Origin of the sequence: Collinsella sp. HCP28S3_G2 (assembly GCF_052065125.1) — a bacterium.
In the GTDB taxonomy this organism is placed as follows: Bacteria; Actinomycetota; Coriobacteriia; order Coriobacteriales; family Coriobacteriaceae; genus Collinsella.
Map to the genome: position 1 here is coordinate 1 of NZ_JBQHUO010000003.1, position 57,671 is coordinate 57,671.

General features: G+C 59.9%; 50 protein-coding genes, 1 tRNA gene and 1 pseudogene. 8 read left to right on the plus strand and 44 right to left on the minus strand.

Translation table 11 applies throughout. The annotated features are described in order from the left end of the window. Positions 1-382: 382 nt before the first annotated feature. From ACTNB2_RS02915 to ACTNB2_RS02925, 3 genes are all read right to left on the minus strand, one after another. Positions 383-1,351: an SIS domain-containing protein gene (locus ACTNB2_RS02915; RefSeq protein ID WP_441042273.1), complete on the minus strand. Its 969-nt coding sequence runs from the start codon at positions 1,349-1,351 to the stop codon at positions 383-385. A gap of 144 nt (positions 1,352-1,495) precedes the next feature. Then, positions 1,496-2,251: a GntR family transcriptional regulator gene (locus ACTNB2_RS02920; RefSeq protein WP_427747837.1), complete on the minus strand. Its 756-nt coding sequence runs from the start codon at positions 2,249-2,251 to the stop codon at positions 1,496-1,498. A 2-nt stretch (positions 2,252-2,253) separates the two neighbouring features. Then, positions 2,254-4,230 carry a RecQ family ATP-dependent DNA helicase gene (locus ACTNB2_RS02925; RefSeq protein WP_441042275.1) on the minus strand — a complete coding sequence of 659 codons (1,977 nt, stop codon included), beginning with the start codon at positions 4,228-4,230 and terminating at the stop codon, positions 2,254-2,256. Positions 4,231-4,560: 330 nt separating this feature from the next. Between ACTNB2_RS02925 and ACTNB2_RS02930 the strand changes: the two are divergent. After that, positions 4,561-4,626 (plus strand): annotated as a pseudogene (locus ACTNB2_RS02930) (hypothetical protein); the annotation flags it as partial. A gap of 24 nt (positions 4,627-4,650) precedes the next feature. Here ACTNB2_RS02930 and ACTNB2_RS02935 read toward each other — a convergent pair. From ACTNB2_RS02935 to ACTNB2_RS02975, 9 genes are all read right to left on the minus strand, one after another. Beyond that, positions 4,651-5,370, minus strand: coding sequence for a GntR family transcriptional regulator (locus ACTNB2_RS02935; RefSeq protein ID WP_441042277.1), 720 nt, complete (start codon positions 5,368-5,370; stop codon positions 4,651-4,653). Between the two features lie 142 nt (positions 5,371-5,512). After that, the gene (locus ACTNB2_RS02940) at positions 5,513-6,520 is read right to left on the minus strand and encodes a YitT family protein (protein WP_441042279.1); all 1,008 of its coding nucleotides are present in this window, start codon (positions 6,518-6,520) and stop codon (positions 5,513-5,515) included. A 206-nt stretch (positions 6,521-6,726) separates the two neighbouring features. Further along, the gene (locus ACTNB2_RS02945) at positions 6,727-7,356 is read right to left on the minus strand and encodes an HAD family hydrolase (RefSeq protein ID WP_441015582.1); all 630 of its coding nucleotides are present in this window, start codon (positions 7,354-7,356) and stop codon (positions 6,727-6,729) included. Between the two features lie 156 nt (positions 7,357-7,512). Then, positions 7,513-8,496 carry an SIS domain-containing protein gene (locus ACTNB2_RS02950; RefSeq protein ID WP_441042281.1) on the minus strand — a complete coding sequence of 328 codons (984 nt, stop codon included), beginning with the start codon at positions 8,494-8,496 and terminating at the stop codon, positions 7,513-7,515. Between the two features lie 198 nt (positions 8,497-8,694). Further along, positions 8,695-9,429: a PTS system mannose/fructose/sorbose family transporter subunit IID gene (locus tag ACTNB2_RS02955; RefSeq protein WP_441044925.1), complete on the minus strand. Its 735-nt coding sequence runs from the start codon at positions 9,427-9,429 to the stop codon at positions 8,695-8,697. A gap of 113 nt (positions 9,430-9,542) precedes the next feature. Further along, positions 9,543-10,337: a PTS mannose/fructose/sorbose/N-acetylgalactosamine transporter subunit IIC gene (locus tag ACTNB2_RS02960; protein ID WP_154518546.1), complete on the minus strand. Its 795-nt coding sequence runs from the start codon at positions 10,335-10,337 to the stop codon at positions 9,543-9,545. Between the two features lie 36 nt (positions 10,338-10,373). Continuing rightward, positions 10,374-11,297, minus strand: coding sequence for a PTS mannose/fructose/sorbose transporter subunit IIAB (locus ACTNB2_RS02965; protein WP_427719486.1), 924 nt, complete (start codon positions 11,295-11,297; stop codon positions 10,374-10,376). A 183-nt stretch (positions 11,298-11,480) separates the two neighbouring features. Further along, positions 11,481-12,599, minus strand: coding sequence for a DMT family transporter (locus ACTNB2_RS02970; protein WP_441044924.1), 1,119 nt, complete (start codon positions 12,597-12,599; stop codon positions 11,481-11,483). 247 nt (positions 12,600-12,846) lie between these two features. Beyond that, positions 12,847-13,839 (minus strand): SIS domain-containing protein, encoded by a 993-nt coding sequence (locus ACTNB2_RS02975; protein WP_117648180.1) that lies wholly within the window; start codon positions 13,837-13,839, stop codon positions 12,847-12,849. Between the two features lie 206 nt (positions 13,840-14,045). Between ACTNB2_RS02975 and ACTNB2_RS02980 the strand changes: the two genes are divergently transcribed. Then, positions 14,046-14,768, plus strand: a complete 723-nt coding sequence (locus ACTNB2_RS02980; RefSeq protein ID WP_441045709.1) for a GntR family transcriptional regulator — start codon at positions 14,046-14,048, stop codon at positions 14,766-14,768. A gap of 21 nt (positions 14,769-14,789) precedes the next feature. Here ACTNB2_RS02980 and ACTNB2_RS02985 read toward each other — a convergent pair whose 3' ends face one another. The 10 genes from ACTNB2_RS02985 to ACTNB2_RS03030 all read right to left on the minus strand — a co-directional run bounded on the left by ACTNB2_RS02985 (position 14,790) and on the right by ACTNB2_RS03030 (position 26,905). After that, a complete protein-coding gene (locus ACTNB2_RS02985) occupies positions 14,790-15,380 on the minus strand; it encodes a GNAT family N-acetyltransferase (RefSeq protein WP_118238204.1) in 591 nt (196 codons plus the stop codon). Between the two features lie 78 nt (positions 15,381-15,458). Further along, positions 15,459-16,484, minus strand: a complete 1,026-nt coding sequence (locus ACTNB2_RS02990; RefSeq protein ID WP_441042289.1) for a threonine aldolase family protein — start codon at positions 16,482-16,484, stop codon at positions 15,459-15,461. Positions 16,485-16,529: 45 nt separating this feature from the next. Then, complete coding sequence (locus ACTNB2_RS02995; protein WP_441042291.1) at positions 16,530-17,393, minus strand: phosphatase PAP2 family protein; 864 nt, start codon at positions 17,391-17,393, stop codon at positions 16,530-16,532. 56 nt (positions 17,394-17,449) lie between these two features. Further along, positions 17,450-21,082, minus strand: a complete 3,633-nt coding sequence (gene mfd, locus ACTNB2_RS03000; protein ID WP_441042293.1) for a transcription-repair coupling factor — start codon at positions 21,080-21,082, stop codon at positions 17,450-17,452. 120 nt (positions 21,083-21,202) lie between these two features. Next, the gene (nth, locus tag ACTNB2_RS03005) at positions 21,203-21,868 is read right to left on the minus strand and encodes an endonuclease III (protein ID WP_427719497.1); all 666 of its coding nucleotides are present in this window, start codon (positions 21,866-21,868) and stop codon (positions 21,203-21,205) included. Between the two features lie 63 nt (positions 21,869-21,931). After that, entirely contained in the window at positions 21,932-23,734 is a 1,803-nt protein-coding gene (locus tag ACTNB2_RS03010) for an ABC transporter ATP-binding protein (protein WP_441042295.1), read from the minus strand. Between the two features lie 127 nt (positions 23,735-23,861). Then, positions 23,862-25,217 (minus strand): DNA recombination protein RmuC, encoded by a 1,356-nt coding sequence (locus ACTNB2_RS03015; protein ID WP_441041721.1) that lies wholly within the window; start codon positions 25,215-25,217, stop codon positions 23,862-23,864. A 51-nt stretch (positions 25,218-25,268) separates the two neighbouring features. Next, positions 25,269-25,832: a hypothetical protein gene (locus ACTNB2_RS03020; protein WP_427719501.1), complete on the minus strand. Its 564-nt coding sequence runs from the start codon at positions 25,830-25,832 to the stop codon at positions 25,269-25,271. Continuing rightward, the gene (locus ACTNB2_RS03025; protein WP_441041723.1) at positions 25,829-26,359 is read right to left on the minus strand and encodes a DUF6036 family nucleotidyltransferase; all 531 of its coding nucleotides are present in this window, start codon (positions 26,357-26,359) and stop codon (positions 25,829-25,831) included. Before ACTNB2_RS03025 ends, ACTNB2_RS03020 begins: the two co-directional genes overlap by 4 nt. Before the next feature lie 123 nt (positions 26,360-26,482). Continuing rightward, entirely contained in the window at positions 26,483-26,905 is a 423-nt protein-coding gene (locus ACTNB2_RS03030) for a hypothetical protein (RefSeq protein ID WP_154518493.1), read from the minus strand. Between the two features lie 26 nt (positions 26,906-26,931). Here ACTNB2_RS03030 and ACTNB2_RS03035 point away from each other — a divergent pair, with 26 nt between their 5' ends. Next, positions 26,932-27,117, plus strand: coding sequence for a hypothetical protein (locus tag ACTNB2_RS03035; RefSeq protein WP_441041724.1), 186 nt, complete (start codon positions 26,932-26,934; stop codon positions 27,115-27,117). Between the two features lie 142 nt (positions 27,118-27,259). On the opposite strand, the gene rbr is transcribed toward ACTNB2_RS03035, so the two are convergent. From rbr to ACTNB2_RS03105, 14 genes are all read right to left on the minus strand, one after another. After that, positions 27,260-27,799, minus strand: a complete 540-nt coding sequence (rbr, locus tag ACTNB2_RS03040; RefSeq protein ID WP_154518486.1) for a rubrerythrin — start codon at positions 27,797-27,799, stop codon at positions 27,260-27,262. Positions 27,800-27,912: 113 nt separating this feature from the next. Further along, complete coding sequence (locus ACTNB2_RS03045) at positions 27,913-28,818, minus strand: adenine glycosylase (protein ID WP_427719505.1); 906 nt, start codon at positions 28,816-28,818, stop codon at positions 27,913-27,915. Positions 28,819-28,839: 21 nt separating this feature from the next. After that, the gene (locus ACTNB2_RS03050; RefSeq protein ID WP_154518481.1) at positions 28,840-29,325 is read right to left on the minus strand and encodes an RrF2 family transcriptional regulator; all 486 of its coding nucleotides are present in this window, start codon (positions 29,323-29,325) and stop codon (positions 28,840-28,842) included. A gap of 340 nt (positions 29,326-29,665) precedes the next feature. Beyond that, positions 29,666-29,743 (minus strand) — tRNA-Asp (locus tag ACTNB2_RS03055). Positions 29,744-30,154: 411 nt separating this feature from the next. Continuing rightward, positions 30,155-30,622 carry a YfcE family phosphodiesterase gene (locus tag ACTNB2_RS03060; RefSeq protein WP_154518649.1) on the minus strand — a complete coding sequence of 156 codons (468 nt, stop codon included), beginning with the start codon at positions 30,620-30,622 and terminating at the stop codon, positions 30,155-30,157. A 94-nt stretch (positions 30,623-30,716) separates the two neighbouring features. After that, complete coding sequence (locus ACTNB2_RS03065) at positions 30,717-31,433, minus strand: LytR/AlgR family response regulator transcription factor (protein WP_154518646.1); 717 nt, start codon at positions 31,431-31,433, stop codon at positions 30,717-30,719. A 72-nt stretch (positions 31,434-31,505) separates the two neighbouring features. Further along, positions 31,506-32,849: a histidine kinase gene (locus tag ACTNB2_RS03070; protein ID WP_441041725.1), complete on the minus strand. Its 1,344-nt coding sequence runs from the start codon at positions 32,847-32,849 to the stop codon at positions 31,506-31,508. After that, a complete protein-coding gene (locus ACTNB2_RS03075) occupies positions 32,846-34,033 on the minus strand; it encodes a glycosyltransferase (protein WP_441041727.1) in 1,188 nt (395 codons plus the stop codon). Before ACTNB2_RS03075 ends, ACTNB2_RS03070 begins: the two co-directional genes overlap by 4 nt. Positions 34,034-34,203: 170 nt before the next feature. After that, positions 34,204-35,463, minus strand: a complete 1,260-nt coding sequence (locus ACTNB2_RS03080) for an MFS transporter (RefSeq protein WP_427728898.1) — start codon at positions 35,461-35,463, stop codon at positions 34,204-34,206. Positions 35,464-35,564: 101 nt separating this feature from the next. Then, a complete protein-coding gene (locus ACTNB2_RS03085) occupies positions 35,565-36,509 on the minus strand; it encodes a zinc dependent phospholipase C family protein (RefSeq protein ID WP_154518634.1) in 945 nt (314 codons plus the stop codon). Between the two features lie 92 nt (positions 36,510-36,601). Then, positions 36,602-37,336: a LytR/AlgR family response regulator transcription factor gene (locus ACTNB2_RS03090; RefSeq protein WP_154518631.1), complete on the minus strand. Its 735-nt coding sequence runs from the start codon at positions 37,334-37,336 to the stop codon at positions 36,602-36,604. A 40-nt stretch (positions 37,337-37,376) separates the two neighbouring features. Further along, positions 37,377-38,762: a sensor histidine kinase gene (locus tag ACTNB2_RS03095; RefSeq protein ID WP_441041729.1), complete on the minus strand. Its 1,386-nt coding sequence runs from the start codon at positions 38,760-38,762 to the stop codon at positions 37,377-37,379. A 117-nt stretch (positions 38,763-38,879) separates the two neighbouring features. Then, positions 38,880-40,157 carry a metal-dependent hydrolase family protein gene (locus tag ACTNB2_RS03100; protein WP_154518625.1) on the minus strand — a complete coding sequence of 426 codons (1,278 nt, stop codon included), beginning with the start codon at positions 40,155-40,157 and terminating at the stop codon, positions 38,880-38,882. Positions 40,158-40,288: 131 nt separating this feature from the next. Then, on the minus strand, positions 40,289-41,740 hold the full coding sequence (locus ACTNB2_RS03105) for an APC family permease (RefSeq protein ID WP_441031882.1): 1,452 nt from the start codon (positions 41,738-41,740) through the stop codon (positions 40,289-40,291). 723 nt (positions 41,741-42,463) lie between these two features. Between ACTNB2_RS03105 and ACTNB2_RS03110 the strand changes: the two genes are divergently transcribed. Continuing rightward, the gene (locus ACTNB2_RS03110; RefSeq protein WP_441041730.1) at positions 42,464-43,096 is read left to right on the plus strand and encodes a C39 family peptidase; all 633 of its coding nucleotides are present in this window, start codon (positions 42,464-42,466) and stop codon (positions 43,094-43,096) included. A gap of 311 nt (positions 43,097-43,407) precedes the next feature. On the opposite strand, the gene arcC is transcribed toward ACTNB2_RS03110, so the two are convergent. Continuing rightward, entirely contained in the window at positions 43,408-44,370 is a 963-nt protein-coding gene (gene arcC / locus ACTNB2_RS03115) for a carbamate kinase (protein WP_006235166.1), read from the minus strand. Positions 44,371-44,972: 602 nt separating this feature from the next. Between arcC and ACTNB2_RS03120 the strand changes: the two genes are divergently transcribed. The 3 genes from ACTNB2_RS03120 (at position 44,973) to ACTNB2_RS03130 (ending at position 47,519) form a co-directional block, all read left to right on the plus strand. Continuing rightward, positions 44,973-45,389, plus strand: coding sequence for a DUF3830 family protein (locus ACTNB2_RS03120; protein WP_154518619.1), 417 nt, complete (start codon positions 44,973-44,975; stop codon positions 45,387-45,389). Positions 45,390-45,394: 5 nt separating this feature from the next. Beyond that, positions 45,395-45,916 (plus strand): hypothetical protein, encoded by a 522-nt coding sequence (locus tag ACTNB2_RS03125; RefSeq protein ID WP_441044854.1) that lies wholly within the window; start codon positions 45,395-45,397, stop codon positions 45,914-45,916. Between the two features lie 241 nt (positions 45,917-46,157). Then, positions 46,158-47,519, plus strand: coding sequence for an ATP-binding protein (locus ACTNB2_RS03130; protein WP_441041733.1), 1,362 nt, complete (start codon positions 46,158-46,160; stop codon positions 47,517-47,519). Here the strand turns inward: ACTNB2_RS03130 and ACTNB2_RS03135 are convergent. From ACTNB2_RS03135 to ACTNB2_RS03155, 5 genes are all read right to left on the minus strand, one after another. Then, the gene (locus ACTNB2_RS03135; protein ID WP_427729279.1) at positions 47,516-47,698 is read right to left on the minus strand and encodes a hypothetical protein; all 183 of its coding nucleotides are present in this window, start codon (positions 47,696-47,698) and stop codon (positions 47,516-47,518) included. The two genes, ACTNB2_RS03130 and ACTNB2_RS03135, sit on opposite strands and share 4 nt — an antisense overlap. Before the next feature lie 191 nt (positions 47,699-47,889). Next, the gene (gene nifJ / locus ACTNB2_RS03140) at positions 47,890-51,429 is read right to left on the minus strand and encodes a pyruvate:ferredoxin (flavodoxin) oxidoreductase (RefSeq protein WP_441031887.1); all 3,540 of its coding nucleotides are present in this window, start codon (positions 51,427-51,429) and stop codon (positions 47,890-47,892) included. A 476-nt stretch (positions 51,430-51,905) separates the two neighbouring features. Further along, complete coding sequence (locus tag ACTNB2_RS03145; protein ID WP_441041735.1) at positions 51,906-52,844, minus strand: FHA domain-containing protein; 939 nt, start codon at positions 52,842-52,844, stop codon at positions 51,906-51,908. A 3-nt stretch (positions 52,845-52,847) separates the two neighbouring features. Then, entirely contained in the window at positions 52,848-54,689 is a 1,842-nt protein-coding gene (locus ACTNB2_RS03150; protein WP_441041737.1) for a serine/threonine protein kinase, read from the minus strand. Continuing rightward, positions 54,686-55,588 carry a hypothetical protein gene (locus tag ACTNB2_RS03155; protein WP_441041738.1) on the minus strand — a complete coding sequence of 301 codons (903 nt, stop codon included), beginning with the start codon at positions 55,586-55,588 and terminating at the stop codon, positions 54,686-54,688. The genes ACTNB2_RS03150 and ACTNB2_RS03155 overlap by 4 nt, the downstream gene beginning before the upstream one ends. A gap of 164 nt (positions 55,589-55,752) precedes the next feature. On the opposite strand from ACTNB2_RS03155, the gene ACTNB2_RS03160 reads away from it, so the two are divergent. Further along, positions 55,753-56,193: a GNAT family N-acetyltransferase gene (locus ACTNB2_RS03160; RefSeq protein WP_079268190.1), complete on the plus strand. Its 441-nt coding sequence runs from the start codon at positions 55,753-55,755 to the stop codon at positions 56,191-56,193. A gap of 448 nt (positions 56,194-56,641) precedes the next feature. Here the strand turns inward: ACTNB2_RS03160 and recR are convergent, their stop codons facing one another. Together recR and ACTNB2_RS03170 are read right to left on the minus strand one after the other, a co-directional pair. Continuing rightward, positions 56,642-57,238 (minus strand): recombination mediator RecR, encoded by a 597-nt coding sequence (gene recR, locus ACTNB2_RS03165; RefSeq protein WP_099432550.1) that lies wholly within the window; start codon positions 57,236-57,238, stop codon positions 56,642-56,644. A 13-nt stretch (positions 57,239-57,251) separates the two neighbouring features. Further along, positions 57,252-57,572 carry a YbaB/EbfC family nucleoid-associated protein gene (locus ACTNB2_RS03170; protein WP_427719331.1) on the minus strand — a complete coding sequence of 107 codons (321 nt, stop codon included), beginning with the start codon at positions 57,570-57,572 and terminating at the stop codon, positions 57,252-57,254. Between the last annotated feature and the right edge of the window lie 99 nt (positions 57,573-57,671).

Below are 57,671 nucleotides of genomic sequence, written 5' to 3' on the forward strand. Positions count from 1 at the left end.
GCCCGGGTTTTAATCAAAAAACAAAAAAAAGCAAAAAAAATAAACCGCGCCCCCCCCCCAACCCCCCCCGCCGCCCCCCGCTTTTTGACTCACGCGACACGCTTGCAGATTTAGGTCTAATACTTTTCCCGAAAAGTGAACGAGCAAAAACGAGCCCCCGAAGCATCGACACTTTGTGGAGACCATTTCCTGCAGTTTCATTAAGATTTTCCTGCTGTTTTGGCGTCAAAAAATGTCGATGCTTCGGGGGTCCAAAATAGGTCGTTCACTTCTCGGGAAAAGTATTTGACTTCGTTTTCGACAAACAGAAAGGGGCACCGTAACGCAAACGGGGCCCGCGCTTGGCGAAGGCCCCGTCATGAAAAATCGCGTTCCCCGTTACCTAGTACTGCTCGACGCCCATGTAGCGGCGAACCTCGGGACTGTGGTCAAATACCTTGCCGCGGGCGGCGCGCAGCTCACAGCTCATCGCATAGAAGAAGATCGGCTCCAGGTACGAACGCACGCTGGCAGGCACCTCGCCCACGCCGTACTCAAGCGCATCGAGCACCATAACTGTATCGGTGTGCGTGTTGAGAAATGCCAGTGCGCGCTCCTCCATGGGGCGGCACTCACCAGCGCCAAGCTGCACAAAGTAGAACACGCCGGGCTCGGTAGCCTCGAAGGGACCGTGGAAATACTCGCCGGAGTGGATGTAGCAGCAGTGCTGCCACTGCATCTCCATGAGCGAGCAGATGGCCATGGCGTAGGTCTGGCTAAAGTTGGGGCCGGAGCCCAGGATATAGAAGAACTTGTGCTGCTGGCAGAGCTCGGCAAAGCGATCGCCCAGCTCGGCGTTGACCTTCTCGCGGGCAGCGGGCAGCAGTGCGTCCATCTGCTTAAGGCCGGCGTACATGTCGGCGAGCGCCTCGTAGCCCTCCTGCTGGTCGAGCAGCTCGGCGGCGATCAGAGCGCCGATGCCCTGCGGAACTTCGGCCTGCGACTCGCCCTTGCCCCACGGGTAAACCCAGGTGGTCCACTTGCCGTTATCGATCTTGGAGCCCGCGTAGTCAGTCATAGTCACGACCTCGGCACCGGCGGCCAGCGCCATCTCGCAGCCGTCGACGACCTCTTGTGTGTTACCGCTGTGGCTACAGGCGATGACGAGTGACTTCGGCCCTAGGCTCTTGGGGGCCATAAGGCAAAACTCGCGCGCCGTGTAGACCGTCGAGGTAAACGTGGTTGCCTCGCGCTTGAGCAGCTCATTGGCCGGCATAAGGTCAATCATCGAACCGCCGCAGGCGATCCAAAAGACATTCTCGATCTTACCCTTGCGCTCGATAATTACCTGAACCAGATCGTGTGCGTTCACGGTGACATTCCTCCCTGTGTGGCGGCTTTGAGCGGCGACAGCTCGTACCTGCGGTCGTTCTATGTTGTCCTATTTATAGCACGCAAGCTGTCGCAGGTGAATTCATTTCACCAAACTTGTTCTGTATTGTTCTATCTATGGACGTTAGATGTCGAACACGTAGCGCGACCCCACGATCTTTTGGCGCCCGAGCAGCAAGGGCCGCTCGTCCGCATCGGTAAAGTACGCCTCCATATAAAAGAGCGGCTCGCCGACCGGTACCTCCAACAGCGGGGCCGTCTGAGCATCGGCGAGCGCGATCTCCACGGTACAGGGATCGGACTTGAGCGGTGCGCGGCCCGAATGCACGGCAACGAGCGCAAAAATCGAATTGTCGGTGAGGTCCTCGTCGGCAAGCTGCTGCAGATAGGGATGGTCGGCCAGCACAAAGGCGTTGTTCTCGAGCATGACGGGCACGCCATCGGCCGTGCGCACGCGCTCGACCACGATGAGCTCGCAGCCGGGTTCCACGCCAAAAAACGCCGCGTCCTCGCGCGTCGCCGCAACCACCGTGCGCGACACCAGGCGCGCTCCGGCCGCCATGTCGTTGGCAGCGCAGGCCTCGGTAAAACTCTGGACGTCGCCTTTCTGGACAATCTTGCGCTTGAGCTTGGGCGCACACACAAACGTGCCCCTCCCCTGCTGACGGTTGAGATATCCCGCGCGCGACAACTCCTCAATGGCGCGACGCACGGTAATGCGCCCCACGCCGTAGGACTTCGCGAGCTCCATCTCGGAAGGAATGCGCGAGCCGGCAGCGTACACGCCGCGCGCGATCTCGCCCTTTAGGTCGTCCATAACCTGCTGGTACAGCGGCACGGCGGACACGTCAGTACGGTCGGTCTTGCTATCGGCTACCATCGTTACGCTCCATCCCGTGCATGCTCGGATTCAAACTCTTCAATCGCCGCCATAAACTGCTCGCCAAAGGCGTCGGCTTTTTTCTCACCAATGCCGTTGACCCGGATAAGCTCGTCGCGCGTCTGAGGGCGCAGGCGGCACAGACCGCGCAGGGCCTTATCGGAGAAGACCATGTACGGCGCCATCTCCAGCTCGATCGAAATCTCCTTGCGGAGTGCCCGCAAGCGCTCGAACAGCTCGGCATCGTCGCCCACGCGCGGGCGCTGATCCAGCTCGGCCTCCTCGCGCAGCAGATCCACCGCACGGCGAGCGCGGGCCGAGGCCTTGCGCTTGGATGCACGACGCTTAACGGTAAAGGCAAACGCCTCGTCCTCGACCTCGCCGGCACGCGGGCCCAGCCCAACGACCGGGTACTGTCCCTGTGAGGTTGCCAAATAGCCGCGGCCGCACAGCTGCCCGATGATATCCTTGATGCGCCCGACCGATTCGCTCGACAGCTCACCGTAGCCGCGGTCCTCGTCCAGATGCATCTGGCGAATGCGCTCGGTGTTGCCGCCGTGGAGCACGTCGGCGATCAGCGACTTGCCAAAACGCATGGGACGCGTAGCCACATAGCGCACGGCAGCGCGGGCCATATCGGTGACGTCCTCGACCTCGAACTGCGTGAGGCAGTTGCTGCAGTTGCCGCAGCCCTCGGCGTCGTCCGTGGCGGCACCGCTAGCACCGGCCGCGTCGGTATGCTCGGCCGCAGCCTCGTCGCCAAAGTAGCGCAGCATGTATTCGCGCAGGCAGCCGGTGGTATTGCAGTAGCCCTCCATCTGGCTGAGCAGGCGGTATCGATTCTGGAGCGCCCACGCGCGTTGCTCGTCATCGAGCGCCTCGTCGGCAGCATCGCCGCGATCGATCAAAAAGCGACGCATGCGAAAATCATTGCCGTTCCACAGCAAATGGCAGCTGGCTGGATCGCCATCGCGGCCGGCGCGGCCCGCCTCCTGGTAGTACGCCTCGATGCTCTCGGGCACGTTGTTGTGAATCACGTAACGCACGTTGGGCTTGTCGATACCCATGCCAAAGGCGTTGGTGGCAACCATTACCTGGATATCGTCGTCGATAAAGGCGCGCTGGCTTTGCCGGCGGGCGTCGTTGCCCATGCCGGCATGGTAGCGGCCAACGCGAATGCCGCTGGAGCCCAGCGCCTCGGCAAGCTCGCTTGCCAGCGCATCGACGGTCTTGCGAGTCGAGCAATACACGATGCCGCTTTCACTCGAATGTGCGATCACATAGTCGCGCACCCACGCGGCCTTGGCCTTGTCGCCCATCTCCTCGCAGCCAAAGTAGAGGTTCTTGCGATCGAAGCCCGTCACCACCGTCGCGGGGTTTTGCAGGCCGAGCATCTGCTGAATGTCCGCACGCACGCGCTCGGTCGCCGTAGCGGTAAAGGCCGCCACGATGGGGCGCTGCGGCAGGGAATCGATGAACTCGCGAATCTGCAGGTAGGCGGGACGGAAATCCTGGCCCCACTGGCTTACGCAGTGGGCCTCGTCAATGGCCACGAGCGGCACGCCAATGCCGGCGGCGGCCTCCCGCGCAAAAGCTAAAAAGCGCGGCTCGAGCAGACGCTCGGGCGCCACGTACATAAGCTGGTAGCGGCCCTCGCGCGCCCGCTTGAGCACGGTGTTTTGCTGGGCCGGAGTAAGACTGGAGTTGAGATAGCTGGGTCGCGCACCCGCCGCGAGCAATGCACGGGTCTGATCCTCCATAAGCGACAGCAGCGGACTCACCACAAAGGTGATACCGGGCAGCATGAGCGCGGGCACCTGGTAGCAAATGGACTTGCCGGCGCCCGTGGGCATAACGCCCAACGCATCGCGGCCGGCAAGGATCGCATCGACCATGCGGTCCTGCCCCGGGCGAAACGAGGTGTAGCCAAAATAGGCGCCGAGCGTATCGAGCGCCATCTGCTGCATGCTATCGGTCATGGTTTCCTAACGTCCAAGTCATCTGCCGCCGATTATACGCCGCCACGCGGACCGGTGCCGCACGGCTGCCGGCCACGGGCAATGTAATCCGATGGGAACGAGCGTGGATAATCTCCCACTTTGAGCCCGTCACCAAGCAAAAAACGGGAGATTATCCACGCTCATTCTGCGGGTAGTCATTGGGGACATTCTTGACAAGCGCGGAAACGTCGCTGGTTGAGCATAAGTCAGCGAAAACGCCCCTAAGCGAGCAAGGTGACGTGAAAGAGGAGGGAAGCGTACTTCGGTACGCGACCGACGATTGAACGTCAGATTGCCGCTTAGGGGCGTTTGCAGCGTCGACCGGTCCGCCGTTCGTTAGAACGGCGGAACCAAAGGCGTAGCGTCGAGCCGTTACGCGGTTTGGTAAAACCGCGTAACTTATATGACCATGACGTAGCGGCTACCCACGTAATACTGCTTGCCGAGCAAAACCGACTCGCCGTTGGGACCGGTAAAGCCGGCACGCAGGTTGAGCAGCGGATCGTGCGGAGCGATGCCCAGCTCGGCCGCCTGTTCGGCATTGGCGCGAACGGCCTCGACCGTGCGGTAGCCAACCGAGGCAATCGGCGTTCCACCAACACGCTCGACCTCGGCAAAAATCGACTTGTCCTCAAGATCGGCCGTCAACAGCTCACGGTAGGCGTCAAAGGGCACAAAGATGTTCTCCTCAAAGATAGGCTCGCCGTCGGCCGTACGCACGCGCTTGATATGCAGCAGCAGCGCATCCTTCTGCAGGCCAAAGAACTCCATCTCGTTTTGGCGCGCCGGAACGATCTGGCGATCGATCACATGCGCGCCGGCCTTCATGCCATTGTCGGCACACAGCGCGGTAAACGTCTGCAGCATCGAGGCATGAAACTGGCGGTTGATGTGCGGCGTGGAGACAAACGTGCCACGGCCTTGCTGTTTAACCAGATAGCCATCGGAACATAGCTCCTCGACGGCGCGGCGCACCGTAATACGGCTCACCTCGTACTGCTCGGCAAGCTCAAGCTCGGACGGGATACGCTCCTTGGGTGCATAAACACCTTTCTCGATCGAATCCTTGATTTCGTCGTAAATCTGCTGGTACAGCGGCGCATTTTTGGGTGCAGGCATATCTAATCACTCTTATCGAAATATCGGAATAACAAATACGTATATAACGTCTAGTTTTATGTTACCTCATAACGATAAAACGATACACCCTCCCTACCAAAAAGGGACAGGATTGAGCAGAGCCGGCAAAATGCCAAATACCTTACTTGCCGTCGTCCTGCTGCAAGCTGTCCTGTTCGCTGAGGCGCACCTGCCTGCTGGCCATGCGTGCGGGCTTGTCGGGATCGGGAACGGCCGTGGGCATGGGTTCGTCGACATGACCGCCCCACCAACCGCCCACAAAGTTGAGCGTGTGGAACACGTTGATCACGGCGCCGGGATCAACCTCGCATACCAGCCTGATAATGTCCTGGCTCTCGTAGGTCGAGACAACGGTATGCAGCAGGTACATCTTCTCGCGGCTGTATCCGCCGACGACCTCGGCGCAGCTAATGCCGTGCTGAAAATGGTTTACGTAGGCAGTCATGACCTCGTCTGCCTTACGCGTCGTGATCTGCAGCGTCACACGATCGTAGCGACGATAGAAACTGTCGATGGTCTTGGTCGAAATAAACTGAAACACAATGGAATACGCCGCTTTGTCCCAGCCAAACATAAAACCAAAGATTGCCAGGATAAAGCAGTTAAAGCCAAAGATGACGCCCCAGATGGTCTTGCCTGTGTGGTTGGAGACCCACAGCGCAATAAAGTCGGTGCCGCCGGTGGATGCGCCGGACTTAAGCGCGATGGCAGCACCCAGGCCCGAGACCACGCCGCCAAAAATGATGAGCATGATCTTGTCGCCCAAAAATGGAGCGAAGTGAAAGACGTTGAGGAACAGCGACGAGAGCACGACCTGCATCATCGAGAAGATGACGAAGCGCTTGCTAATGCCGTTCCAGCATAGGAGCGCCACGGGGATGTTGAGTGCGAGCATACCGAGCGAGATGTCGATGTGAACGCCGCCTAGCGAGGTAACGCGATCGAGAAGGACCGCGACGCCGGTAAGACCGCTCGGAAGCAGGTCAGCGGGCCAAATGAACGCCTGGATCAGGAATGTCTGGAGAACGGCAGAGACCGTGACTGCCACGGCAGTAATGGCACGGCGGACGATGGTGAGGCGGCCGAGTACGAGCACGCGGTCTGTGAGCTGATCGATGGCATCCGCCACGCAGGCTCCTTTCGAAGGCAGATATAGTTGTGGGGCATGCCCGCGATTGTAGCATGGAGCGTGCGGGGGCGCCTCAATTCACCCTCTCTCGACAACCATCAGAAGGACCGTGAGGCCGCTCAAAAGAAAAACGCCGTGAAGAGAGCGATCCCTTCACGGCGAATTCGGCATTTGCCCAGATAAAACCTGCCAAAATAAACCTGTCCCTAAATGGCAGGTAGGATGTCACACAGATTGTCAATGACAACGTCGGCGGCAGACTGGTCCAGGTTGACGCCCTCGTGCGGACGCAGCGCCAGGACGCGGGCGCCAGAGCGCTTGCCAGCCTCGATGCCCAGAGGCGAATCCTCGATAACCAGGCACTCGGAAGGCTCCACCCCCAGCGCCTCCATGGCACGCTGGTAGATCTCGGGGTCGGGCTTAAACGCACTGCACTCGTGACCGCTGATGGTGTAGTCCAGCACGTCGGCGATGCCGGCAATCTCCACAAGCTCGTCGATCAGCTCGCGATAGGACGAGCTCGCGATGGCACACTTCACGCCGCGCTCATGCAGCTCACGCATCACCGGCTCCGTCTGCTCGTTGAGAAGCTCGGCATACGGAACGGGGTGGTGAGGGCTGTAGACCTGCTTGTACTCCACGCGCAGGCGCTCACGCAGCTCAACATCGTCGGGCACCAGCGCCTTCCAAATGGCCGGCTCGTTAGACCCCGAAAGGTCGGGGATCTCGTCAAAGTGGAACCCCTTCTCTTCCATAAACGCCACGCGGCGACGGTTGTAGAACCACTCGGTATCGACCAGCACGCCGTCCATGTCAAACAGCACTGCCTTGATCATACGCTCCTCCTTCCACCTGCCGAAAAGGGACAGGTTTATTTTGGTAGGTTTTATCTGGGGTTTGCGGCGCGACAAACACGCCCCCAAAGCAAAAAAGGGGACGGGGCGAAAACCCCATCCCCTTTCAATCAACCCGTAAGGTCTACTTACTTGTGATTAGTAGGAAAGCTTCCACATGTAGCGACGCATGGTCAGCGGGTGCTGACGGGCCTCGGCGATCTGGTTGCCGTACTCACGCATAACGGCGAGGTGCAGCAGCGGGTTGAAGTAGGTGACAACGCTCGCGGGCACGGCGTCAGCCAGGCCGTAGTCCTTGGAGTCGATCAGAGCGACCTTGGCGCCCATGCGCTTGAGGAAGGTGAGGGCGCGGGCGTCCATCGGACGGGTAGCGCCATCGGACATGAAGAAGACGTAGGGCTTACCCTCGGTGGAAACCTCGAACGGGCCGTGGAAGTACTCGCCGGTGTTGTAGGCAGCGGCGTCGATCCACTGCATCTCGGTGAACAGGAAGGCGGCGTGAGAATAAGCCATCTTCTCGGAGGCACCGGAAGCCATGAAGTAGATCATCTTGTCGTCCTTGAAGTCCTGAGCGAACTGCTTGGCAAGACCCTTGGCGGACTGAGCGGCGTTCTCGCAGAGCTCGAAGACGTTGGTGAGGCCGGTGATCATGTCCTCGTAGTGGTCATAGCCCTCGGTCTGCTGAAGGATCTCGAGAGCAAGAGCGATGGCGTAGCCGGGCTTCTCGCACTTGGCAGCGTAGTTGGCGTGGAAGCCGTGGATGATGACGTGGTCGGCGTCGACGGTCAGAGCGGAGCCGGCCTTGTTGGTGAGGGAGACGACCGGGCAGTTGTGCTTCTTGGCGGTCTTGTTGGCCTCGACGGTCTCGGGCGTGGAGCCACCAAGGGAGCAGGTGATCACGAAGGTGTGCTCGTTGACCCAGGAGGGCGTGTCGTAGTTGAACTCGTTTGCGGTGAAGATCTGAACGTTCAGCTTGTCCGTGTTGTTGGCCAGGAAGTACTTGGCGGGGTAAAGGTCGGACATGGAAGCGCCGCAGCCAACGAAGGCGACGCTGTGGATCTCGTGGTTGGACAGGACGTCAGCGACGATCTGCTTAGGGAGGTTAAGGTCGATCTCGTACATCTGACACATTCCTTTCGATTTTTGCGGCGCCACTTTGCCGGACGTGCGCAGGATTACCGTGATTTGGACCGAGTCGCCGGCCCATTGAAGATGTGACATAGGGACTGTCCCTTTGACACATTTAGGGATGGAAGCCTGCCTGGGGTATGGGATGCCAGGCAGGCTCCCCGGGGAAAGCGGTTAGACGCTTGGGCGCGACTAGGCCAGGATGCCGGCCGCGGAGAGGGCGATGCCGCCCACGATGGCGATCACAAGAAGCCAACCGGTGTTGACGTTCTTCTTGATGAGCCAGTACATAAGGCCGGTGAGGCCAAGGGAAATCATCTGGGGCATCATGCCGTCCAGGATGTCCTGGATCACGACGGTGCCGTCAGCGAACTGCAGCGGGGTGGTAGCGCCGATCAGCGTAGCGATCATGCCGCCCACGGACATAAGACCCACGATGCCGCAGACATACATGAGCTTCTCCATGAGGTCGCCGCCCTGAAGCTTGCTCAGGTACTCGTGGCCGCCCTGATAGCCCATCTTGGCTGCGAACCAAGTGATCAGCACGGAAGGCACGATGGAGATGAGCATGGCCAGGATCGGGCCCATGATGGAGCCCTGCTGAGCCAGCTGAACGCCCAGACCAAAGGCGATAACGCGGATGGTGCCCTGGAAGAAGGAGTCACCAATACCGGAAAGCGGGCCCATGAGGGAGGTCTTGACCGCGTTGATCGAATCGGGATCGAAGTTCTCGGGATCCTTGGCGTACTCCTCCTCCATGGAGGCGGCGAGGCCCAGGACGAATGCACTCGTCTGCGGAGTGCAGTTGTAGAACGCCATGTGACGGCGGTAAGCCTCTTTCTTGGCAGCGAGCTGCTTGGGGTCGGACTCATCCGGATAGAGGCGATCGAGCGTGGGAACCATGCCATAGAGGAAGCCCATGTTCATCTGACGCTCGTAGTTCCAAGAGGCCTGGATGGCCCCAGGAGCGCCAGAAGAACTGGCTGACCTTCTTGTTCAGGGACACGTCCTTGGTTGCGGTTGCCATAGTGTGTTCCTCCTTAGTCTTCGTCGTCTTCGAGCGGATCGTAGTCGGAATCGACACCGGCGGCTGCATGGGAACCGTTGAACTTGAAGCCCATGAAGACGACAGCCAGGCACACACCGATCAGAGCGACCGCGATGACGGACAGGTTGAGGTAAGCGGCGAGCAGGAAGCCGATGAACAGGAACGGAGTCATACCCTTCTTGATCATCATGGTGAGCAGCAGGGCCAAGCCGTAGGCGGTCATGATCTTGGTCGAAACGTTAAGACCAGTGGACAGCCACTCGGGGACCATGTTGACGATGGCCTGAACCAGGTCGGTGCCAACAAAGACGGCGAGGAAGATCGGCAGGAAGTACATGACGGCGTACAGACCAGTGCCGACGCAGATGTGCATACGGTAGGCGGTCTTGAACTTTCCGTTATCGATCGCGCTATCTGCCACATGGGTGAGGGCGGCGATGATGGAACGGAACACGATGCCGAGGAGCTGACCCAGGACGGCGACCGGGATGGCGATCGTCATGGCAGTCTCGGCGGAAGCATCGGTCAGGCACGCAAAGGCAGCGGCCACGATGCCGCCCAGGACCATATCGGGCGGAACGGCAGCACCGACCTGCACCAGGCCCATGGACACGAGCTCGACGGCGGCACCGACGGCAAGGCCGGTGGGCACATCGCCCAGCAGCAGACCGACGAGCGTAGCGCCAACGAGGGGCTGCTCGAAGTTAAGACGACCGAGCAGGCGGGAGTCCCACATGCAGAACACGCCGACGAGGCCGACGAGCACCGCACTGATGAACGTATTCATACCCTTCTCCTTTCAGTCAGGCAAAAGCCTGGTTGACTACAGCTTGGCGTCGATGTCGACGCTCTGATACGTGGGGGTCTGCTGGACATAGAGCTTGATGCCCATGTCGAGCAGCTGGTTGATGTCGGCCTTCTGGGTGGCGTCGAGGAAGACGGAGCTGTCCTTGCCGCCGACCTGATCGGCACCGTCGTGGTTGGCGGTGGCGCCCAGGTTGATGGCGTCGAGCTTGTAGCCCTGGCAGAACTGCAGCATCTCGGCAGTGTTGCCAAAGACGAACATGACGCGCTCGCCGAGGGTGTTGAGCTTGTCCATCTTGGCGAGGGCACGCTCGACGGTGAAGACGTTCAGGCGCACGCCCTGGGGCTTGGCCAGCTTAAGAGCGCCCTTCTTGATGTCATCGTTGGCGGCAGCGTTGTCGACGACGATGATGCGCTCGGCCTGAACCTTGGTGGTCCAGGTAAAGACGACCTGGCCGTGCAGCAGACGGTAGTCAAGACGTGCGAGGACGATCTTGGCGGGACCGGAGCTGTGACGGGACGCCTTGGCCTTCTTGGCGGGAGCCGCGACGGCCTCGACCGGTGCGTTGGGGTTGGTCAGACCAGTGCGGGCCTCGTTGATGAGGGCCGCGAGCTCGGTGCCCTTGACGGGGGCGGGGCTCATAGCGAGCGTGAGCGCCAGCGGGATGTTGAAACCGCTGACAACCGTGAACTTCGTGCCGTTCTTGGAAAGCTCGACCATGCTGTTGTTGACCGAGCTGCCGAGCATATCGGTCAGCACATAGACGGTATCGTCCGCGTTGAACGTGGCGATCATGGCGTCCACCTTATTGGTGATGGGCTCCTTGTCGTCACGAGCAAGCGACACGACGTGGACGTTCGACACGTCGCCGAGAACCATCTCGAGCGTGTCTTTGGCGCCTGCGGCCAGGCCGCCATGAGATGCGAGAATGATCTGATTCATCTTGCCTCCTCCTTTTCGTTATGGTCATTATAACGTCTTATACGCTACTTACATTGATAATTAGTATAAAGACCGTTCGCGGTTAAAAATCGACCGTTTACGGGTTTAACGTGCTCGAAACATTGGGGCTGGGTAGGCGGGCACTGGCTGGATAACCCCAGGTCGGATGCCGCACGCAATTCCCTATCGCACGAAGTACCAGGGACTTTCCTGTACGGTGGGCTCCAGCGCGATGCCGGTGCGTTCCTTAAACAGATCCATGTCCTGCGATTTCTCCGTCCACCACGCGTTGGGCTTAAAGGTCATGCTCTCAATGACATGACCGACAAACACACTGTTGCGCAGCTTGGAGAAGTCGGTGTTCATGATCAGGATGGACGCGAGCACCAGCACGATGCCCAGGACTTTGATCGCGCCGGCGGGCTCGGCGTAGACACCAATGCCCAGCAGTACGGTGACAACTGTCTCGAATGACATTACGACGGGAACTTTCGACGTCTCGAGCCCCATGGACAGACCCTGCATATATAAGATGTAAGCCACGGCTGTGGGGATGAGTCCAAAGCCAAGGAACAGCAGCAGCAGCTGTGGCGACATTGCCGCGGCGACATCCGGCCACGGAGCCGCGATAGCTGCCATAACCACACCGCCAAAAACAAAGCCCCAAAACGTGACTGCCAGCGGGTGGACCGTCTTGGTTGCTATTCGGCTAAACACCGCGAGCGACGCACCACAAAGGCCTGCAATCACACCCGACGTGACGCCCCAAACCGAAAAATGAAAACCGGAAAGGTCGCCATTGGTCACTGCAAGCACGCAGCCAACGATGTTAAAGACAATGGCAACGAGCTTGTTAGGGGTCACGTCCTCGCGATAAAGCACGCGGCCGAGCATGACGCCAAACACCGGCGAGGTGTAGAGCAGCACCGAGGCCGTGGACATGCCCACCTCGCCCATGCACTCGTAATAGCAGGTGTTGGCGGCGGCCAAACCGACGATACCGACAAGCGCGCAGGGAACAAGCTCTTTAGGGCTTGCCTTGAACAGGGCCAGCGGACCCTGAGCCACGGTAGACCCCTCACCTGGGCGGCAGCCCATAAACATCAGGACCGGCGCCAAGATAAGCGCTCCGACCAACAAGCGAAAGGCAGCCATGCTCTGGGACGAAACGCCCATGGCCGAGATGCCGTTTACAAAGATTCCGATGCTGCCCCACATAAGCGCGGCGATCAGCACCAGCACATAGCCCAGATCGCTTTTCTTCAACGCAGCCTCCTCGGTATTGTTTCCAATATGTTTCATACTACGTTATAGTCGTTATATACAATTTTCAAGCCACAAATCGCCGAACGGAAAATGATCCGCTGGGGACGGAGGAAAACGGATCACTGAGGGGCTGGTCTGCGTCAGTGATCCGTTTTCCTCCGTCCCCAGCGGATCATTTGGCTGTTGCGGTGAAATAGTTCCTAAATAGAGGCTTCAAGCCCCCAAACAGGAACTATTCCACCGCAACTTATGAGGACATCGAGCTGTTAGGCCGCTCTATCCCCTAGTAGTCGAGCTTCCACATGTAGCGGCGCGTCATATAGTCCTTGTGGGTGACGGCAGAGAGCGCGCGCATGTAGACGTTGTTGAGGATCGGCGCGAAGATCAGGTGGTTGAAGTATTCGCTCACGCTGTCCTTGATGTCGTTGAGGCCGAGCTCCTTGGCGTCGAGCTGATAGACGCGCTCGCCACCGTACTGGTTGACGAAGCGGATGCCGCGCTCGTCGTTGCAGCGGCTGCGGCCGACGCTGATGAGCTGGAACAGCGAAGTGCGCTTGTCCAGGATCTCGAAGGGGCCATGGAAGAAGTCGCAGGTGTTGATGGTGCAGGAGTCGATTTGCAGCATCTCCTGCACGTTGCAGATGCTAAAGACGTAGGCGGCACCAAAGAGCGGACCCTGAGCCATCACGTTGATGCAGGGCTTGTCGGCGTTCTGCTCGGCCCACTTGGCAGCAAGCGGACGGGTGTACTCGACGGCCTTGCGATAGATGGGGTCGACCAAGTCGAAGGCGGCCATGGCGGTCTCGTACTCGGCATAGCCCTCGGTCTGCTGCGTGAGCTCCATGGCGATCATGGTCACGACGGCGGAGTTGGTGCGGCCCATGCAGGACTCGTCGACGGCCAGGCTGTCGTACTGGATCTTGTAGTCGCAGACCTCGGTGAGGGCGGACTCGTCGACATAGATAGCGATGGTGCTGGCGCCGTGGTCCTTGGCCACCTGGGCGGCGACGATAGTCTCCTTGGTGCCGCGCATGGACACGACGACGGCCAAGGTGTTCTCGTTGACATAGGCGGGCGTGGCGTGCACGAACTCGTTGCTGGTGTAGCTGGAGCTCACGACCTGCGTGGCCTCGTGCTCCATAAAGTACTGGGCAGGATAGTTACCGCCGTTGGATCCGCCGGCGCCAATCCACACGACGCGCTTGATGCCGCCCTTGTCTGCCTTGTCGGCCAAAACCTGGGAGACGACATCTTTAACCTGTTCCTGAGTAGTCATCGTGCATCAGCCTTTCTTCTCGTTTGATGCTCATCACAGGCATACAAGTTACATACATGTTTTGGTTATGTCGACTAGTTGTATGCTATATTTGTCTTAGAAATTTTGCTGCTGCGGTTTTCGGTAGCTCGCTAACAGCAGTTTTATTGTTTTATTAAATACATGCTTGCTTAGGTAAGCATACAGGTTAGATATAGGTTGGCAATATGGGCGTCACATCTAAAAAGAAACTGACCCAATACGAGCGCTTGGCGGGCACGCTGCGCGATCGCATCGCTGCCGGCACGTATGCGCGCGGAGACAAGCTGCCGTCCGAGATGGAACTCATGGACGAATCGGGGCTGTCACGCAGCACCGTACGCCACGCCCTTAAGGTGCTCGTTGATGAGGGCCTGGTGCGCACCGAGCGCGGGCGGGGGGCCAGTGTGCCCGCCACCCCCCCCCTCCACGAGAACAACCTGGTGTTTTCGAGCTATACCAAGCAGGTCGAAGGCCAGGGCATGAAGCCCACCACGCGCACCGTGGACTCGGGCTTTGCCAAGGCGGCCGGCAGCATAGCTAAGTTCTTTGACGCCGCCGTGGGCAGCAAGCTCGTCAAACTTGTCCGCCTACGCTACCTGGACGACGCGCCGCTGTGCCTGGAGACCACCTACCTGCCGCCAAGCTTCGAGACGCTCATCGATCGCGATATCAACGGTTCGCTCTACGCCACGCTGCGACAGGAGTTCCATCGCGCACCGGCACAGGGGCATAAGACCTTTGAGGTGTGCTATGCCTCGCAAAATGAGGCGTTTTTGCTCAACGTTGAGCGCGGGCAGGCGCTGATCCTGATCACCGACTACGTCTACGACACCGACGGCCGACCGCTCCATGTCTCCAAGCGCATCCAACGCACCGACCGCGCCAAATACACCGAGCCCATCGGCTAACCTGCCAAAATAAACCTGTCCCTAAATGGTAGGTTTGGGGAGGTCGGGGAACCAGGTTGGTTTGGGTTGGTTGGGCGTGCGCTCGGCTAGGACCAGCTCCATCCAACACATGTCGTACCAGCGACCGAACTTTTGGGCGCAGCGGTCGAAGGCACCCACCAGGCGATACCCCATATGGGCATGGAAATCCTGACTGTTGTGCGTCAGATACTCGTCGTCCTTGTCGTGCGGCACGGCGATGAGCGCACACATGTTGGTGATGCCCATCGCGATCAGGCATTGCTTGAGCGCATCGTGCAGCTTGCGGCCCAGCCCGCCGTGGCGCACATCGCGCGCCAGGTAGATCGACGTCTCGACCGACCAGTCGTATGCCTCGCGGCTGTTGAGCGGGCTCACATAGGCATAGCCTACCGGACGCCCGTCCAGCTCCATCACCAAATACGGGTAGCGCTTGAGCGTACGCTCGATACGCCCGGCGAACTCCTCAACGCTCGGAACCTCGTATTCGCAGGTAATCGCCGTCTGGCGCACATACGGCTCATAGATGGCAAGCAACGCCGGCGCATCGTCGGGCGTCGCCAGGCGAATCGTCGGCTCGGACATTTCGGTCATACAACCCTTCCCCCTCAAAAACAAAGGCTGCCCTGCGCCAAGCTCAGGCGCAGGGCAGCCCCTTGTCACTACATCAGGCTACAGAACAGCCGCCAACGCGTCGATGTCCTCCTGCGTCGTGGCCCAGCTGGTGCAAAAGCGCACCACCGTGTGGGTCTCGTCGTACTTTTCCCAGTACTCAATCGAGGCATGCTCGCGAATGCGGGCCATGTCCTCGTTGGGCAGAATCACAAACTGCTGGTTGGTCGGCGTCTCCAAAAAGAACTGGTAGCCGCGCTCGTGCAGCACGCGACGAAGCGCCTGAGCCGTCTCGATCGCCTGGCGACCAATCTCAAAATACAGGCCGTCGGTAAAGAGCGCCTCAAACTGCACGCCCGTCAGGCGGCCTTTGGCAAGCAGCGCGCCATGCTGCTTAATACGCGGAATGGGATGAGCCGGGGCGTGCATACCGCAGAACACCACAGCCTCTCCGCAGAGCGCGCCGCACTTGGTACCGCCGACGTAGAACACGTCGCACAGCTGCGCCAGCTCGGGCAGGGTAATGTCGCACTCATCGGCCGCCAGCGCATAGGCCAGGCGGGCGCCATCCACAAACAGCGGAATCTCGCGCTTCTGGCACACTGCGTGAATCGCCGCGAGCTCGGCCTTGGAGTACAGCGTGCCGTACTCGGTCGATAGGCTCACGTACACGGCACCCGGGAACACCGTGTGCTCGTAGCTCTCGTTTTCGTAGAACACCTGGATATAGTTCTCAAGGTCCTCGGCGTGCATCTTGCCCTCGTAGCCGGGGATGGTGAGCACCTTGTGGCCGCCAAACTCGATGGCGCCCGCCTCGTGGCAGGCGACGTGGCCAGTCTCGGCAGCAACGACGCCCTCGTACGGCGCGAGCAGCATGTCGATCACCGTCGCGTTGGCCTGCGTGCCGCCCACCAGAAAAAACACGTCGGCATCGGGGGCCTGACAGGCCTCGCGGATAAGCTGCTTGGCACGCTCGGTATGTGCATCGGTACCGTATCCGGGCTGCGGCTCCATATTGGTGTCGACGAGCGCCTGCAGCACCGCCGGGTGTGCGCCGTGGGAATAATCGTTGTTAAACGCGAGCATGGCAATCCTCTCTTACCGGGTATCGGCCAGATGATTCAAACGGAGCTATTGTACGCCGCTGGGATAGGCAATGCGCGCGGCAAGGCACTCAAGTGCCAGCACCAGAGCAAAACCGCAGCTCACATCACTCAAAAAGTGCGCTCCGATCACGATGCGGCCAAACGCGACGAACGCCACAACCACAGCCGCCGTCCAAAAGACCACACGACGGCGCGACGGCTTTTCCTTAAAGGCCGCTGCGGGAAGCCCGGCGAGCATAAGGCCGATCGCCGCGTGCGCCGCGTGTCCGCTCGCAAACGACTTAAAGCCGTCCTTGACTACACCGGCGGCAATATAGGCCCGCTTGTCGGGGTTTCCGATCACCCACCACGGCTGAAACTCGAGCCCCGGCGTCACCTCGACCACGCGCATGCGCGGGCGCGACCACAGCGGCTTGACGATCACGTTGAGGATGATAGCCTGAGCGACCCACACGGCAAGCACCATGAGCGCCCAGCGTGTGAGCTCGTCGGGCTCGGTCGTGCGCGTGAGGCGATAGACGATAAGGTTGGCGACGATGGCCAGCACAAACGTCAGCACCAACTGAGCCGCGATGAGTTTGCCGCCAACCCTCAGGGACGAAACGATCTCGTAGCCGGTCAGGCCAACATTGACGAGGATGCCGAGCACGGCGAGCCATTTGCTCCCCCTGGAGTCGGGACGCACCGCGCGCACGAGCATAACGCCCGCGACGCTCGCCGTCAGCTCAAACGGCAGCTCGCCGGCCGCCTCGATAAAGCGGCCGTACACGCTGCCGATGTTGAACAGCGCGCTCGAGATCTGATAATCGAAGAAACTGCCCACGCCCAGGCAGAGGGCAAGGATAACCGCGATAGCAGCGGCATCTTTCTTATAGATGTACCCGAACATGCTTTCCTTTCGATGGAACCAGATTGCCCAAATGGGGCGTTTACGGCGTCGACCCGTTAGTCATCGTCGGACGTGCCCAGCTGCTGCAGCAGTATGAGTGCCGCGGCCACGGGGCCGGTGCCGTCGTTGGCGTCGAGACCGCGACCCAGGCCGCTGCCCGCGCCGGCGCCCGCCTTGTAGGGCACCGACAGTTTGCGGCTCTTGGGGAAGTTCACCGCGCCATAGCGGGTCTTAAGCTCATAGGCCACCTTCTTGGGAACGTCGACGCCCAAAAACGTGATGCGACCGCCGCTAAGCGTAACGCTCTCGAGCCCCAGGCGATCGCCGCGAATGCGGATTCGCGCGCGATTGAACAGGTTGAGTCCCGCCAACGGCAGCTCGCCATGCGCGGCCTCGGTCTCTTCCTGCACCTCGTCGATGCTCTCCAGGTCCTCGGCCGCCGCAAGCTTACGGTATACGAGCACGCGCTGATCCACCGCCGGCAGGTACTCCTCGGACAAGAAGTAGTCGGCCGGCAGGTTAATACCCACGCTCGCCGCCTCCACACCGGCATCGTCGTCGCCACGCGCCTCGGCCACGGCCTGACCCAGCATCTGCGTAAACAGGTCAAAGCCCACGCTCGACAGATTGCCGTGCTGCTCGGCGCCCATGAGCGAGCCGGCGCCGCGGATCTCCAGGTCGCGCATGGCGATGCGCATGCCGCTGCCCAGGTCCTGGAACTCGGAGAGTGCGGTCAGGCGTGCCGTAGCCTCCTCGGTGAGCGGCAGCTCGCCCGGGAACATAAAGTACGCGTAGGCTTGCGTGGCAGAACGGCCCACGCGGCCCTTGAGCTGGTAGAGCTGCGCCAGACCCAAGCGCTGCGAATCCTCGATGATGAGCGTGTTGGCGGTCGCGTTGTCTATGCCGCTCTCCACGATGGTCGTGGCGATGAGCACGTCGATCTTTTTGGTCGCGAACTCGATCATCACGTCCTCGACCTCGCGCGGGCTCATCTTGCCGTGCGCCACGCCCACGCGCGCCTCGGGCGCGGCCTCGTGCACGCGCGCCACGGCGTCGTCGATGGTCTTGACGCGGTTGGACACGTAGTACACCTGGCCGCCGCGGCCCACCTCCAGGCGAATCGCCGCGCTCACCACGTCGGGGTCGTACTCCCCCACGTGCACGATCACGGGGCGGCGCCCGGTCGGTGGCGTGGTGATCAGGCTCATGTCGCGCACGCCGCTCGTGGCCATCTGCATGGTTCGCGGAATAGGCGTGGCCGAAAGCGTGAGCACGTCAATCTGCTCGCGCAGGTTTTTGAGCTGCTCCTTGTGCTGCACGCCAAAGCGCTGCTCCTCGTCGATGATCACCAAACCCAGGTTCTTGGGGTTCACATCGGCCGAAAGCAGGCGGTGCGTGCCGATGAGCACGTCGATCGTGCCCTCGGCAAACGCCTTGAGCGCGCGCTTCTGCTGCGCCGGCGTGCGAAAGCGGCTGAGCACCTCGACCTCGAGGCCAAACGGGGCAAAGCGCTCAAAGAAGGTCTCGTAGTGCTGTTGGGCCAGAATGGTCGTGGGGCAGAGCACCATGACCTGACGGCCGGAGTCCACGCACTTAAACGCCGCGCGCAGGGCAACCTCGGTCTTGCCAAAGCCCACGTCGCCGCAGAGCAGGCGGTCCATGGGCTTGGGCGCCTCCATGTCGGCCTTAATATCGGCGATAGCCTCCAGCTGGTCGCGCGTCTCGTCGTAAGGAAAGCTCTCCTCCATCTCGATCTGCTCGGGCGTGTCGGGCGGGCAGGCGATACCGGTAATCGAAGAGCGGCGCGTATACAGATCGACCAGGTCAAACGCCAGCTTTTTGGCGTTCTTGCGCGCCTTGTTGGTGGCACGCGTCCAGTCGGCGGTGTTGAGCCTAGTCAGGCGCGGCTTGTCGCCGTCGGGACCAACATAGCGCGTGATGCGGTCGACCTGCTCGAGCGGCACGTAGAGCTTGTCGCCGTCGGCATATTCCAGCAAAAAGTAGTCGCGCTCCTTGCCGCCCACTTCCTGGCGCGCGATCTCGCTAAAGAGCGCGATGCCGTGGGTAGCGTGCACCACGTAGTCGCCCGGCTTAAACGGAAACGTAATCTGCGTAATGTCCACCTTACGACGGCTGCGCACGCGGTTGGCGTCCATGCGGGCATTGAGATCGGCGATCGAGAACACGGCTAGGTTGGCATCGGGCACCACCACGCCCTGCGGCAGGGCGGCATCCACAAAGGTCACGCGTCCGCGCGAGATGGTGGGTACGGCAGCACCGGCGGCAGCCTGGGCGGCACCCGCCTCGAGCGAGCGGGCGTTGAGTGCGTCGACGCGGCGCTCGCGGATCGAGGCATGGGCCTCCTTGCGGACAGCACGGTCGGCAGAATCTGCCGCTGCCACGCGTACGCGCTCGCCAATAACGCCGGCGTTTTCGGGGGCGGCCGTCAGCGACTCCTCAAAGGTAATGCCCTCGTCGCCAAAGGTGAGCTCCATCGACTCGCGCGCTCCGCGGTCGGGAATGGCAAACACGCAGGCATAGCGCTTGCCCACGACTTCCTGAACGCGCGTCATAAAGCGGTTGTCCGAGCCCGCGATAGCCGGCTGCTCAATCTTGAGCTCTGCCGTAACCGCACCGCCGGCGCGGATCAGGCTCACGTAGTTCAGGCGCTGCTGAGCACCAAAGTCGAGCTGCTGGGCGCGCACGTACAGGCCGTCCAAGCGGTCAATCCCCGCCTCGCCGGCGCGCGCCTCGATATCCTCGTAGGCACGCAGGCAGTCGTCGAACAGCGAGCGCGGCTCGGACAGAACCACAAGCGCCTTGCCGCTCACGTGCGCCAACGGGCTCACGGTCTGGCCGTACATCACCGGCAAAAAGCGGTCGAGCTCGGGTGTGACGATGCGCGCATCAACCATCTCGAGCAGCGCCGCCAGCTTGCTGTCGCTCTGGCTTGCGCGATAGAGCGCCACGTGCATGTTGTGAACGGCTTCGTCGGTAAGCGCCAACTCGCGGCACGGGAAGATTTCGATGCTGTCCTCGTTGCCGATGGTTTGGCCCGTGGAGCTCACCATACGGCGAATGCGATCAATTTCGTCGCCAAAGAACTCAATGCGCACGGGCGCTTTCTCTTGTGCGGGGAATACCTCGACGGTGTCGCCGTGCACGCGGAACAGGCCGGGTGCGTCGGCGGCGCCGGCATTGGTATAGCCCATGCCCACCAGGCGCTGCGGCACTTCGTCAAAAGGAATCTCCTCGCCCACCGCAAAGGTCGTGGACTCCCAGTAGCGGCTCTCGACTGGCGGCACGCAACGCAGCAGCGCGCGGGCCGAGGCAACCATGATGCAGTTGTCCCCGCGCACGATACGCCCCAGAGCCTCGCAGCGCTGCGCCACCACGGCATCGTCGGGCGCCTGCTCGCGCCACGGATAGTCCTTGCGCTCGGGAAAGCGGCACACGTGCGCCAGGCCCACGTAGGCGGCAAGGCTGCGCGCGGCGCGATCGGCCGCGTCCTCGCCGCTAACAATGTAGACCGTAGGGCGCGGGCGGCGCGCAAACTGAGCAGCCGCCATAAGCGTGCGGCCCGACTGCGACACGGCCAGCGTCACATCCTCGCCGGCGTCGAGCCCGGCCTCGACGGTCTGCAAGGCCTCGGCAGTGTAGAGCTGCGCGGCTATACGGTGAATGAGCATGCTGTTCCTCCGGCATCGCAACGCCAAAAGCCCGCCGGGGCAAGCTCGGCGGGTCGTGCGTCAAAAGTATTGATTATCATGGTAGCGCATGAGGTGAACACGCCAGCGCACGCCAAACAGCTACCCCAAAACGCGCATGCTCGGGCAAAGATCTGCCAGCGGGCACTCGTCGCACTTGGGCTTACGGGCATCGCAGATCTCGCGGCCAAAGGTGATCCACTGGTGGTTGACCGACTCCCAATACTCGTGCGGCAAGATCTTGAGCAGATCCTGCTCGGTCTTGAGCGGCTCTTTGGCGTGCGTCTTGGGACTCAGCATCAGACGGTGCGCGATGCGGTTGACGTGCGTATCGACCGCGATGCCCTCGACAATGCCAAACCCCACGTTGAGCACGATGTTCGCCGTCTTGCGCCCAACGCCCGGCAGCTTGACAAGCTCCTTCATGTCGGCCGGCACCTCGCCGCCGTAATCGGCGACAATCATCTGTGCGGCCTCCACGGCGTGCTTGGCTTTGCTCTTATAGAAGCCGAGCGACTTAATGGTATCTGCCACATCGGCAACGCTCGCCCCCGCCATGGCCTCGGGCGTGGGCCACTGGGCAAACAGCTTCGGCGTCACCTTGTTGACCTGCGCGTCGGTCGTCTGCGCCGAGAGCAACACCGCTATGAGCAGCCTATAGGGATTCTCGTGGTCCAAAAAACACTCAACCGGGCCATAGCGACGGTTAAGGCGCTCGCACACCTCAACGGCGCGCTCGCGCTTTGCGGCATTGGTCTCGCGTGGCATAACGACTCCTCGGATTGGCGGCATAACTTACCTATGGGCACGATTGTCCCACGTATGGGGTCTTTACGCCTCCAAAAATGCGCCGGTCTGGCGGCCCCACAAGCTCGCATACTCGCCGCCTGCCTCGACAAGCTGCGCATGCGTACCGTCCTCGACAATCTCGCCGTCCGCCAGCACCACGATGCGGTCGAGCGCCGCCACGGTGGACAGGCGATGTGCCACCACAATAGAGGTGCGGCCGCGCATCAGGTTCTCGAGCGCCTCCTGCACCAGCGCCTCGGACTCGCTATCCAGGGCAGAGGTCGCCTCGTCGAGCACCAGAATCGGCGCGTCGGTGAGGATGGCACGGGCGATGGCCACGCGCTGGCGTTGGCCGCCCGAAAGCTTAACGCCGCGCTCGCCCACCATGGTGTCAAAGCCCCGGGGCAGGCGGTCGATAAACTCCAGGGCATTGGCCAAGCGGGCCGCCTCGCGGATCTGTTCGTCGGTGGCATCGGGGCGGCCGTAGGCGATGTTCTCGCGAATGGAGCGGTGAAACAGCAGCGCCTCCTGCGGCACGTAGGCAACCTGGCGACGCAGGCTCTGCTGCGTGCAGCGCGAGACATCCTGACCGTCCACGAGTACGCGACCGCCCTGTACGTCGTCCAGGCGCAGCAGCAACTTGGTGAGCGTCGTCTTGCCCGAGCCCGATTTGCCCACCAGGCCCACGCGCTGACCCGCCGCCACATGGAGCGTCAGGTCGTCGAACACGCTCTCGCCCGCCGCGGCGTCGCGGTATGCAAAGCTCAGGTGCTCAAAATCAATCGCGCCCTCGCCCACCTTGAGCTCGGGAGCGTTCTCGTCGTCTGCCACCAGACGCGGCTCGTCCAGCACGCGCGTCATCTCGGCCGCATCGCCCAGCGCGCGGTTGATGCGCTGCATCATGGAGCTTACGTAGTTCAGGCGCATGGTGAGGTTGTACGTATAGGTAAAGATCATGACGAGCGCGCCGGCAGAGATGCCAAACCACGCGTTACCGCCCGCGACGAACACGCTCACCACGGCCATGGTAATGACGATAAGGCCCGAGGTCGTAAAGTTGCGCTGCATCATGGCGTGCATCGAAACCGTTTCGGCGTCGCGCGCGGCGCGGTCGGCAGCATCGAACAGGTCGCGCTCAAAGTCTTCGCGCCCGCAGGTCTTGACGGCCAGGATGTTCGTGACCGCGTCGGAAAGCACGCCCGACAGCTTGTTCTGCGCGGCGGACGTCGCGGCCGAAAGCGGCATGATGCGCTTGTACATAAGCCAGACAAACGCAATGTAGACGACCATGATGCCCACCAGGATCACGGTAAACGTCGGCACCACCGGGGCGAGCGCCGCCACCGTGCAGATAACCGAGGTGATAGTGGGAATGAGCGAATACACCGTCACGTCCACCAGCCCCGTGTAGCCGCTCATAAAACGGCTCGTCTGGCTCACAAGCGATCCGCCAAAACGGCTGGTGTGGAATGTCATGGATTGATTGGAGAGCGTGTCGAAGCACAGGCGCGCCAAGTGATAGTTACCCGCAATCTCGAGCTTGTAGACGGTGTAGTCCTGCAGCTTGGAGAGGATCTGGCCTACCAGGTTAACGAGCACGAGCGCCAGAATGTAGGGGCCAAAGACCTCAAACACCCGGTCGCCCGCCACGGGGCCGGCCTGGACGCGGTCGACGATAAGCGCCATCACGTAGGTGTTGGCAAACGTGAGCAAAAAGATGTAGCCCGCTGACGAGAGCACCGAGAGAAAGACGATCAGCGGCTGCGTGCGCGTGACGCCCCAAAAACGCTGTAGCGTGCGGCGCACGGTTGAGCGTTTGAGCGGACTGGTGCTTCTCTGTGACATGGGCTTCCTTTCACATCTGGCGGGGCTAAACGTCATTGTTGCATACTAAAGCGCACTTCAGGCAAGCACGATGCGAAAAGCAGCGGGGTGCCCGCGTTTGCGCCGGCGCCCCACCGTCTTGTTGTAATTATTCCTCGTCTTCTTGATCTGTGAGAAGGCCCGCGGGCGTGAGTCCCAAGATCTCATCAGCTTGGTCGGCGTCTTCCAGCGCGTCGATGTCCTTGAGCTTGCGCTCCATGACGTTGGTGCGCGTGGTGATGATGCCCTCGACCGTCTTTCCCGCGGTCTCGATCTGCTGCTGGGCGCGGCGCAGCGCCGCCTGATAGCGCGGCAGCTCGGCCTTGACGGCAGAAAGCACGCGCAGCACGTCATCGGTGCGTTTTTGCAGCCTAAACGTTTGGTAGCTCATCTGCAGGCTGTTGAGGATAGCCGCCATGGTGCTAGGGCCGGCAACGTTGACGTGATAGTCGCGGCCCAGGGTCTCGATAAGTCCCGGACGACTGACAACCTCGGCGTACAGCCCCTCAAACGGCACGAACATAATGCCAAAGTTGGTCGTTGCCGGCACACTCAGGTACTTTTCGCAGATGTCCTTGGCCTCGCGCTTGACCATGGCGTCGAGCGTCTTACGCGCAGCGGCGACGGCCTCAGCGTCACCCGACTCCTGGGCGTCGAGCAGATGCTCATATGCGTCACCCGGGAATTTGGAGTCGATCGGCAGCAGCACGGGATCGTCCTCGTCTACCGGCAGCTTGACGGCAAACTCAACGCGCTCCGAGGCACCGGGCTTGGTGGCGACGTTTTCCAGATACTGGTCGGGTGTAAGGATGTCCGCCAGGATTGCACCCAGCTGCACCTCGCCCAAAATGCCACGCGCTTTTACGTTGCCCAGCACGCGCTTAAGGTCGCCCACGCCGGTGGCGATGGACTGCATATCGCCCAGGCCCTTGTACACAGCCTCGAGCTGGTCGCTCACCTGCTTAAACGATGCCGACAGGCGATCGTTGAGCGTGCGGGAGAGCTTCTCGTCCACCGTCGCGCGCATCTGATCGAGTTGCACGTTGTTGTCTTTGCGGATAGCACCCAGCTGGGCATCGACCGTCTCGCGCACCTTGTCCAGGCGGTGCTCGATGCCCTCGCGGTTGGCACCGAGTTGTTGGGCCGTCTCGCGGCGCAGGTCATCCATCCGGTCACCAGCTTGCGAAAACTCGCGTGCGATGTTCAGGTAACGTTGCTGCTCCACGGCCGCATCTGTCGTCTGCTGCTGCGCGATGGCATTGGCCGTGCGGCGGGTTTCTGCCAACGCGACGTTCAGGGCATCGAGCGCGTTGTTGGCCTGCTCGAGTGCCGCCAGCGCCTCCGCACCGCCATCGCTGCGCTCTCGCAGCTCGGCGCGAAGGCCCTTGAGCTGCAGGGCGCAAGCCACAGCCACTCCAACCGCTACCAAGGCGATCACGACCAGCACAATATCAACAGCAGACATAGACTCCGCCCAACAGACCCAATCGATCATCAATCAAAACCGCGATCAATCTTACCCCGCCACACGCACCGGGCGCCCGGCCCCTTCTTGGGCGCCCCTCTCCTCCGCATATTCCATAATGCGGCGCGCCGTCTCCCTGCTCACCTTTGAGTCATCGCCGGCTAAGTATGCGTACACGTTTCCCTTATTCAGATTCAAATCGCGGCAGAGACCGTAGCGCGTTACGCCCGATTCCCCTAGCGCTCCCAACGTTCTTTTTCGCATCAGAGCGTTGATCCTTCTGTCCGCCACTGGCTTTTCCTTCACCGCTCTATACGCACGCCAAACGTTGGCATAACGATTAGGGAGTTTGTCCTCGGCGCATAGAGATGCCAGGCTACCCGTTTGGGCGTACAAGGACAAAACGCCTCGGTAACCCTCTTCCATCCACGAACCCTCGGATAAGCCCAGAACGTATTCGGCTTTACCCTGCGCCAAAGCGAGCAAAAACAGGGGCTCCGCCACGCGCGGCGCAACCGTCGTCGCCTGCTTAACCAGTTTTCTAAAACTGAGCGACTGCTGTCCGGATAGCTCTCGGCAATAGCCTTTTAAGAATCCCTCAAAGGTCAGATTCAACCGAGCACCTCCTTTTTGTATTGTCTGTATGCGCAGACCATCTCTTGATAACTCCGCTCCGAAGGCGACGACGCCAGCGCCTCGCCCTCGTCGAATATAAGCCGTTCGAGCAGTCCCCAATCAAGTCGGTCGACGAATGCCTGGCTATGAAGATCGACGATGTCGTTCGGACGGTAGGCATAGAGCTTCATTACCGCCAGGTCTTCTAAGGATGGCGTAAAGTACCTGATAAAACGTGCCCCAATATCCAAGGGAATCAAACGATCTTCGTAATTGAATGGCATCTGATTACAATATGCCACCGCCATACCATTCACCTCGGGATATCGAGCTATGATCTCGCGGAGGCACCTGTCTGCCTCAAACACATCAATGTCATGTGTAACCGACCGATTCGTCACATCGTTAAGCATGAAGGCGCTCCCTCCCACCAATACAACGCTCGGTCTATCGTCTCTTGGACCTATTTCTAGCTCCGCCTCCTCGTCAATACCCAAAAGAATCTGCTCTAAATCCTGCTTATGCATAGCAAATCCTATTATTAATCATCATCAATAATACTATTCAGTCGCACGACAGGACCCACAGGATGCAAGAATTCTACTCGTGGCGATAATCCCTGCACCCTAGAAGTCCTAATGTGACAAACGCTAACTCTCCCAGCCGGCGCGGATGGTTGTTACGACATCGCCCAGGCGCTGGCCGAGAGCTGTCAAATGTTGGAGCACTTCGCTGGGCGAGGCGCCGTTGAGAATGCAGGTGAGGGCATATGAGGCCAAGAAGATTGCCGCGAGTCCCAACGGGATCAGCACGATCATCGCCAGCGTACGCAGGCGCTGGGCCCAGCGACGGCGACGCGCACGACGCTTGTCGAACGCAAGCTCCTGCGCATATGAATCTTGCTGTACGGAATAGGCTCCTGGGTCCACCTCACCCGCAGACGATACCGCGGGCGCGGCGTTTTGCGCAGGAGGCTGGACGGCTGCCCCTTGCATTTGCATCTCCATAAGCCGCTGCTGTTGGCGCAGCATGCGCTCGGCTTGTTGCTGCGGGGTCTCAAGAAACAGATCCATGTTGGCCTCCTCAATAGGAGCATTCGATGCTTGCGCCCAGCATCCCGCACCATCGCGGCCGCGGCAACGAAATCCGCGGCAATAGCCGCAAAGATTCTTTTGTCAGAAAACTGTCGAAAAGTTCAACAACTCCCCTACCAGCACTTTCTTTGAGCTTTTTTCGCCAGCAATCTTTTGCCCTTTTGCCCTTGCGCCATCCGACCAAAACCTAACCAAAAGCTTGACGGAAATTGTGAAGACAGGGACCCCAAACAAAACGTGCCGCCCCAAAAGGGGCGGCACACAAACTTCTTATCAGCTTTTCTGTAGCGAGCACGCGACGGCCCGAAGCCGGAGCGCAGCCAGCGCCACGCGCTAGTAGTTCACCACCTGCTCCTCAAAGTACGCCTTGGGATGGTTGCAAACCGGGCACACCTCGGGCGCCTTGGCACCAACATGCAGGTGCCCGCAGTTCAGGCACTTCCACACCTTTACGCCCTCGCGCTCAAACACCTCGCCCGATTCAATGCGCTCGACGAGCTTGTTATAGCGCTCCTCGTGAGCCTTCTCGACAGCGCCAACGCCACGGAACTTCGCGGCGATCTCGGCAAAACCCTCCTCTTCGGCGGTCTTGGCGAACTCATCATACATCGTGGTCCACTCGTAGTTCTCGCCCGCGGCGGCATCGCGCAGGTTGTCCAGCGTATCCGGAACAGCACCGTCGTGCAGGTACTTAAACCACAGCTTGGCATGCTCGGACTCGTTGCCCGCCGTCTCTGCAAAGATATTCGAAATCTGAACGTAGCCGTCCTTTTTGGCCTTGGATGCATAGTAACGATACTTGGTGTGCGCCTGGGACTCACCGGCAAAAGCGGTCTCGAGGTTCTTCTTGGTTTGAGAATTCTCAAAATCCATAGGTGTACTTCCCTTCAATACGCGCCGCCCACAGACTTTGAGCGGCATTGTCTTTAGGATACCCTCATGCCGAGAATCTAAACCTTACTATCCTGTTCTGCAAATTCGCGTCATCACACACTCAGCCAGCGCTCGCCTTCGGCACGACAAAAGCCTTCGCGCTCCAGGTCGGCAAGAATGCCCGCAATAAAATCGCAACCAACCGGTTCGCGACCCGCTGCGGCCTCCATCTTGTTAACGCCTGCAACAGCTTCAACAAGCGTTATGCCCGCCGGCTGTCCGTCGCGAGCTGCAAGCAGCATGCGCACGATATGGGCACGCTTTTGCCGACGCGAGCCCTCAAACTTGGACTGGCGGCTGTAGCCCGCCGAGCGCCTAGACGGATTGGGCAGCGTCTTTTTAAGATACGCGCCGTAATCCAGCAGCGCGTAATACCACGCGCGCGGCGTATCGGCATCGTCGAGCGGCACGGCAAAGGGAGCGACCTCATCCGCCGCCGCACCGGGCGCCGCCGGGCAGGCCGCCTGAATCAACGGCACCAGCTCGCGGTCGGGAACAGACGGAACGTCAGGAAAAAAGTGATGCAGAAAGACCGTGCGCACATTGGTCTCCAGGTACACTCCCGGAAGATCAAACGCAAACGACCGAATGCCCTGCGCCGTTGCGGGCCCAATACCGGGCAGCGCGACCAGGTCGCGTGTATCACGCGGAAACTCCCCATCCCAGTCCTCCACGAGTCGCTGCGCGGCCTTATGGAGCGCCAAAGCACGGCGGTTGTAGCCCATGCCCTGCCAAGCGTCCAAAACATCAGAAGGAGCGGCCTGGGCGAGAGAATGCACGGTCGGAAAGCGGTCGAGCCATGCCGGCATGCGCGTCTCTACGCGTGGAACCTGCGTCTGCTGCAGCATGACCTCGGAAAGCCAGATGATGTACGGGTCGCGTGTGCGGCGCCACGGAAGGTCGCGATAACGCAGAACCCCTTCCGAACGAATCATCGAACGAAAGGGGTCCTGAATCATAGCTATACTCCTTATGCGGCGCTACTCCTCCCGGCAAGCACACGCGCAAACGGCATACTCGGGAAAGGCGTCGCGGTCGGCGAACTTGGGATCGACGGCGGGGAACTGGCGGCGAGCGACGACATCGTCCAGCGAAACGGAATCGAGGTAGTCACGCATCAGCGCCTGGGCCCCAGCCCACAGGGGATGATAGCAGCACGTGCCCCTGCGCGCACAGTCGCCATCGAGCGCCGTGCAATCATTCATAACCATAGGGCCTTGAACGGCCTCGACGACCTGACGGATAGTGACCTCGCTCGGGTTGACCTTAAGACGCATACCGCCGTGGACGCCACGCAGGCTCTCCACAATACCGGCCTGAACCAAACCGTGTTGGATCGAACGGGCAAACGAATACGGAACATTGACCTCTTCGGCAGCAGTGCGAACAGAAAGCAACCGCTCCGGCTCCTCGGCAAGCATCGCAAGCATGCGGAGGGCATAATCAGTCTTCCTCGATATGTCCATGTTTCCCCTTTCAAGGAATACGAACAGCTCGAACGGGCTCCGGGGCCGAGCTTACGTCGAGACGCTAAATAACCGCCGGGACAACCAAATAGTGAATTAGATGTCCGCTGAAGGTCGAATCCAAAGCAAATTGCATCAGATTAGACCTGCAGTGGAATTTAGTATAACCTAACCCCCTGTTTCATTGAACGAGTGTTGCGCAACAAACCCCCCTTGTTTAAACCGATATACTTAATTCTTTTCCGCATCTCGGAAGCAAGGGGCTGAATGAAAGGGACGGCCGAGCGGTTGTCCTATTAAACGCAAAAAGCCACGTCCGAAGACGTGGCTTTAATTGCGTTGGCGGGAAGTACGGGGCTCGAACCCGCGACCTCCGACGTGACAGGCCGGCGCTCTAACCAAACTGAGCTAACTCCCCAGGCAGTCGTTCGCGTTTGTTTCCGCTCGCGTGCGCTGCGGGGATTAGTATACACAGAAGTCTGTTCGCCGCGCAACAACTTTTTTGAAAATATTTTTTGGGCCCTCCGGGAGGGTCTCCGGGGCCGGCTGGCGCGGGTTAAGTTTGCTGCTCTACAGTCCTACGCAAGACGGAAAGCACATTAAGTGCTTTCCTTTGCGTGCGGAACTCGCGACAAACTTAACCCGCGCCAGCCGGCCCCGGAGACCCTCCCTGCCGTCACTATGTTCAACCAGTTTTGCGGGCGTGCGCCGCTGCGCGGCTAGCCCGCGTGCTCCTCGGCGGGGTTGGTCTGATTGTTCTTGTTGAAGCTCGGCCTTTGGCTCAAATGGAAACGGGGGATGCATTGTGCATCCCCCGTTTTTGTTGCGGTTAGTCTAAGTCAATAAACTTGACGCTTAAGACCTTGCCGTCTTTGACGAGCATTCTGGCCATGGTGGGGCCTCGGGTGCCTCTGGGGTAGCTAGCACTGCCGGGGTTGAGGACTAGACAGCGGCCCACCTGGGCCTCTTTGGTTACGTGAGTGTGACCGTTGATGGCTACGTCCACGGATCCCACCGGGAGGTCTTCGCGGTAGTGGGCTACGGCAAACTTAAGGCCCTCGTAGCTAAAGAGCGCCAGACGGTCCACTTCGGGGCCGTAATCACGGTAGTAGTCGTTATTGCCCAGAACCGCTCGCACGGGGGCGATGGTTCGCAGATGTTCGTAGTCCATCTCCGACGTAAGATCGCCGGCATGGATAATCAGGTCCGCGCCGCTCAACTCATCTAAAAGCGCGGGCGACAGATAACCGTGGGTGTCCGAGATGATGTCGATACGCTTGGCGCTTGCACTGTTCATGGGATCCCTTCCGCAAAACGATTTGGTGCATTCATACAAAAAGCCCCGCGGCTCCGCAGACGATTTTGGTCTACAGGGCTGCGGGGCCGGTGTGCTAGAGGCTCAGGGCCTTCTTGAGCGGTACGACGCGACGGCGCGAAACCGGTACGCGTTCGTCGACGCCCGTAATGCCCAGCTGGATAGCGCCCGAGGGAACCGTCTCGACGTCGGTAACACACGCCAGGTTAACGATATAGCGGCGGTGAACGCGGAAAAAGCCAAAATCACAGAGCTTGGCCTCGAACTGTGCCAGCGAGGTCGTCGACAAAAAACGGTCGTCGACGGTATAGATACAGGAGTAATCGTCCTTGGCCATAATGAAGCGAATGTCGTCCACGGGGATGAGCACCTTGCGGCCGCCCTTCTCCACCGGGATGCGCTCGATGGTCACCTTGCTGTCCGCAACGGGCTTCGTGCGCTGCATGACCTTCTCGATTGCACGATCCAGGCGGGCTTCCTCTACCGGCTTCATCAGATAGTCGACGGCATCCACATCAAACGCCTCAACCGCATGATCGCTGTACGCGGTCACAAACACGATCGCCGGCGGATTCTTAAGCTTATGCAGCGCCTCGGCAAGTTGCAGACCCGAAGCGCCAGGCATCGAAATATCGAGGAACACGACATCAACGCGACTCTCCATAAGCATCTCGATGGCGGAGCGAACGCTCGACGCTTCTGTGATCGTGCCGATCTTGCCCGTCTGCTCGAGCAAGAAGCGAAGTTCCGAACGGGCCGGGGCCTCATCATCCACAATCATCGCACGCAGCATGGGGATAAAACCTTTCGTCAACTAACTACGTCGGGCATACGCCAACCGGCGTTAAGCCCGTGACCAATTATTCTACTCTTGAATGTCGAAGATGCTCTCCGACAAATCGAGATGTAGGAGCACTTTAGCGCCCTTACCCGGCGCCGATTCGACGCGCGTATAGGAGTGCGGCCCATAAAAGCGATGAATGCGCTCCGAAATATTGTGCATGGCAACGCCGGCGCCGCCACCCTGCGGGGAGCTGGCGTCGGGGCGGGCAGAGCGCTCGTCAAACAGTCTGGCAGCGATGCCCTCGTCCATGCCCACACCGTCATCGGCCACCGAAATCAAAATCGCATCGTCACCATCCCTGCGCACCGTCACGTCAATCTTCAGCGCACTGGCATCACCCATGCCGTGACGCACGGCGTTCTCGACAATCGGTTGGATCACAAATGCCGGAACCAGCGTGTCCTCGACGTCCTCGGACACGTCAAAGGTCGCCAGCACGCGATCCTCGCCAAAGCGCGCCTTCTCAAACGTCAGGTAGCGCTTGGTCTGTGCGACCTCGCGCGACACGGGAATGAGGGAGCCCGAATTGTCGAGCGTTGCGCGATAGAACGAGGAGAACTCGCGCAGCAGCTCGCGGGCGCGCAGCGGGTCGGTACGCGTAAACGATGCGATGGTGTTGAGCGTGTTGAACAGGAAGTGCGGGTTAATCTGCGCCTGCAGGGCACGCACCTCGGCACGGGCCGTGAGCTCCTTTTGCACCTCGAGCTCGTGAATGGCGAGCTGCGTGGACAGGATTTCGGCAAAACCCGAGGCGAGCGCATACTGGGTACGGTCGACGGCACGCGGGGTCTTGTAATAGAACTTGAGCGTGCCGACGGTGCGGTCGCCCACCTTGATGGGTGCGATGATGCCAGCGGGGACCTGGTTGTGTGAGCCATCCGAACCCACCACGTCCACCACGCGGTTGAACGACTGGACGATACCGTGTTCGATGACGTAGCGCGTGGCGAGCGTATGAATGGGAGAATTGGGCAGCAGCTTTTCCTCAAACTCGCCCGCGCAGGCCAGTACGTTGCTCTCGTCGGTAACGGCAACTGTCATGGCGCGTGTCTCGGGCAAAATGCGCTGGCACACCAGACGTGCTGACTCCTGCGTCAGACCGCCTTTAATGTCCTCGAGCATGGCCGAGGCCACCGAGAGCGTCTCCTCGGTGTACTGCGAGCGAACCGAATCGGGATTGAGCGTCAAAAAGATAAAGATACACAGGAAGATGCATAGCAGCGCACAGGCGACCACGGTCGCGATTGGCTCGATTCCAGTCGCCAGGGCAAAAACAAAGTACACCAGCACACAAATGGCGCAGGATACGGCAATGATGCGAAAGATTGACATTGAACTATCGCGCTGGGCGCGGCGGTCGATCATTCAGTCCCCTCCAGGATGCTGGTCAGCTGGGCGTCACGCCAGAGCCCATCCATAATCTTGGGCCAGAAGCTCTGGAAACGCAGGTAGCTTGCGGCGTTTTGGCGTGCGTAGGTCCTGGCCTCGTCAATACCGTGGCGCCAAATGCGTAGGTATCCCTCGTGCTCGCGGGTAAACATGCTGCGGACCATGGCAGTCTTACGCACGCGATCGTCAAGCTCGCGCGAAATCCACGGGCCCGGATAGGGCATGAGAGACGCGGCTGTAACGGGAATGAGCTCTTTCTGATGCGCGGCAAACGTTAGCTTGGCACGTTCGTAGTACCAACGGTACACGTCCTGCATAAAGCGCGGCGAGCGTTTCTCGGACTCGGGCGGCAGATGGCGCACGGTCCACTCGTTATCAAACCATACGTCGTAGCCAAACATGCGCATATTAAAGAGGTAGTCCAGGTCCTCGCCACGAGTGATAAACGGGTCAAATGCCACGCGGGTAAAGGCGCGGGCATGGAGGGCCATAAGGCCGCCGCACACATAGTTTGAACGCGAAATACGGGTGCCCGAGAGCGCCTTTTTCATCCAGCGATTGAACTCAATACGCTTGGTCCACCAACGGTGGCAGATGCCCACCTTGTCCGTGGGGGCCAGCGGCGATCCGTCTCGATCGTAAAAGTAGCCGCTCTTAACCAAGATTGGCAGGCCCTGACGCGTCTGCTGCCCCAACGCGTAAGTCGCGCGTTTCATAAAGTCGGCATCGATGACAGTCTCGTCGTCATCCAAAAAGATGACGGCATCGTGACCCAGCACGGCGGCACAGGCAAGTCCCATATTGCGGATGGCGCCATAGCCGCGCAGGCTCACGCATTCTCCCGAACCCTTGGGCGCAATCTGCGCTACGCGGTCGGCGATACGCGATGCCTGGGTATTGGTGACTACGGTAACTTTGAGCGTAGGGTGCGCCTCGACGATTTCGCGTACGCGCTTCGACACATCCGCCGTGGCCGAGATGGGACAGACCACCAAAAGGATGATTCGCGGAATATCGCGTACCTGCTCGAGCGAAGCAAGACAGTGATCGAGCTCGGGATTGGCGGCGTTGAGATTCGTCGAGTGGTCATAGACACCGGGAGCGTTTGCATGGGCATCATCGCCCGCCCAATATGTTGGAATCACAACCGTGGCGTTCATGCCTTCCCTCCCTGCAACACAAAAACGAGGCGCCGCCAAACACAGGCGACGCCCCGCGACCTAGCTGATTCCATCATACCCACTTGGGCAAATCATTGCTCGCAAGTCGCAATGTTTATTGCGGATAACCCCAAAAGAGTACCGCAGACAGGCACAATAGCCGCCCGCTCCTATGCGGCATGCTCTGCCGCTCGAGTCATGCGAGACAGGCGGGCCAGCAGCATAAAGCCAACGACCAGCAGCACAGCAATGGAAAGAACGCCCAGCGACGGGTTGCCGGTCAGCGAGGTGACGACCGACACCAGAAAGGTGCCCATAACGCTTGCATAGCGCCCAAAGATGTCAAAGAAGCCGTAGTACTCGTTGGACTTTTCCTTGGGGATGATGCGGCCAAAGTAGCTACGGCTGAGTGCCTGCACGCCACCCTGGAACAGGCCGACCATAATGGCAAGCACCCAGAATTCAAAGGCGGTCTTGAGGAAAAACGCGGCGAACAGCACAATGCCCATGTAGGCGGCGACCGCCACCAGGATCATGTTGAGCGTGCCCACGCGTCCGGCGAGCTTGCCGTAGATGATGGCGGACGGAAAGGCCACGAACTGTGTAACGAGCAGGGCCAGTACCAGCTGGGTCGAGTCGATGCCCAGAGCCGAACCGTAGCTGGTTGCCATGGAAATGACCGTGTGCACACCGTCGATGTAGAAGAAGAACGCGATCATGTAGACCAGCACGGTCTTGTTGTGGGCGATCTCGCGCATGGTGTGTACGACCTCAGAGAACACGCCGCCCACGATGTGGCCGATGGTGTCCTCGGGACCGCGCTCGCGACCGTACTTTTGCTTATAGGTGCGAATGAGCGGCAGGGTAAAGATGAGCCACCAGGCACCAGTGATGACAAACGACAGACGCGTTGCCAGCATGGTGGGGACGCCAAGAGCGGGACCACCCATGATAAGCGCCAGGCAGATGATGAACGGCACGGTGGAACCGATGTAGCCCCAGGCATAGCCCGAGCTGGACACGGCGTCCATGCGCTCGTCGGTGGTAATGTCGGGCAGCATGGCGTCATAGAACGTCATAGAAGAGTTAAGGCCGATGGTGCACAGCACGTACACGGCCAAAAATGCCATGGCAGACATTGGGATAGCCTGCGCCAGGCAAAGCACCAAGCCCGTGAGGAAGAAGCCCAAGAAAAACTTGATCTTGTTGCCGGCGTAATCGGCAAGTGCGCCCAGAATGGGCATGAGCATGGCAATGACCAGCGAGGCAATCGTCTGCGCGCTACCCCAAGCGACCACCAGGTCGGCCGAGGAAGCACCGGTATTGATGGCGTTAAAGTAGATGGGCACCACCGAGGTGTTGAGCAACACGAGGGCCGAATTGCCCACATCGTACATAACCCAGTTACGCTCGAGCTTGGTGTATTTCATGGACAGGGACCCTTCGTGTTCGCCCGATATGCAGCTAGTTCATCGTACCCCAATTGCACAGAGGCACCGGTAAGGATTCGGCAAAGGGACACGCACGAACCCTACTCCTCGCGGTCGAACTCTTCGTCAGCGCCGAGCACGCGACCGCTGTAATTGACGTGGTTGGTCACGGCCTCCATATCGCCGGTCTCGATAAAGCGGGTGACCGTGCACTCGTAATCGACCAGCGCGCGGTCAAAGACCTCGGGGAAGCTCTCGTTCGAGACCTCATCGGTAAAGGGATTCTTCCACGTCAGATGGCCCAGATTGCCGGTGCGCTCGGGCGGCTCGGTCGTCACGCGGTGAGCAAGGCCATCGAGCAGGGAGTAGTCGTGTACTAGGCCCTCGACCAGGGCAATTGCACGCGTCTTGGCCGAGCCCGCCGGTTCAATGGCGCGATAGAGCAGCTGCATGTCGGCAACGGCGGCACCGTACTCCCCCGCTGGGATATCGATACCGTACACACGCCCGGCAACATAGCTCATCAGCACGCCGGCCACGCGATTGATGCGGTCGGTGGTGACGATCTCGCCCGCCGGCGGATAGTCCTCGACCGTGGCCCCGTCGCGCTTGAGCTGCAGCATCAACACGTCCAGGTCACTTTCGAGCACCGCATGGACCTGGCTGCCCGAATCCCCCAGCTCGGGATCGGACTCGACAATGCCAAACTGCTGCTCGTAGACAAAGGGGTGGGCATTACGGTCGAGCACGTAGTGCGACAGCAGGCCCAGCGCAAAGGCGCGGCCCAAGTTGGCATCGCGCGGGAGCAGATGGGACACGCCGTCGCGCAGGCACGAGAACTGGCGCGACATGCGCGAGCGATGCATGGCCTGCGCCAGCAGCGTGCAGTCGGAAACGCGCGGCGTCAGGATGTGGAAGAAAAACGGGTCGGGACCCTGGTTGCCCAGGATAAAAGCAATGCGTTCCTCGTCGGACGTAATGACGCCCTGCGGCAGACGATCGATGCTTTCCTCGCCAAACAGATGATGCGTAATAAGCGCAGGCATAATGATCCTTTCGATTTCATTCGATGTCACCCATTATGCCCACCGCGCGCCCATGCCAAACCTGCGTCGGCAAACGATGGCATGCGGACCGTCTACACAAGCCCCAGGCGCGCCTTAACCTCGGCAGCGCGACGACGGGACACGGGCACCGTCGAGGTTACGCGATCGAGCCTGAGTTCCATAAGACCCGTAGAACCGATCTCGACATTGTGCACGTCTTCCAAGTTGACCAGATAGCTGCGGTGGACACGGATAAAGCCCTCGGAGGCCAGGCGCCGCTCGAGCGATGAAATCGACTCATTGATCAGATATGTTCCCTCGGCGCAGACGGCGTTGCAAAAATCGGCGCGCGCCTCAAAGTAGCAGACATCCGCCACGGGAATGAACACCTTTTTACCCCCACGATCCACCGTCAGGCGCAAAGGCTGGCGCGGAGCATGGACGACACGGCGAGCGCCCAGGGCGGTCTCGATCTTATCGAGCGCCTTTGACAGGCGAGCATCCTCGACCGGCTTTACGATGTAATCGACGGCATCGAGGTTATAGGCATCGGCCGCATACTCGGCAAATGCCGTCACAAACACCACGACCGGCGGTGTCTTTAGGTTCTGAAGCGTCTCGGCAAGCTCAATTCCCGAGCGACCGGGCATGGTAATGTCTAAAAACAGCACGTCGGGCTTGTTCGACAGAATCGATTCCACGGCTTCGGTGACATTGCCCGCCTCGGCAATCTGGCCCACACGCGCATCCTTTTCCAACAGATAGCGTAGCTCAGCCCTAATTGGGGGCTCGTCATCAACCACCAAGATATTCCAGCCTTCGGACATATGCGCTTCCCCTCTTTTTTTCTCTCAATCCAACCGCGTGCTACACCGTTAGCGGCGCCGGCTCATGCGGCTCGCCGTTCAACTCAACGATGACCTGCGTTCCCACGCCCTCCTGGGACTTCACGCGCATGCCAGAATCTTCTCCGTAAAAGAAATGGATGCGCTGAAGCACGTTGAAGAGCGCCAGGCCGCAGCCTCGCTTGACGGAGCCGTCGGCGGTAATGCTTTCGGGCTCCTCTCGGCGATGCTGCTCAAACAGATGCGCGCAGACTTCTTCGCTCATACCGATGCCGTCATCTTCGACGATGATCTCCAAGCCGTCATCGGTCTCAAAAGCCCTAACACGAATGGAAAGCGGCTCGGTCTCGCGCTGCGCATGCTTGATGCAGTTTTCGAGCAGCGGCTGCAAGATAAACGGCGGCACCAGGCTGTCGCGCACCTCAAAGTCGATGTCGACCGAAACGCGCAGACGGCCGTCGCCATAGCGGGCCTGCATAAGATTGATATAACGGGTGCCCTGTTCAACCTCGTGCTCGAGCGTGGTGAGCGTATCGGAGTCAGAAAGCGTCTGACGATAGTAGTTGGAAAAGTCGATCAGCAGCGATCGCGCCTTGTCGGGCTCGGTTCGAACGAGCGAAACGATCGTGCTAATGGTATTGAATAGAAAATGCGGATCGACCTGCGACTGCAGAGCGCGGAGCTCAACGCGGGCCGTGAGCTCATCTTGGCGCTCGAGCTCAAAGCTGGCGAGCTGCGTGGAAATGAGATCGGCGAAACCCGAGGCAAGCGCCGTCTGTCGCATATCGATGCTGCTCAGGCGTGGGTAATACAGCTCGAGTGTGCCCACGCAATGACCGCGCACGCTAAGCGGCGCGACAATACCGGCACGCAGACGGGGAAAATAGCCGCCCGTCTCATTGGAGGCATCACGCGAAAACACGCTCTGTTCGCCCGTCTCAATCACGTTGAGCGTGGTCTTGAGCACTACCGGGGTTCCGGCAGGGCACTTTGCCGAGTCCTCGCCCCAGCTTGCCAGCACCTGCCTGCCGTCAGTAAAGCAGATGGCAGAAGCGATGGTCTCGGACAGGATAATTTTAGAGGCACCCAGGGCCGCTTCGGGCGTAAGGCCGCGCGACGTGTAGGCAAATATTTTTGATGCGATGGCGAGCGTGCGGTCGGTTGCGCTCGATGTGAGGTCATCGGGGACCACAAAGACATACGAGAAGAAGAAGCACAGCATGACCAGGCCGGCAATAACGACAACGCCTGGAACGGGATTGGGATTATCGGTTAAATCCCAGATAAGCAGCAAGATAAGCGCCGGAACGACAACACCGAGTAGGATGGCCTGAACCACATGCTGGGCCGTACGAAAGACCTTGGTAGAGTTGTAACTCTTGCCCAGATTCAGCCTGTTTAAATCCACCGTCATCCCCTCTTGTCCGTAGTACCGATAGCAATAAAGAGGGCCGCAAGCGACCCTCTCCATTGCATTATGCAATCAAAAACTGTGTTTTACATCCAGCCATCGACAAACGGTAGCTTAGGCGCTGTACTTGTTTGGCTCGCCGAAGGTGCCGGCCTCGACAATCCAGCCGTCCTTCATGATGACGTCCATGTTGTCGGTGTTGAGCACGTGGATGTCGGCGGCGACGTCACCGTTGACGACCAGCAGGTCGGCGCACTTGCCGGCCTCGATGGAACCGGTCTCGTCCTCGATGTGGCACATCTTGGCACCGTTGAGGGTGGCGCAGGTGATGGTCTCGACCGGGGTGAAGCCGATCTTGTCGACGAACTCGTACATCTCCTCGATGGAGCAGGTGCCGTACGGGGTGACGAAGGAGAAGGAGTCGGAGCCGATCGTCATGACGACGCCGCGCTTCTTGGCCTCGCGCAGGCAGTCATAGTTGCGCTGCAGCTCCTTCTCGACCAGGGTACCCTCGTACTTGTCGTGCAGCTCGGGGACATAGACGGGAGGATAGGTGGCGTACCAGGTGGGCAGGAAGGCGATCGTCGGGGTGAAGAAGGTGCCCTGCTCGGCCATAAGGTCCATGGTGCGCTCATCGATATCGAAGCCGTGAATCAGCTGCTCGCAGCCAAAGCGAACGGAATCGTAGGCGGCGGCGTGGTTGTTGTAGCAGTGGCTCCACACGGGGATACCGACCATCTTGGCCTCTTCGACCACGGCCTGGATCTCCTCGGAGCAATAGTGCTGGTCGCGACCGGAGTCCCAGCGCCAGATGCCGCCACCGGTAGCCCAGATCTTGATGGCATCGGGGTTCTCGCGCAGGCGACGACGGACGGCCTTGCGCAGATCCCAAGGACCGTCGACCTGGTCGCCCCAGGGATGGGATTCCTTGTTGAGCTCCTGGGTGCAGTGGTGGGAGTCACCGTGACCGGCAACACGGCAGAAGCCGAGGCCGGTGGCCAGAACGCGCGGGCCCTTAAAGACGCCCTTGTCGATGCAGTCGCGAATCTGGATACCAAAGCGGCCGATCTCGCAGACGGTGGTGAGGCCGTGGGTGAGGCAGTCGTAGGCCTGCTTGACGGCGACGGCCTGCTTCTCGAGGAGCGGCTGCATGACCCAATCGGTGTCATCGTCGGTCAGGTTGCCCGAGAAGTGCAGGTGGGTGTCGATCAGGCCGGGAAGGACAGTCTTGCCGGCGGCGTCGATAACCTCAACGCCCTCGGGAAGGTCCTGCATAACACCGGCGTACTCGATCTTGCCGTTATCGTCGACGAGAACGAGGGAGTTCTCGACCGGCTCGGCACCGGTACCGTCGATGAGCTTGCCGCCAACGATTGCATACTTAGTGGACATGGTTCCTCCTTATGGATCCATATAGTGGGTGAGGCCGTGTTGGGTTAAGGCCTCACAAAGCTACCCAAGTGATGCCGGGTTCGGTACGCGGGAGAGAGGGCACCGCGCACCCAATCCGCCCCGGCTCGGCGTTACTTTTTACGGGAATTGGTGAAAGCCATGAGAGCCAGGCCAATAGCCAACCAGCCGATCACGATGCTCCACTCCACCATGTTGAGGGAGGCGGGAGAGAACGGAATCACGAGCAGGCCGATGATGATGGCGCAGGCAGCGATGGCGAGGCTGATGCCAAACTTGCCGCCGGGCACCTCGTAGGGACGAGGTAGGTCGGGCTCGGTGAAGCGCATGCGCAGGCAGGCAAGAGCGACCATGCCGCAAGAGAAGATGAAGGCGAGAGCCGACACATTGGTCAGAGGGATGAGCATGTTCTTGCCCAGGAACGGACCGACGACGGTGATGATGGCCAGAACGACGCAGGCGAGCTTGGGAGCGCCGGAATTGGGATCGACCTCGGCAAACTTCTCGGGCAGCTGGCCCTTGCGGCCCATGGCGAGCATAATGCGGCTCGTGGCGCCGTAGAAGGAGTTCATCGGGCCCATGGGTCCAAGCGTGGCGATGACGAGCATGGCCAGGTACAGGAGCATGTTGATGCCCTTAAGACAGGCAAGCGCGGGAACCGGGCTCTTAACAAACTCATGCCAGTCAAGGATAGTGCCGAACGAGTAAATGCAGACCATGTAGAAGCCGCCGGCGGCCAGCAGGGCCAGGGAGATGATCTTGCCGAACTTGTTCCAGTTAAGGCCCTCGGCTGCTTCCTCAGCCTGCTGAGGAATGGTGTCGAAACCGGCGTAGAAGAACGGGGTCAGAACCAGGACCGACACGATACCGGCGAACAGGCTGGTGCCCTCGGTGGCGGCCTTACCGCCGCCAGCACCGGCGACCTGGGAGAACACAGGCATGGCGTTGTTCGGCGAGCCGGTGAACAGCGAGACGCCCATGGCGAGTAGCATGCCGCAGAGCAGGGCCTTGGTCAGGAAGGCTTGGAGCTTGGCGGCCGAGCTGGCACCGCGGAAATTGAGGAAGATGACGTAGACTGCAAAGCCGAGCGCGATCAGCGTCGGGAACAGGTAAACGTCGGCGCCCAGGATGGTGTAGAGCTTGATGGCGCGCAGCCACTCAAGACCGGGCAGGCTACCGAACATCTCGGACACGAGAGTCGAAATGGCAATGGCCTCCCACGGGCACAGGATGCCGTTGCCCAGGGCCAGGAGCCAACCGGTAATGTAGCTCATTGTACGGCCAAAGCTACGATCGACATACTCGACGATGCCGCCCGAGATGGGGATAGCAGCCGTAAGCTCACCGAAAACAGCTCCGACGGGCACGAGGAAGATTGCACCCAAGAGGAATGCGATCATAGCGGGAACGGGACCGCCGCCCACGACCATCCAGTCGCCGACCTGCAGAACCCAACCGGTACCGATGATGGCACCGAAACCGATGGTGAAGAAGTTCCAGAGCGAAAGCGTTTTCTTCATGCCGCCGGTATCCTCGACTGCAACTTCTGCGTTCTTGTCCGCCATTGTTCCCCTCCTTTCCTTTCTGACGCCCCTTGGCGTCACCCCTTGCACGGCCTGTTTTGCCGCGCACTTTTTATTTCATGGCTTTAAGATACGGCCTTGGCACAGCAACGCCACTCGTAGCTCGACCGAAGGCAGAACTGCAAAACGAGCGGCGCCGTTTTTGGGACGAACGGCGAGGGGCGCCACTCGGTGCGGGCGTCCGTTTTGATGACGCGACTCAATCGCTCGCGGAGGGCGTCGCTTTATGACGCCAGGCTCGCTCCCGTCCATGCCGCTTACCGAGGTTTTGGTGTATGTCCTCATTTGCTGCACGTCTTTTTTGTAGGATGGACGGGTTATACATGAGACGAGGCGGTGCAAATGGCATACGAATACAACGGCGGCGAACGACAGCGAAACGTTCGCCTTGCCGGGCGTACCACGCCAGCATCCAGGAGTGTTTCTGACAACGACGGGCCGCAGCGTCCGCAGGATCGCCCCTTGTCGTCTATGCCGCAGAATACCAGCACGCGTCAAGCGGATCGCCCACGCTCGGGCACCCGTCAACGCCGGGCCGAAGTGCCTCGGCGGCAGAAAATCGATCGGCGAAAGTCTGACAACCACATCAGCCGTTTCTTTTCGAAGCCCCGCGGCGGACGCGGCGCAAAGCAGCCACGGCCGCTGGGACGCGGCCGGGCCGCCAATCCGCAGATTCATCGTCTCTGTCTTGCCCTGTGCTCCATCATGGCATGTCTGGCATTTGTGTATCTGGGGTCGTGTGCTTCGCATGGCTCTGCCGGCCTAGAGCCCACCGCCGAGGAAAAGCTCCTCAAAGCCCCAGTCGCACTCGGCTACTCGTTTGCTTTTTCGACCCCACGTTCGCAGTGGAGTGCCGGCACCATGCCGCATATTTACCAGATCGACCCCGCATGGTCGGAGCTGCCCTACGCCGGCGGAACTATCCGCCAAAACGGCTGCGGACCCACCTGCCTCACCATGATCTACATCTTTAAAACGGGGCGCACCGATATGACGCCGGTCGATATGTGCGCCCTTTCCGAGGCGGGCAACTATGCCCCCACCGGTGCCACCGAGTGGTCGTTTATGACGAGCGGCGCATGGCAGCTGGGGCTTAACGGGACGCAGCTCTACAACGACCGAGACTCGATGGCCCAGGCCTTGCGCTCGGGTGCTCCCGTAATCGCCGTCGTGCGTCCCGGCATGTTTACCAACGTGGGTCATTACATCGTCCTCTACGGCATTGACGACGCCGACCAAATCGGTGTCTACGATCCCAATTCGCCCAGCCGTAGCGCCCGCCGTTGGGGCATCGTAGAAGTCCTCAACGAAATCGAAACCATGTGGGCCTACTACTAGTCATTGGGGACAGATTTAAATGGCCAATACTAGTCATTGGGGACAGACTTAAATGACCAGCCATTAAATGACTAGCCACTGGGGACGGTCTTTGCAGACGACCGCTCGCGCTGCCGAAAAGGACTGTCCCAAGATGCCGGCAGAAAAGGAACGTCCCCAAGTGCCGGGTTTCCGCGGTCTTCAGCGCTTCTCATGAACAGTCACCTCAATAGCAAAAGCCCCGCAGTCGGAGCGGACTGCGGGGCTCATGAAGAGAGGCTAGTTTGTGGGCGCTTTGCCTGGCGCCCACAAGAGAGGCAACAGAGTAGAGGCTACTCGTGGATGCGGGTACCGGAGAGGCCGGCCATGGTCTCGGCGGCCTTGTCCAGGGCGCCGATAATGCAGGTGCGGCCCTTGCGGGAACGGGCGAACTTGATGGCAGCGCGGACCTTGGGCTCCATGGAACCCTTACCGAACTGGCCCTCGTCGGCCAGGCGCTCGGCCTCGTCGGCGGTGAGGTCCTCGAGCTCCTCCTGGTTGGGCTTGCCAAAGTTGATGGCGACATGCTCAACGGCGGTCAGCAGGAACAGAACGTCGGCGTCGCAGTCCTCGGCCAGCAGCTCGCCGCCCAGGTCCTTGTCGATGACGGCGGGAACGCCCTTGTAGCAACCCTTGTTCTCGTAGTCGCGGACGACGGGAATGCCGCCGCCACCGCAGGCGATGACGATGAACTCGTTGTCGAGCAGGTTGAGGATGGAGTCGGCCTCGACGATCTTCTTGGGATCGGGGGAGGCGACGACGCGGCGCCAGCCGCGGCCGGAATCCTCGACGAAGACCTTGGAGGGATCCTCGGCCATGAACTCCTTGGCCTGCTCCTCGGTGTAGAAGGGGCCGATCGGCTTGGTCGGGTTCTTGAACGCGGGATCGTCGGGATCGCACTCGATCTGGGTGACGACGGTGGCGGCGTGCCAACGCTTATAGCGCTTGTGCATCTCGCGGCCGATGCCCTGCTGCAGGTGATAACCAATGTAGCCCTGGGACATGGCGCCGCACTCGGGCAGCGGCATCTCGGGGGTGCCGATGGCGTCGTGGGCGGCGGCGAAGGCATTCTGGATCATGCCGACCTGCGGGCCGTTGCCGTGGGTGATGATGATCTCGTTACCCTGCTCGATGAGACCAAGAAGTGCGTGGGCGGTGTTGCTCACGGCCTCGATCTGCTCGACGGGGTTGTTGCCGAGGGCGTTGCCGCCAAGGGCGACGACAATACGATCGGGCTTGCCAAGAGGCTTAGACATTGCTGGAATCCTTTCTGTAAAAGGCCTACATCCCATTAATAACCTACGTCCGTGCAATACGCGAGTTTATTAAGGTTTATATTCTCTTTATCGCTCATTTTATTCATTTTGAAAACAGTTGAACGGTGAACGGTCGTTTTTACCCGTTCAGCGTAAAGATGCCCAGCTCAAGCATATCTAAGCTATTTACGTGCGACTTTATTTTGATAGAGCAGGGATTAGACCAGATTATGCAAACTATATCTTTGCTAAACACAAAACAGACAGCTCAATATCTTACTCGCACTATACGAGATTCTATGCATTTTTAAGACGAGTATGCAGCCCTGCAATAACATGGCGTTTTTCATCCAACTTAAGGAATAGACAAGTGTTCATACCGCGCGTCGGCCGGTAGCCGGCGAGCCGTCTCGTCGATTGCCGCTTCCAGAAATTCAAAAACTGATATTGCGCGCGTAATTGCGGCATGGTACTTTAGCGAGGAACAGCACGGGCTGGGGCGACAGAGATCTGTCGTGAAGTTTGGGTTCGGCGACCCCGCTGCCGTCTTCTCCTTATCCGCCAGCGAACCCCTTGAGCGACGGATTGAGGAGGTCCTTACTATGACAAAAATGCTCAAGATCACGCTAAATGGCGAGACGTTTCTCGCCGACATGCTCTGGGACAAGGCTCCCGAGGCATGCAAGCTGTTCGAATCGTCCTGTCCGGTCGAGTCACGTATCTTTTCGGCCAAGATCTGCGATGCCGAGGTAACCTATCCCGTATCGGGCCCCATCGCCAATTACGAGCACATCGAGAACCCCGTCTTTCATGAGCCGGCGGGCGCCGTGAGCTGGTATGGCGGCTGGTCGTCAATTTGCATCTTCTTTGACGTGTGCGAGCCCTTTGGCACCTGCAACATGTTCGCCCGCATCTGCGAAGCCGACCGCGAGCGTTTTGCCGCCGCCTGCCGCAATGTCTGGGACAACCAGGGCATGTACATTAAAAACGAAATCGTCGAGATCGAAACGGAGGCCTAAAGATGATGGATATCAACACCCTGCTCACACTCGACCTTGCCGAGTACACCACTGCACTTGAGGCCCTCGCCGACCAAATGATGCTCGAGGAACCGCGCGATATCGACTACATGCGCCGCCGCAAGCTCGACACAGGCCGCGAATTCGCCGTCTGGAACTTCACCGTCGGCTACTGTATGAACGCCGCCGACGCCCTCTCCCTCTTGCGTGCCCAGGCCAACGAAAACGTCAACGACGGCACCGCCGACCTCGCAACAATCAACAATAGTGCCGCGCGCCTGTGCGACTGGTTCTCGGGCGCCTTCGACGTCACCGGCAAAATGGACGACACGACGGCAATCCTCGCCCACAGCCGCGACCTCTACGCCCAGGTAGAGACTCACGAACAGTTCGCGGCCCTCACACGCGCCACCGAGCGCTATCTGGTCCAGCTCCAATTTTGGGTCGACCGCCAGATTCCCTGGCCGGCTATTAGCGACCTCGTCCACGGCTACCGCCTACGCACAGAGAGCGGCGAGACAAGGTAAACCGACCAGGAAGGCCAACAAAGTCCCATCGCGGAACCAAAAGTAAGAATCAGAGGGCTGGAGACGCACACAGCAGCGTCTCCAGCCCCTTCGCAAAGTAGAGCGCTGTTTCAGTGGCTTTGAGACCTTATCGGACCTTTGCTATCTTCCAATTTTTGTATATTTACGCACGCTATTATCCGCGAATTTTTGTATGATTTTAGGCAATTCTATCTGCCAATTTTTGTCATTTGGGGGTTTTATGCTACGCCGTAAGGTCACTGATAGGCTTTTGAGCTGGAAGAATAACTCCAATAAGGCATTACTTGTTACTGGTGCGCGTCAGATCGGCAAGAGCTATGCGATTCGCGCGTTTGGAAAAAGCAACTACGCTTCGTATTTTGAGGTCAATTTACTACTCAATGTCGAGGCAAAGAATGTGCTTATTGGTGCAAAGAACTCCGTTGACTTTATCAACCGCGTAGCCCTTCTTGCGAATGCGCCGCTTGTTGAGGGGGACACGCTTGTCTTTGTCGATGAGATTCAGGAGTATCCGCAGATCGTTACACTCATGAAGGCGTTGGTCGAGGATGGGCGCTTTAGCTATGTCTTCTCGGGGTCTATGCTTGGGACTGAGTTTAAGGGAATCTCTTCTTTTCCGGTGGGGTATGTCGAGCACATTGTTATGCGCCCAATGGATTTTGAAGAGTTTTGTTGGGCAAACAGCGTCAGCGAGAATGTGCTTGCCGGTATTCGCAGCTGCCTTGTCGAGAAGCATCCTGTCGAAAACTATATTCATGAGGCGATGCTCAAAAACTATAGAGCATATATCATTTGCGGCGGCATGCCGGAGGTCGTTCAGAACTATATTGATTCGGGTTATTCGCTCGTGAGCACACGTGAGCTTCAAACTCAGCTGGTCGATCAGTACAAAAGCGATATCTCAAAATATGCATCGACTCGAGCGTTTAACGTTCGGTCGATTTTTGAGCAAATTCCCGTTCAGCTTGAGGCGGAGTCCCATCGCTTTGTTGTTTCGTCTCTGGGTGAGGGAGCTCGCCTTAAAAAATATGAACAGGATTTCCTGTGGCTTGTTAACGCAGGTGTTGGATTGATGGTCGCCAGGGTGACGGAGCCACGGAGTCCTCTCAAGAGGACGGAGAAAACGACAGCCTTCAAACTATACGAGTCTGATACAGGCATGCTAGCATCGCGGTACCCCGGCAGCACTGCACGCGCCGTCTATCTTGATATGAAAACTCCCAACCTTGGTGGTCTCTATGAGAACGTGGTCGCGCAGGAACTTGTTGCCCTCGGGGCGGATGCATGGTACTACCAAACGCGTGAGGTCGGTGAAGTTGACTTTGTAATCGAAGGCGCCCACGGGCATGTTGTTCCAATCGAGGTCAAATCGGGTAAGAAGGTTCGAGCGCACGCGGCCCTCGATCGTCTGATGAGTGTAGGCGAGTACAAAATTCCCGAGGCCGTTGTACTGAGCCACGAGAATCTCAGCAAAGAGGGCAAGGTTCTGTACGTTCCAATCTACATGACGTTTTGTCTCGATGAGTTTATGGAAAAGGATGACCCCAATAACGATTTCTCGTTCGCACCCATATCTCTCTAGCCATTTGAATCCGCAATCCAGCCCCGCCCACGCATCAATGCATTTCCCAAGGTGCTGCGCGTTTCGCGGCAAAGCCGCGAAAAAGCAAAGGGATAAGAAGCGGCAACAGCCAAATCCTCCATCCATCCCCAAAGTAGCGCGACTTTCGCGGCAAAGCCGCGAAACAGCGAAAGGGGCAAAAGGCCCCCTCAGCCACGTCCTTCATTCAGCCCCACAATCCGAGGACGTAGTCGTAGCAGGATCTGGGGGCTAACCTTCGCGGACATTCCGCAGGACGAAAGAACCCCCGCCGCACGTAGTGCGCAGCGGGGGTTCTTTCATGTCCGAGGACGTCCGCGAAGGTTAGCCCTCAGATCCTGCGGTGGGAGACCTAGGCCTCGTTGTACACCGTCTTAAGCTTCAGCAGGTGAGCGTAGCGGTCCATAGCGGCCTGCTCGTTCTCCTTGAAGAGCTCCTCGGCGCGCTCGGGGAAGGAGCGCGTCAGCGAAGCGTAACGGGCCTCGTTCATCAGGAACTCCTGATAGCCGCCCGCGGGCTCCTTGGAATCGAGCGAGAACTTCTTGCCGGCAGCAGCCTCGGGGTTGAAGCGGAAGAGGTTCCAGTAACCGCACTCGACAGCCTTCTTCATCTCGGCCTGGCAGTTCTGCATGCCGCCCTTCTTGATGGAGTGCATCTCGCAGGGGCTGTAGCCGATGATGAGGGACGGGCCGTCGTAGGCCTCGGCCTCGTGGATGGCCTTGAGAGTCTGAGCCGGGTTGGCGCCCATGGCGACCTGCGCCACGTAGACGTAACCATAGCTCATAGCGATCTCGGCCAGAGACTTCTTCTTGGTCACCTTGCCGGCAGCGGCGAACTGAGCAACCTGGCCCAGGTTCGAAGCCTTGGAGGCCTGTCCGCCGGTGTTGGAGTAGACCTCGGTGTCGAAGACGAAGACGTTGACGTTGTGGCCAGAAGCCAGGACGTGGTCCAGACCACCGAAGCCGATGTCGTAGGCCCAACCGTCGCCACCGAAGATCCAGAAGGACTTCTTGGTGAGGTAAGCCTTGTCGGCGAGGATCGCCTTGGAAGCGTCGCAGCCGCACTTCTCGAGCTCGGCAACGTAGGCGGCAGCAGCAGTCTTGGAGGCCTCGGCGTCGTTGACGGAGTCGATCCAAGCCTGACCGGCGGCCTTGAGCTCGTCGGACGGACCGTCAGCGGCGATGAGCTCCTGGGTGGCGGCGATCAGCTTATTCTGGACGGCCTCGTAACCGATGGCCATGCCCAGACCGTGCTCAGCATTGTCCTCGAACAGGGAGTTGTTCCACGCCGGGCCGTGACCGTCCTTGTCCTTGCAGTAAGGAGCGGTGGCAGCGGGGTTGCCCCAAATGGAGGAGCAGCCGGTGGCGTTGGAGATGAACATGCGGTCGCCGGCGACCTGGGTCACCAGACGTGCATAAGCGGTCTCGGCGCAGCCGGCGCAGGAGCCGGAGAACTCCAGGTAGGGCTGCTTAAACTGGCTGCCCTTGACGTTGGCCGCGATGAGCTCCTTCTTCTCGGAGACGTTCTTGACCATGTAGTCCCAAACGGGCTGCTGATCCATCTCCTGCTCGGCGGGAACCATCTCGAGGGCGCCCTTGGGGCAGACCTTGACGCAGTTGGTGCAGCCCATGCAGTCGAGCGGGGACACGGCCATGGTGAACTTCATGCCCTTGGCCTTGGGACCCATGGCGTCGAGCGTACGGGTAGCCTCGGGCGCGGCGGCAGCCTCGTCCTCGGTCATCGCGAACGGACGGATGGTGGCATGCGGGCACACATAGGCGCACTGGTTGCACTGGATGCACTTGGTCTCGTCCCAGTGAGGAACGACCACGGCGACGCCGCGCTTCTCGTATGCGGAGGCGCCCAGCTCAAACTGACCGTCGGCACAATCGACAAAGGCAGAAACGGGCAGGCTGTCGCCATCCATGCGATCGATGGGCTCGAGCAGGTTCTTGACCTGCTGGGCGATAGCGGACTTGGTCTCCTCGGAAAGCTCGACAGGAGCGGCGTCCTCGGCGGTAGCCCAGTCGGCCGGAACCTCGAACTTACGGAAGGCGGTAGCGCCGGCATCGATGGCCTTGTGGTTGGCGTCGACGATGGCCTGGCCCTTCTTCATGTAGGACTTGGTAGCCGCGTCCTTCATGTACTGCAGGGCGTCCTCGGCGGGCAGGACCTTGGCCAGCGCGAAGAAGGCGGACTGGAGCACCGTGTTGGTGCGCTTGCCCATGCCAACCTTGGCGGCCAGGTCGATAGCGTCGATCAGGTAGACGTTGACGTTGTTGTTCGCGATGTAGCGCTTGGCCACGGCGGGCATGTGCTCGGCGAACTCCTCGTCGCTCCACTGGCAGTTGACCAGGAAGGTGCCGCCAGGCTTGACGTCGCGGACCATCTTGAAGCCCTTGACGATGTAGCTGGGGTTGTGGCAAGCGACAAAGTCGGCCTTGGTCACGTAGTACGGCGAGCGGATCGGGGAATCACCAAAGCGCAGGTGCGAGACGGTGACGCCGCCGGTCTTTTTGGAGTCGTACTGGAAGTAGGCCTGAACGTACTTGTCGGTGTGGTCGCCGATGATCTTGATCGAGTTCTTGTTGGCGCCGACGGTACCGTCGCCACCCAGACCCCAGAACTTGCACTCGATGGTGCCGGGAGCTGCGGTGTTGGGCGCATCCTCGGCCTCGGGCAGGCTCAGGTTGGTCACGTCATCGACAATGCCGATGGTGAACTCGCGCTTGGGCTCGTCCTTCTTGAGCTCCTCGAAGACGGCAAACGCGGACGCGGGAGGCGTGTCCTTGCTGCCCAGGCCGTAACGGCCGCCGACGACCTTGATACCCGTCTTGCCGGCCTCGTAGAGAGCGGAGACGACGTCCTGGTAGAGCGGCTCGCCGATGGAACCCGGCTCCTTGGTGCGGTCCATGACGGCGATCTTCTGGACGGTCTCGGGGAGAACGTCCACGAAGTGCTTGATGGAGAACGGACGGAACAGGCGAACCTTGACCAGGCCGACCTTCTCACCGTGAGCGTTGAGGTAGTCGATGACTTCCTCGAGCACGTCGCAGAAGGAGCCCATGCACACGACGACGCGATCGGCATCGGGAGCGCCGTAGTAGTTGAACAGGCCGTAATCGGTGCCGAGCTTCTCGTTGATCTTCTTCATGTAGCCCTCGACGACGGCAGGGAGCTCGTCGTAGACCTTGTTGCAGGCCTCGCGGTTCTGGAAGAAGATGTCGCCGTTCTCATGGCTGCCGCGGGTGTGCGGGTGCTCAGGGTTGAGCGCGTGGTCGCGGAAAGCCTGGACGGCGTCCATGTCGCACATCTCGGCAAGATCCTTGTAGTCCCACATGGCGACCTTCTGGATCTCGTGGCTGGTGCGGAAGCCGTCGAAGAAGTTGAGGAACGGGGTCTTACCCTCGATGGCGGCAAGGTGAGCCACCGGCGAGAGGTCCATGACCTCCTGGACGTTGCCCTCGGCGAGCATGGCGAAACCGGTCTGGCGGCAGGCCATGACGTCGGAGTGATCGCCAAAGATGTTCAGGGCGTGGGAAGCGACGCAACGCGCGGAGACGTGGAAGACGCCCGGGAGCTGCTCGCCCGCGATCTTGTACATGTTCGGGATCATCAGGAGCAGGCCCTGAGAAGCCGTGTAGGTGGTGGTCAGAGCACCGGCGCCCAGCGAACCGTGAACGGTACCGGCTGCACCCGCCTCGGACTCCATCTCGACGACCTTGACCGGGGTGCCAAAGATGTTCTTGCGACCCTGGGCCGCCCACTGGTCGACATGGTCGGCCATCGGGCTGGACGGCGTAATGGGATAAATTCCCGCTACCTCGGTGTACGCATACGAAACATATGCGGCCGCCTCGTTGCCGTCCATAGACTTAAACTTACGCGCCATATACCCCTCTCCTCTCATATAGGTATACAGGCCCCGGCGATTACCGGGATGTTGGCGTGATGGGATTTTCGCTGTTGCTTCCAGTCATCTGACAGGCGGACTCAGCAGCAGATACATGGCGTGGAGAGAAGGCATGCCGAGGCGAGGAGGCTGCACGCGCTCCACAGGCCCAGCTACCCGTCTTGCACATGATCGAGCGCCGCAAAGGCCGCATGCCGGATGCTCCCGGGCACGCCCCGGTGATGGGAAGCGCCCGCAACGGAAATCCGCATGCGGGTTTATTGTACCCCGCCGTCAAGTGTAATTTCGACAAATATAGGCGGGCGGTAAAGGTTTATCCCGAGCGACCATCAAGGGCAAAAATAATCCTTCCGTCACCGAGGGACCAAATGGCAGCTGCGATGAAATAGGGACTGTTTTTGCCGGCCGTAGCCTTAAACAGTCCCTATTTCACCGCAACTTATTTAGGAGATGAGTCAGAGGGCGCCGAGGAGGATGGCGTAGGTTGTGGATTCTCCGAGCCTGAGCTCGTCACCGGGGTTGAGCCGAGCGGAGCGGCCGGGCTCGACCTGGGTGCAGACGTTCGTCGCGCCGTTTACCACCACGGTTCCGTTGGTGGACGACAGGTCCTCGACGTACCAGACATTTTGGTCATCGCACCACACGTGGGCATGGCGAGCCGAAACGTCATCGCCCACATCGGTGATATCGCCCTCCCCCGTCGCCAGCGCGCCGATCTCGACGCCCTCCTCACTCGGCTGAATCCAGCGCGGGGCGCTCACCACGTAGCCGTTTTGCACGCGCAGCAGTCCCAACGGGTGCGCAGGCGCCGCCTCGTGCTCGCCCGTGACCGTCGAGGTGCTCAGCGAGCGCGGCGTCGACGTGGCGCCGCCACAGGTCGCATGAGCGTAGTCGAGGGCATAGGTCACCGACGAGCGGACATCTGCCGAGCAGCCCACGGCGACAAACAGCACCAGGATGGCCTCAGCGCGCTCGGCGGGCATGAGCTCAGCCGCCTGCGACAGGCGCTCGAGCGCATTGCGATAGAGATTCGTGTCCTGATGGCATTCCTCGAGTGCCCGCACCATGGGCTCGCCAGCGGGGCCGCACACCATGTTGGTCACGGCCGCGGCGTCCATGGGATTGCGGCGGCGCAAGGCCAGCTGCGACATAATGCGCGCGGCCGAGGTACCGTAATCGGCAAAATAACGTTCCTGCAGCGTGCCGACCGGCGCGCGCACGATAAAGCGCGAAACCCAAGAGCGATCGGCAGCACGGCTCTGCGGACTACGGCCGTCGACGAGCGGGCGGCTCGAGAGCACCAGGCCGCACAGTTCGATATGGCTCAGGTGCGCTGCGCGCTTAAAGATGTCAAACATTGCCCCGCACGGGGTGAGCTCAGCTTGAGAAGCCATGGCTTAGCCCTCCTTGGTCGCAGAGATAGTGTCGGATACTTCGGCCGGCCCGCCAAAGGCGCGAGCAGCCGCGGCTCCGCCGGCAAGCGGCGTCGCCATGGAAATTTTCGCACGTCGCGCTGACACGACGGGAAGCTCAAAGGCAAACCCCATCGCCAGCAAAAACCACGTGAGCGCATAGGTTGCAATTAAGGCGGCAACGAAGCCGCTCGCTACGGCGCGTTGGGAAAACACGGTGCATGCAACCGCGATCAGCACCGGAACCTCGCAGGCAGAAAGCGCCAGTACGCCTTGCAGGAACCCCGTGCGACGATCGTGTGCCATGGCGCCGGCAGCGATGCCCACCATGCCCGGCGGTGCCAACGCCAGTGCGGCGATAATGGCCGGCAGCTTCCCGGACCACATAAGCGGTCCTACGACGAGTGTCACATGGGCGCCCGACGCCAACAGCGCAGCTGATACCACGACCACAGCCCAAAGCACGCCGCATACCGCCGTCGCCCCAACCATCGCCGCACGCCGGGCTGTGTGCCCCGATACCTCCATCGGGCACGGCATGAGCGGCTCGGCGCGAAGCGAGCGGGCGACATTTTGCGCATAGTGGTCGCAAAATGCCGAGAGCGCCGCCTCCACCGCAGCCGGCTCGGGACGATCTTCCTGATGGCAGGACAGGCAGGCCATGACCACGTCGAACAACTGGGCATCGACAAACGCCAGCGCATCGCGCAGATCCTCGGAATTTGGATCGAGTCCCAGCTGCTGAGCCTGTTCGGCCGCGGCAAGTGCCACATCGGGCTCGCGTCGCAGCAGTTGCGTCAAGTCGCAGCCGGGCGCATGGGCGCCAACGGGATAATCGGGCAGCGTATCCATCTTGAGGCGATAAGGGCTGGCGATATCGCACGTCTTTTTGCGCGAGCCCGAAGTACCCGACGCACCCGGCGCCACTTCGTACGGCGCGACACCGGCGATGAGCTCGTAGACCGTACTCGCCGCTGCATAGACATCGATTGCCGGCGACATGCGAAGCATGCGCAGGTCGGGGATATCGTCGGTGAGCATCTCGGGCGGGGCGTAGGCCACCGTCGCGCGGCGCAACGTGGCATAGCGCTCGGTAAACGACGCCTTGCCGCCGGTGCCGGCCACCGCAGAGGCGGGCTCGAGCGCCAGCGAAGAGCCAAAGTCGATCAAGCACAGGTCGAAGGTGCCTTCGGCAAGCTGTCGGTCGAGCGGCAGGCGCGCCGTGCGCACCATAATATTAGCGGGCGAGATATCGCGATGGACGAACCCCTCGCCTACCAAGCTCATGCGGCAGAGCAGATCGAACAGGTCGCGACCCAGGCGCGCCGCCACGAGCGGCGACAGACGCCCGGCCTCGTCCACGGCAAGGCGCGAGCGCAGGCGAGCGAGCGTCTCGCCCTCGACCCACTCCATGACAATCGCGGGCACGCCGTCAACCTCGCCCCATCCATACAGGCGGGGAAAGCCTCTAAGGCCCGAAAGGGCGCGATGGCATTCGTATTCCTCGCGAAACGCCGCCTTGAACTTGGTGACCAGCGCCTCGTGGGCGACATCGTCATCAAATTCGTCGCGCGTTGGCAAGATGAGCTGCTTGAGTGCCACGACCTCGCCCTGCGCGTTGACGGCACGCGTCACACGGCCGATACCGCCGCGGCGCATGGTGGCGTCATCGGCAAACAGCATCGTAAAACGGCGCAGGTAGGCGGGAAGCTCGTCCGGGCCCAGCGCAATGGCGGGCTCAAACCCTCCAACGCGCGCCAGGCGCAGGCCCACCATGGGGTCACGGCTGAGCGACTGGGTTGCCACAGAAGCAAGGCTATTCGTCATAGGGCGATCGCCGCCACTTTGGTATTGAAGTTGTTGAGCGCGACGTCGTCATCGCCATAATGCCCCACCCATTGGCACAGATTGGTGTAGCAACCCCATAGGTTGGCGTATTGCTGATACCACTTTGACTTGGGAGAAAACGTTTGCCGGCCAAACTCGGCACGGATGACAAACATATCGTTGGCCAGGCTATCGCACGGCCCGGTATCGCCTGTTGCGTTATAGGTCGAAACCACGCTATTGGCGCGGGCGACATAGCCGTCGAGCATGTTGTATTTGGTCACGAGCCAGCTGTGAATACTCTCCTCCTCGGCAGCCGAGAGACCACCCGAGCCCGTGTCGCCGCCGGCACCGCCGTCCGTCGAGCTGCCACTCGAAGATCCACCGCCAGAGGCGGAGCCCGAACCGGAACCGCCGCCCGACGAATCGGAGCTGGAGCCAGACGAACCCGAACCGCCGGGCTGGCCTGTCTGTTGGGCGTCCTGCCCCTTCTGCTGCTCGGCCTTATTGACGACAGAAGCCACACTGTTGTTGGAAAGCTTCGTAATGACCTTGGTGTTGGTGAGCACGATGGTCTTGCCGTTTGCCAGCGTAACCTCGTTGTCCGATGTTTCTGGACTGTCCGCATCGTCGCCACCGAACACAACATGCGAGAACACGCTCGCCCACGCATATCCGGTTGTCGTTCCCAAGTCGCTTTTGGCCTTGCGCCCAATATGCAGCTCGCGCTCAGCATGCGCCTGTACCATGGACGGCACCGTCATGCCATAAGCCGAAACACCGGCTATGACCAGCACGAGCGAGCAAGACAGCAGCACGTACGCCCGAGGCGCCAGGCCCAGCCGGCGTCGAATGCGCACCGCGGCGCCATGCTTTGTCTGAGTGCTAGCGGGCCGCATGCGTTCTCCTCCAACAAAAACACGCCGCTTAAATCGGGAGCATTCGTAAAACAGTTTCAGTCCCGGCAGTAATGTCTGCCGGGACTGTTCTTGTATAAATTGAAGCCGTATGTATATGATTAAACAGACCGATAAACTTGAATAGGTCGAATAGATAATAATTTATGGAGGTTGTAATGGTAAGAATAGCAACTGTAAATGATGCGGAGCAATTAAACATCTTAAACAACGAATTTAATGGTGAGGGCGATACAAGCATAGACAATATTAGAAATTCCCTTATGAATAATAAACAGGAAGTTGTTATCGTTGCTGATGAAGATGATATGTTAGTTGGATTTGTTTGTGTTCAGCTTAAAAAATCGTTCTGCTATGATGAATATATGCCTGAAATTACAGAAGTGTATGTTAAACCAGCATACAGAAAAAGAGGCTTAGCGAGTGAGATGATTACTTTTGCAGAGGCTTATTGCAGTAAGAATTATCCACTTGACAAATATGAACTTCTAACAGGACAAGAAAATCTTGTTGCACAAACTGTATATAATAAACTTGGATATGTAGATGATAATGAACTTCATTTATCAAAAAGAGTGAAGAAGTAAGTCAAATTAAGATTTGTCGAACTGATACTAAGGGCGCACTTCTATACGGGTTAAACCCGTATGTGCGCTCTGCGAGACCGAACAGCTCGGCCCCCTGAATATCTGGGGTGCGTCACTGCGTTCCGTACAAGGGGATCCATCCCTTGCGCCGCTATGCGGCTATCCTTACATGAAAAAAGGCGTGATCACTTTCGTCACGCCTTTTGCCTATTTAACTGTCTTACGAACACCCCGCTAAAGCGGCGCATTCTTTCATATCCACATTTGAGTGTATCAGCGAACCCAAAAGGTTGTGCAACGAATGGGCAAATACGAGGTGCGAGTGGACCCATCCACGCGATAAGCGGATGAAAAGCAGGTTTGTTGCGCAACAAATGCATGAACGCGTGCCCAATTATGAGCGCCCCGTGCGGCAGGCCGACGGGACATGCCGCGGAGCTGACGCCGCCTAGATCGCACGACGGGCCTCGATAGCACGGCCGAGCGTAAGCTCGTCAGCATACTCCAGGTCGCCTCCCACGGGCAGGCCGCTCGCCAGACGCGACACCTCGACGCCCAGAGGCTTGATGGTGCGGGCAAGGTAGCTCGCCGTGGTCTCGCCCTCAATGTTGGGGTTGGTGGCGATAATGACCTCGTGGATGTCCTCGTGGCCCAAGCGCGCCAGCAACTCGCGGATGTGCAGCTGCTCGGGGCCGATCTTGTCCATGGGGCTGATCACGCCGCCCAGCACGTGGTAGAGGCCGTGGTAGCTGCCCGTGCGCTCAATCGCCTGGACATCGCGCGGCTCACCCACCACGCAGATGCGGGTGGTGTCGCGCATCGAGTCTTGGCAGATGGAGCACTCGTCAGCGGTGGCGTAATTAAAGCAGCGGCTGCAAAAATGCACTTCCTGCTTAACCTCTAGAATGGCCTCGGCCAGGCGGCGCGCCTCCTCGGCGTCGGCCTCGAGCAGGTAGTAGGCGATGCGCTGGGCCGATTTGGGGCCAATGCCCGGCAGACGGCCCAGCTCATCGAGCAGTTTTTGCAGACTATGGTTGGCACTCATATATGTGCGCGTCTTAGAACGGCATGCCCGGGATGTTGAGGCCGCCGGCGATGGCGCCCATCTGCTTGTTGGCGAGCTCGTTGACGCCGCGGACGGCCTCGTTGACGGCAGCCATAATCATGTCCTGCAGCATATCGACGTCCTCGGGATCGAGCGCATCGGGGTCGATGGTGAGGTTGACGAGCTCCATCTCGCCGTTGACAGTCACCTTGACCATGCCGCCGCCGGCAGAAGCGTCGACGGTCTGGGACTTGAGGTTCTCCTGCGCGGCGGCAAGCTGCTCCTGCATCTTGCGGGCCTGCTTCATCATCTGCTGCATGTTCATACCGGCCATGATGGCTCCTTTACGTGTGGTCGCGCGACAAGCTGCAAGGGCAGCCGGGCACGGCGGGACTTTCAAACTCAAAAATCGTACCACGGCGCGGGGCAAACG

Coding starts and splice junctions, on each gene's coding strand:
- ACTNB2_RS02920 (WP_427747837.1), bottom strand. CDS start 2,251: ATGGTAGCCGATAGCAAGACCGACCGTACTGACGTGTCCGCCGTGCCG.
- ACTNB2_RS02925 (WP_441042275.1), bottom strand. CDS start 4,230: ATGACCGATAGCATGCAGCAGATGGCGCTCGATACGCTCGGCGCCTAT.
- ACTNB2_RS02935 (WP_441042277.1), bottom strand. CDS start 5,370: ATGCCTGCACCCAAAAATGCGCCGCTGTACCAGCAGATTTACGACGAA.
- ACTNB2_RS02945 (WP_441015582.1), bottom strand. CDS start 7,356: ATGATCAAGGCAGTGCTGTTTGACATGGACGGCGTGCTGGTCGATACC.
- ACTNB2_RS02950 (WP_441042281.1), bottom strand. CDS start 8,496: ATGTACGAGATCGACCTTAACCTCCCTAAGCAGATCGTCGCTGACGTC.
- ACTNB2_RS02955 (WP_441044925.1), bottom strand. CDS start 9,429: ATGAACATGGGCTTCCTCTATGGCATGGTTCCCACGCTCGATCGCCTC.
- ACTNB2_RS02960 (WP_154518546.1), bottom strand. CDS start 10,337: ATGAATACGTTCATCAGTGCGGTGCTCGTCGGCCTCGTCGGCGTGTTC.
- ACTNB2_RS02965 (WP_427719486.1), bottom strand. CDS start 11,297: ATGAATCAGATCATTCTCGCATCTCATGGCGGCCTGGCCGCAGGCGCC.
- ACTNB2_RS02970 (WP_441044924.1), bottom strand. CDS start 12,599: ATGAAACATATTGGAAACAATACCGAGGAGGCTGCGTTGAAGAAAAGC.
- ACTNB2_RS02975 (WP_117648180.1), bottom strand. CDS start 13,839: ATGACTACTCAGGAACAGGTTAAAGATGTCGTCTCCCAGGTTTTGGCC.
- ACTNB2_RS02980 (WP_441045709.1), top strand. CDS start 14,046: ATGGGCGTCACATCTAAAAAGAAACTGACCCAATACGAGCGCTTGGCG.
- ACTNB2_RS02985 (WP_118238204.1), bottom strand. CDS start 15,380: ATGACCGAAATGTCCGAGCCGACGATTCGCCTGGCGACGCCCGACGAT.
- ACTNB2_RS02990 (WP_441042289.1), bottom strand. CDS start 16,484: ATGCTCGCGTTTAACAACGATTATTCCCACGGCGCACACCCGGCGGTG.
- ACTNB2_RS02995 (WP_441042291.1), bottom strand. CDS start 17,393: ATGTTCGGGTACATCTATAAGAAAGATGCCGCTGCTATCGCGGTTATC.
- mfd (WP_441042293.1), bottom strand. CDS start 21,082: ATGCTCATTCACCGTATAGCCGCGCAGCTCTACACTGCCGAGGCCTTG.
- nth (WP_427719497.1), bottom strand. CDS start 21,868: ATGCCACGCGAGACCAATGCCGCAAAGCGCGAGCGCGCCGTTGAGGTG.
- ACTNB2_RS03010 (WP_441042295.1), bottom strand. CDS start 23,734: ATGTCACAGAGAAGCACCAGTCCGCTCAAACGCTCAACCGTGCGCCGC.
- ACTNB2_RS03015 (WP_441041721.1), bottom strand. CDS start 25,217: ATGTCTGCTGTTGATATTGTGCTGGTCGTGATCGCCTTGGTAGCGGTT.
- ACTNB2_RS03025 (WP_441041723.1), bottom strand. CDS start 26,359: ATGCATAAGCAGGATTTAGAGCAGATTCTTTTGGGTATTGACGAGGAG.
- ACTNB2_RS03030 (WP_154518493.1), bottom strand. CDS start 26,905: ATGGATCTGTTTCTTGAGACCCCGCAGCAACAAGCCGAGCGCATGCTG.
- ACTNB2_RS03035 (WP_441041724.1), top strand. CDS start 26,932: ATGCTTGCGCCCAGCATCCCGCACCATCGCGGCCGCGGCAACGAAATC.
- rbr (WP_154518486.1), bottom strand. CDS start 27,799: ATGGATTTTGAGAATTCTCAAACCAAGAAGAACCTCGAGACCGCTTTT.
- ACTNB2_RS03045 (WP_427719505.1), bottom strand. CDS start 28,818: ATGATTCAGGACCCCTTTCGTTCGATGATTCGTTCGGAAGGGGTTCTG.
- ACTNB2_RS03050 (WP_154518481.1), bottom strand. CDS start 29,325: ATGGACATATCGAGGAAGACTGATTATGCCCTCCGCATGCTTGCGATG.
- ACTNB2_RS03060 (WP_154518649.1), bottom strand. CDS start 30,622: ATGAACAGTGCAAGCGCCAAGCGTATCGACATCATCTCGGACACCCAC.
- ACTNB2_RS03065 (WP_154518646.1), bottom strand. CDS start 31,433: ATGCTGCGTGCGATGATTGTGGATGATGAGGCCCCGGCCCGTTCGGAA.
- ACTNB2_RS03070 (WP_441041725.1), bottom strand. CDS start 32,849: ATGATCGACCGCCGCGCCCAGCGCGATAGTTCAATGTCAATCTTTCGC.
- ACTNB2_RS03075 (WP_441041727.1), bottom strand. CDS start 34,033: ATGAACGCCACGGTTGTGATTCCAACATATTGGGCGGGCGATGATGCC.
- ACTNB2_RS03080 (WP_427728898.1), bottom strand. CDS start 35,463: ATGAAATACACCAAGCTCGAGCGTAACTGGGTTATGTACGATGTGGGC.
- ACTNB2_RS03085 (WP_154518634.1), bottom strand. CDS start 36,509: ATGCCTGCGCTTATTACGCATCATCTGTTTGGCGAGGAAAGCATCGAT.
- ACTNB2_RS03090 (WP_154518631.1), bottom strand. CDS start 37,336: ATGTCCGAAGGCTGGAATATCTTGGTGGTTGATGACGAGCCCCCAATT.
- ACTNB2_RS03100 (WP_154518625.1), bottom strand. CDS start 40,157: ATGTCCACTAAGTATGCAATCGTTGGCGGCAAGCTCATCGACGGTACC.
- ACTNB2_RS03105 (WP_441031882.1), bottom strand. CDS start 41,740: ATGGCGGACAAGAACGCAGAAGTTGCAGTCGAGGATACCGGCGGCATG.
- ACTNB2_RS03110 (WP_441041730.1), top strand. CDS start 42,464: ATGGCATGTCTGGCATTTGTGTATCTGGGGTCGTGTGCTTCGCATGGC.
- arcC (WP_006235166.1), bottom strand. CDS start 44,370: ATGTCTAAGCCTCTTGGCAAGCCCGATCGTATTGTCGTCGCCCTTGGC.
- ACTNB2_RS03120 (WP_154518619.1), top strand. CDS start 44,973: ATGACAAAAATGCTCAAGATCACGCTAAATGGCGAGACGTTTCTCGCC.
- ACTNB2_RS03125 (WP_441044854.1), top strand. CDS start 45,395: ATGGATATCAACACCCTGCTCACACTCGACCTTGCCGAGTACACCACT.
- ACTNB2_RS03130 (WP_441041733.1), top strand. CDS start 46,158: ATGCTACGCCGTAAGGTCACTGATAGGCTTTTGAGCTGGAAGAATAAC.
- nifJ (WP_441031887.1), bottom strand. CDS start 51,429: ATGGCGCGTAAGTTTAAGTCTATGGACGGCAACGAGGCGGCCGCATAT.
- ACTNB2_RS03145 (WP_441041735.1), bottom strand. CDS start 52,844: ATGGCTTCTCAAGCTGAGCTCACCCCGTGCGGGGCAATGTTTGACATC.
- ACTNB2_RS03150 (WP_441041737.1), bottom strand. CDS start 54,689: ATGACGAATAGCCTTGCTTCTGTGGCAACCCAGTCGCTCAGCCGTGAC.
- ACTNB2_RS03155 (WP_441041738.1), bottom strand. CDS start 55,588: ATGCGGCCCGCTAGCACTCAGACAAAGCATGGCGCCGCGGTGCGCATT.
- ACTNB2_RS03160 (WP_079268190.1), top strand. CDS start 55,753: ATGGAGGTTGTAATGGTAAGAATAGCAACTGTAAATGATGCGGAGCAA.
- recR (WP_099432550.1), bottom strand. CDS start 57,238: ATGAGTGCCAACCATAGTCTGCAAAAACTGCTCGATGAGCTGGGCCGT.
- ACTNB2_RS03170 (WP_427719331.1), bottom strand. CDS start 57,572: ATGGCCGGTATGAACATGCAGCAGATGATGAAGCAGGCCCGCAAGATG.